Genomic DNA, 44,367 nt, shown 5'->3' with positions numbered 1-44,367 from the left:
TGCGACGACGACCGTGTCGGCGAGGACGTCGAGAGCGGTGCCGTCGGGGCGGCGGGCGCGCACCCCGCGAGCGCGCCCTTGGGAGTGCAGCACCCGCTCGACGCGGGCCTGTGAGACGATCCGCGCCCCGGCCGCGCATGCCTGCGGCAACGCGTTGAGGTGCACGCCGAACTTGGCGTTGCGCGGGCAGCCGATCGCGCACTGGCAGCAACCCCCGCAGCCCGGCGCGTTGCGCGGGATGGGCGCCGCCCGCCAGCCCAGCGCCGCCGCGGCGTCCAGCAGCAGGCGCCCGTTGCGCCCCATGATCTGCAGCGGGACCGGCGCCACCCGCAGGGTGCGTTCGACGTCGTCGAGGCGCTCGTTCAGCCGGTCCGGATCGGCCATCCGAAGGCCGAAATCGTCACGCCAGCGCCGCATCACGGCGGGCGGTGGCCGGTAACAGGTGCCCGAGTTCACCACGGTGGTGCCTCCGACGGCTCGTCCGATGGGCAGCACCACCGACGGGCGCCCGAGCGCGACGGTGGCCCCCGCCCCGCGGTACAACCCGGCGTAGCGGTCGATGGGGTGGGTGCCGCGGAATTCGGAGACCGTCCAGGGCCGGCCCTCCTCGATCACGACGATGTCCAGGCCGGTCCGTGCCAGCTTGCGGGCCACCATCGCCCCGCCGGCGCCCGATCCCACGACGACCGCGTCGGCGGTGACGACCGAGCCACACTCGGTCGAGGGCGTGACGTTCAGGGGCGCATCCGGACGCGCCAGGTCCTGCTCCTGGGCACGCGAAAGCAGTTCCGGCGCATAGGTTTCCGCGCCATTGGCCAGCAACACGATCGCCTTCATGGCCTCGACGGCCGCGCCGACGTCGGGGCCGAGCGCGGCGACCCGGCGCAGCACCCGCTCCCGCTCGCCGGGGTCGAGCCGGGGCAGCGAGCGGCCGGTGGTGAGGTAGCTCGCCGCGGCCAGCGAGAGCAACCCGGCCCGCATGGCCACCCGCGAGGTCGGGGGCAGCTGGTCGAGGTAGCGGTCGACGCGGGCAGCGAGCTGGGCCGGCGCCGGGCCGCCGCGCTCCTCGGGCAGCAGCGCGGCGCCGAACGACGCGGCCAGACGGCTCATCCGCGGCGCCCGAGCCGGCGTCCCAGTTTGATGAAGAACGGATAGGTCGCAAAGATGGCGCCCGCCGCGGCATGCAGCCGCGGTCCCGCCTCGACGGTGTCGACGTTGAAAACGCCGCTGTTCCACATGAAGTCGCGCCCGTTGGCGGCGCGGAAGGGCCGCCACAGCACGCCCAGGCCGGGCACGTTGTGGTAGAGGCCGAACGAGCCGCCGAAGAAGACGCCGAGTGTGGCGGCCTCGGCGAGGTCCCGCTGGTCCGGGGGCAGCCGGCGCTCGATCAGCACTCCGGCGGCGAACAGCAGCGGCGGGTCGAGAACGAAGCTCACGACGAAATCCTCTCGTTGATGGCGGGTGCGTCGGCCCCGCGCAGGCCGACCTCGGCATGGCCGGTGCCCAGGACCGACCAGTGCCGGTCGTCGATGTCGACGTGGACGTCGGCCTGTTCGGTGTTGGTGCACACCGCGCGGCCGCCGTCGGGGTCGGTGTAGCCGAGGCTCACGCACCGCTCCGGTGGCTGGTCGACCCGGATCAGCACCCGGCGACCGCCGATGCTGCCCTCCAGCTGCCAGTGCCGCAGGCCCAGCGTCGTTTTCATCCGCAGCGACGGCAAAGGGCTTGCCGGCCAATCCTTTCCGTCGAGGCGGAACCGCACGAACGCCAGCGGCGCCAACCGGCGCAGGCCGGGCTTGTGCGACACCGCGGTCACCGCCTCCACCACGTGGCCGTCGCCGAGGTCGGCGTGCACCCAGGCCCAGCGCTTGGCGTTGCCGTGCCCGTAGATGTGGGCGACCCCGCCGCGCCAGCCGTCGACCCGGACCGCCGCGTCGGCGATGCTCAGTGAGCCCGCGAAATCGGCGGTGGGCGCGAGGACCACCTGGGCGCCCGGCAGCAGCTCGCGTTCCCACGCCGCGCGGGGGAACGTCCACAGCGGCGTGCCGGCGTCCTGCCACGACAGGTCCCACGCGAACGACCCGGCGCGCCCGGCCAGCTGTTGCGGCGCCACACGCGCCCCCGCCGCGTCGAACCAGGCGGTTCCCGACGCCGGCCCGGTCGGCTCGGGGCCGAACCGCTCGGTGCGCGGCGGGCCGTCGGGCGCGAACCACGTCGCCCAGCCGTGCGCGTAGGGGGCGTCGGCCGCATGCTGGGGGGCGACCATCTCGCAGTGGATCCACAGCCCGGCGCGGGTCAACGGGTCCGACAGGGTGGCGTACCAGACCTCCAGGCGCCCCGGCTTGCCGCGCCAGCGCGGAGCGCAGGCCGATCGCAGCTCGTCGTCCATGGGCTCACCTCCGGTCGGGACACGGGTGCGCGATGGGTGCACCGCGCCGGGTCGTTCCACTATATTGGTTGAGCCAATGAACCAGTCAAGTGCGCTGCAGCCACCGGATCGCCAACGGGTCGATGAGCAGATCGCCGCGTCGATCGCCGACGCGATCCTCGACGGTGTGTTTCCGCCCGGGTCGACCCTGCCGCCCGAGCGGGAGCTGGCCGAGCACCTCGGTGTCAACCGCACCTCGCTGCGCCAGGGGCTGGCCCGCCTGCAGCAGATGGGCCTCATAGAGGCCCGCCATGGCAGCGGCAACGTGGTCCGCGACCCCGAGGCGCTCACGCATCCCGCGGTCGTCGAGGCGCTGGTTCGCAAACTCGGCCCCGACTTTCTGGCGGAACTGCTTCAGATCCGCGCGGCGCTGGGCCCGTTGATCGGCCGGCTGGCGGCCATCGGCAGCACGCCGGAGGACGCCGAGGCGTTGCGCGCGGCGCTGCAGGCCGTGCGTGCGGCCGACGGCTCGGCGGCACGCCAGGCCGCCGACCTCGACTACTTCCGGGTGCTCATTCACGCCACCCGCAACCGCGCGCTGGGGTTGCTGTATCGCTGGGTCGAGCACGCGTTCGGCGGGCGGGAGCACGAACTCACCGGGGCCTACGACGACGCCGCCCCGGTGGTGGCCGACCTGCAGGCCATCACCGACGCGGTGCTGGCGCGCCGGGCGGAGGCGGCCGCCGCCGCGGTCGAGGACTACCTCAACGCCAGCGCGCTGCGAATGGTGTTGTCGTACAAGAAGACCCAAGCCGGCTGAGCCGGCGTCGCGTTATTCGGCGACCCGGGTGGCCGGGTGCACGGCGATGAGCCCTAACTTGCTGCGCCGCTTGCACATTGCCGCCAGCTCGGCGTAGGCCTTCGCGCCGAGCAACTCGGTCAGCTCGTCGGCCATGCTCTCCCAGACCTGCTTGGCGCCGACGTGCGCGGCCGGATCGCCCGTGCAGTACCAATGCAGGTCCGCGCCGCCGGATCCCCAGCCGCGGCGATCGAATTCGGTGACCCAGGTCTTGAGTATTTCGGTGCCGTCGGGCCGCGTCACCCACTCCTGGCTGCGCCGGATCGGCAGCTGCCAGCAGACATCAGGCTTCATGGTCAGCGGCGGCACGCCCAGCTTCAGGGCCTTGGTGTGCAACGCGCATCCGGCGCCGCCGGCGAAGCCGGGCCGGTTGAGGAAGATGCAGGCGTCCTTGTGCTTGCGCGTGCGGTATTGCGGTTGGCCGTCGTGCTCGTCGAGCTCCAGGTAACCCTTGCGGCCCAAGCCCTTTTCCCGGAACTGCCAGTCCTCGTCGGTCAACTGGGTGACCGCGTCGTCCAGCCGCGCACGGTCGTCGTCGTCGGACAGAAACGCGCCATGCGAGCAACACCCGTCGTCCGGCCGGCCCTCGACCGTGCCGCGGCAGGCGGGCGTGCCGAAGACGCAGGTCCAGCGCGAGAGCAGCCAGGTGAGGTCGGCCGCGATGAGGTGCTCGGGGTTGTCCGGGTCGTAGAACTCCACCCACTCGCGGGCGAAGTCCAACTCGACCTCCTGACCCGGTTCCGGGTGTGAATCCGCCACGTCGCCAACGTTAGACCACGATTTCGCTTGCCTGGCACTTTGACGCGAGGCGACTCCCGCTAGGTTGTTGCTGTGCGGTTAGGCGTGCTCGACGTGGGTAGCAACACGGTCCACCTGTTGGTGGTCGACGCCCACCGCGGTGGGCACCCGACGCCGATGAGTTCGACGAAGGCCACACTGCGGCTCTCCGAGTCGATCGACAGCTCGGGGAAGATCACCAAGCGCGGCGCCGACAAGTTGGTTTCGACGATCAACGAGTTCGCCAAGATCGCGGACAGCTCCGGCTGCAAGGAGCTGATGGCCTTCGCCACCTCGGCGGTCCGCGACGCCGAGAATTCCGACGACGTGCTGTCCCGGGTGCGAAAAGAAGCCGGCGTCGAACTGCAGGTGCTGACCGGGGTCGACGAGTCGCGGCTGACCTTCCTCGCGGTGCGCCGCTGGTACGGCTGGAGCGCCGGGCGGATCATCAACCTCGACATCGGCGGCGGCTCGCTGGAGCTGTCCAGCGGCGTCGACGAGGAGCCCGAGGTCGCGTTGTCATTGCCGCTGGGTGCGGGGCGATTGACCCGCGAGTGGCTGCCCGACGACCCGCCCGGGCGGCGGCGGGTGGCGATGCTGCGCGACTGGCTGGACGCCGAACTGGCGGAATCGGCCGTGGCGGTGCTCGAAGCCGGCGCGCCCGACCTCGCCGTCGCCACCTCGAAGACGTTCCGTTCGCTGGCACGGCTCACCGGCGCCGCGCCCTCGGCGGCCGGACCGCGGGTCAAGAGGACGCTGACCGAAAACGGGCTCAGGCAACTCATAGCTTTCATCTCTAGGATGACCACCGCTGACCGGGCCGAACTGGAAGGAGTGAGCGCCGAGCGGGCCCCGCAGATCGTGGCGGGCGCCCTGGTGGCCGAGGCAAGCATGCGAGCGCTGTCGATCGAAGCCGTGGATATCTGCCCGTGGGCATTACGGGAAGGTCTCATTCTGCGCAAACTCGACAGCGAAGCCGATGGAACCGCGCTCTTCGGGAGCGCGGTGCGCGATGCTGGAGGTCAGAAAGCTGATCGGAACGCGAACCGATCGAGAGGCGACAAATCATGACCGGACCACACTCCGAGACCGAGAGCCCCGGCACCCGGCCGATCTCGGTGGCCGAATTGCTGGCGAGGAACGGAACGATCGGCGCCCCGGCGGTCACCCGGCGGCGCCGCCGCCGGCGCGGCGACAGCGATGCCGTCACGGTCGCCGAGCTCACCGGGGAAATTCCGGTCATCCGCGACGAGGACGACCACGACGTCACCGACCAGGCGGCCAACGGGACGGTCGAGGTCGCCGAGCCGGCCCCCGACCAGGCCGCCGAGGACCGGCCCGCGTCCGCGTACTGGGCCGAACCCGAGCCGCGCTGGCCCAAGTCGCCGCCCCAACCCCAACGCGTGTCCGGCCCGGAGCGCAGCGCCTACCCGCGGCCCCTGCCGAACGCCGACGCCGCCGTCGACGCCGCTGAGTCCGGCGCCGAGGACATGAGCCCGGACCCGCTCGACCATTACGCCGACCTCCCGGTGGACGTGATGGACTCCGAGGTGCGCGAAGCCGAACCCGCGTCCGAGGACTCCGCCTTCGTGCGCTCGTTCCTGCAGTCCGATTCCACGCTGTTCGGCGGGCAGACGTTCGCCGACGAGGTGGCCCGGCGGCGCGGCGCGCAGCCGTCCGCCGATGCGGAACTCGACGACGACCGCCCCGCCGCCGTGGCCGAGCGCGCCGGCGAGGCGCCGACCGAGTCGCCCGGCCGGCTCGCGGCGCTGTGGCGCGGCTGCCTGATCGTGTTCCAGTCGATCCTGGCGGTCGCGTTCGGGGCCGGGCTGTTCGTCGCGTTCGACGAGCTGTGGCGCTGGAACAGCATCGTGGCGCTGGTGCTCACGGTGCTTGTCATCCTCGGCCTGGTGGTGGGCGTGCGCGTGGTGCGCAAAACCGAGGACATCGCGAGCACGCTGATCGCCGTCGCGGTGGGGGCGCTGATCACCCTGGGGCCGCTGGTCCTGTCGTTACAGTCGGGCTAGCCGGAACCACCGAAGAACCCCCACAGACCATTGCGCCCAGCAATCAAAGTCGGCCTGTCGACCGCCTCGGTGTACCCGTTGCGGGCCGAGGCCGCGTTCGAGTACGCGGACCGGCTCGGTTACGACGGCGTCGAGCTGATGGTGTGGAGCGAGTCGGTCAGCCAGGACATCGGCGCCGTCAAGAAGCTGTCCCGGCGCTATCGCGTCCCGGTGCTGTCCGTGCACGCGCCCTGCCTGCTGATCTCGCAGCGGGTGTGGGGCGCCAACCCGATTCCGAAGCTGGACCGCAGCGTGCGGGCCGCCGAACAGCTCGACGCGCAGACCGTCGTCGTGCATCCGCCGTTTCGCTGGCAACGGCGTTACGCGGAGGGGTTCAGCGACCAGGTCGCCGCCCTGGAGGCGGCCAGCGACGTGAAGGTCGCCGTGGAGAACATGTTCCCGTTCCGGGCCGATCGCTTCTTCGGGGCGGACCAGTCCCGGGAACGGATGCGCAGGCGCGGCGGCGGACCGGGCCCGGCGATCTCGGCGTTCGCGCCGTCGTATGACCCGCTGGACGGCAACCACGCGAACTACACGCTGGATCTGTCCCACACGGCGACCGCGGGCTCCGACTCCCTGGACATGGCCCAGCGGATGGGCGAGGGCCTGACCCACCTGCACCTGTGCGACGGCAGCGGCCTGCCCGCCGACGAGCACCTGGTGCCCGGGCGCGGCACCCAGCCCACCGCCGAGGTGTGCCAGCTGCTGGCCGGCGGCCGCTTCTCCGGCCACGTGATCTTGGAGGTATCCACCTCGAGCGCACGCAGCGCCAGTGAGCGCGAAAGCATGCTCGCGGAATCGTTGCAGTTCGCGCGCACGCACCTGCTGCGCTGACAACCCAGGAGAACATGAACGCGTTATTCACCACCGCGATGACGTTGCGGGAGGTCGACCCCGGTGTGTACGAGGGCGAGCTCGACAAACACTGGACCATCGGGCCGAAGGTGCACGGTGGCGCGATGCTGGCGCTGTGCGCCAACGCCGCCCGCACCGCGGCCGGCGGGCAGCCGGACGGGCCCGAGCCGGTCGCCGTGTCGGCGAGCTTCCTGTCGGCGCCCGACCCGGGGCCCATGCGGCTGCTGACCTCGTTCCGCAAGCGCGGCCGCCGGGTCAGCGTCGTCGACGTCGAGCTCATGCAGGGCGAGCGCACCGCGGTGCACGCCGTGGTCAACCTCGGGCAGCCGGAGCACTTCCCGGCCGACGGCTCGCACGCGCCGCTGCTGTCGGCGAACCCGGTGCTGGACCTGATGGCACCCGAACCGCCCGACGACGTCGAGCCCATCGGGGCCGGCCACCCGCTGGCCGGACTGGTGCATCTGGGCGAGGGATGCGACGTGCGGCCGCTGCTGTCGACGATGCGGCCGGCCAACGGGCACCCGCCCATGATCCAGATGTGGGCGCGGCCCCGCGGCGTGGCTCCCGACGCGCTGTTCGCGCTCATGTGTGGCGATCTGTCGGCGCCGGTGACCTTCGCCGTGGACCGCACCGGCTGGGCGCCCACCATCCAGCTGACGGCCTTCCTGCGCGCCCTGCCCGCCGACGGCTGGCTGCGGATCATCGCGACCTGCGTGGAGATCGGGCATGACTGGTTCGACGAGGACCACATCGTTGTCGATCACCTCGGCCGCCTGGTGGTGCAGGCGCGACAGCTGGCGATGGTGCCCGCCGCCCGCTAGTCATCGGGCGCTGTCTGGAATGCTTTCCGCCATGGCAAGAATCGCGATCATCGGCGGCGGCAGCATCGGCGAGGCATTGCTGTCCGGCCTGTTGCGCGCGGGCCGGCAGGTCAAAGACCTGGTGGTGGCCGAGCGGATGCCCGAGCGCGCCGAGTACCTGGCCGAGACCTATTCGGTGCGTGTCGCCTCGGTGAGCGACGCGGTGGACAACGCGACCTTCGTCGTCGTGGCGGTGAAGCCGGCCGACGTCGACGCCGCGATGGGGGAGCTGGCCCGTGCCGCCACCGAGGCCGAGACCGACAGCGCCGAGCAGGTTTTCGTCACCGTCGCGGCGGGCATCACGATCGGCTACTTCGAATCCAAGCTGCCGGCCGGAACGCCGGTGGTCCGGGCCATGCCCAACGCCGCTGCGCTGGTGGGCGCCGGGGTGACCGCCCTGGCCAAGGGCCGCTTCGTGACCGACCCCCAGCTGGACGAGGTGTCGGCCCTGTTCGACTCCGTCGGCGGCGTGCTGACCGTCCCCGAGTCCCAGATGGACGCCGTGACCGCGCTGTCGGGATCCGGTCCGGCCTACTTCTTCCTGATGGTCGAGGCCCTGGTCGACGCCGGCGTCGCGGCCGGGCTGAGCCGCTCGGTCGCCACCGACCTGACGGCGCAGACCATGGCCGGCTCGGCGGCGATGCTGCTCGAGCGCATGGACGCCGATCGATCGGTCCAGCGGGAGGCGCTGGGGGCGCGCGCGGACGCCACCGCGGCGCAGCTGCGCGCGACGGTCACGTCGCCCGGCGGCACCACCGCCGCTGCGCTGCGTGAACTGGAACGAGGGGGATTGCGGGTGGCCGTCGACGCGGCCGTCCAGGCCGCAAAAAGACGCTCTGAGCAGCTAAGAATTACATCCGAATAATTCATGATTTCCGGACTGATTGTCCCTCACCAGTACCATTAACCCCACTAGTCCCGCTATTCTCCTCTTTGTATGCACGTGTGGGTGCCAGCGGAGGGGAAGCCGCTGGCATTGCGCGGGCCTGACACGATTGGGTTGCGATGACGTCTACGAACGGGCCATCGGCACGAGATTCCGCTGGTAAGGGGCGGGACTCCGGTTCCGGCGATGGCCAGCAGGCCAGGACACAATTTCTGACCGTCGCGGAGGTGGCAGCGCTGATGCGCGTCTCCAAGATGACGGTCTACCGGTTGGTGCACAACGGCGAGCTGCCGGCGGTTCGGGTCGGGCGGTCCTTCCGGGTGCACGCCAAGGCCGTCCACGACATGCTCGAGACGTCGTACTTCGACGCGGGCTGACCTACCGTCCTGCGCCGCCGGTTTGGTGTTCTGAGCTGACTGCCGGGTAAAGTGTCCGGGTCAACTACGAGCAGGTCACCGGTCAGATAGCGGAGTTCATGGGTTCAGTAATCAAGAAGCGGCGCAAGCGCATGTCGAAGAAGAAGCACCGCAAGCTGCTGCGTCGCACCCGGGTGCAGCGCAGAAAACTTGGCAAGTAAGCCCAAGTAAGCCCAGCCGACCGCCGCGTCGCCGTAACGCCGCCGGCTCGCCCGCCCGTTAGGCTGTTCGGGTGGATCAGTCGAGTGGGGAGGGCGCCGGAACTTCCGGCACCGTGCACTACCCCAAAGTCGTGCTCGTCACCGGTGCGTGCCGGTTTCTCGGCGGGTACCTGACTGCCCGGCTCGCGCAGAACCCCTTGATCAAGGGGGTCATCGCGGTGGATGCGATCGCCCCCAGCAAGGACATGCTGCGCCGCATGGGTCGCGCCGAGTTCGTCCGCGCCGACATCCGTAATCCCTTCATTGCCAAGGTGATTCGCAACGGCGAAGTCGACACGGTGGTGCACGCCGCGGCGGCGTCGTACGCGCCGCGATCCGGCGGCAGCGCGGCGCTGAAGGAAATCAACGTGATGGGCGCGATGCAGCTTTTCGCGGCCTGTCAGAAGGCGCCGTCGGTGCGCCGCGTCATCCTCAAGTCGACCTCCGAGGTGTACGGGTCGAGCGCCCACGACCCCGTCATGTTCACCGAGGACAGCAGCAGCCGCCGGCCCTTCCGCGACGGTTTCGCCAAGGACAGCCTCGACATCGAGGGTTACGTGCGCGGGCTGGGGCGCCGGCGCCCCGATATCGCGGTGACGATTCTGCGGCTGGCCAACATGATCGGCCCGGCGATGGACACCTCGCTGTCGCGGTATCTGGCCGGTCCGTTGGTCCCGACCATGTTCGGCCGCGACGCGCGATTGCAATTGCTGCACGAGCAGGACGCGCTGGGCGCCCTCGAGCGCGCGGCGATGGCGGGCAAGGCCGGCACGTTCAACATCGGCGCCGACGGCATCATCATGCTGTCGCAGGCGATCCGGCGGGCGGGCCGAATCCCCTTGCCGGTGCCCGGTTTTGGCGTGTGGGCGCTGGATTCACTGAGACGGGCTAACCGCTATACCGAGATCACTCGCGATCAGTTTGATTATTTGAGCTACGGCCGCGTCATGGACACCACGAGAATGCGCACGGAGCTCGGCTACCAGCCGAAATGGACGACGGCCGAGGCGTTCGACGACTACGTCCGCGGCCGCGGTCTGACTCCCATAATCGACCCCGATCGGGTACGCTCCCTGGAGGGTCGCGCCATAGCGTTAGCGCAGCGCTGGGGAAGCCGAAATGCAATTCCATGGGGTGGGGGCAGGTAGGTATCGTGGCTGGCGAAACCAGAGCGAACGTCATTCCACTGCATACAAATCGGGGTCGGGTAGCAGCGCGCCGTAGAGCCGATCAGCGAGCCGAGTCGTCCCGTCAACATCCCTCCTTGCTCACCGATCCGCGCGGTCGGGCGTCGGCCGAACAGATCGCCGCGGTCGTGCGCGAAATCGACGAACACCGCCGCGCCGCCGGCACGACGTCCACGGCGGAGGCGCCGCTCAACGATCTGGCGCAGAAGGTCGCCGCGGTCGCGGGCTTCCTGCGGCAGCGGTTCATGGGTGACTACGCCGTCGACGAGTTCGGCTTCGATCCGCACTTCAACAGCGCGATCGTTCGGCCGCTGCTGCGCTTCTTCTTCCGGTCGTGGTTCCGGGTCGAGGTCAGCGGCATCGAGAACCTGCCGAGCGACGGCGCCGCGTTGGTGGTGGCCAACCACGCCGGGGTGTTGCCGTTCGACGGGCTGATGCTGTCCGTGGCGGTGCACGACGAGCACCCGGCGCAGCGGGACCTGCGGCTGCTGGCCGCCGACATGGTTTTCGACCTGCCCGTGGTCGGCGAAGCCGCCCGCAAGGCGGGCCACACCATGGCCTGCACGGCGGACGCGCATCGCCTGCTGGCCGCCGGCGAGCTCACCGCCGTGTTCCCGGAGGGCTACAAGGGGCTGGGCAAGCGTTTCGAGGACCGCTACCGGTTGCAGCGGTTCGGGCGTGGCGGCTTCGTGACGGCGGCGCTGCGCACCAAGGCCCCGATCGTCCCGTGCTCGATCGTCGGTTCCGAAGAGATCTACCCGATGCTCACCGACGTCAAGCTGCTGGCGCGGCTGTTCGGGCTGCCGTACTTCCCGGTCACCCCGCTGTTCCCGCTGGCCGGGCCCGCGGGCCTGGTGCCGCTGCCGTCCAAGTGGCGCATCGCGTTCGGTGAGCCGATCTACACGAACGACTACGCCGCCTCCGACGCCGAGGACCCGATGGTCACCTTCGAGCTGACCGATCAGGTGCGCGAAACGATCCAGCAGACGCTGTACCGGCTGCTGGCCGGGCGCCGCAACATCTTCTTCGGCTGAGCTTTTCGCTACTTGACCATGGTGAACTGGCACACGTTCGTGTAGCCGTCGCGGAACAGGTCCGAGCAGCCCCGCAGGTAGTGCAGGTAGATCTCGTAGGTCTCCTGACCCTTGAGGGCGATCGCCTCGTCCTTGTGCGCCTCGAGCGCGTCCGCCCAGGCCGTCAGCGTCGGAACGTAGTTTTTGCCGATGAAGTGATGGCGCTCGATCTTGAAACCGGCCTCGGTGGAGTACCTGTCGACCTGCTCGACCTGAGGCAACCTGCCGCCCGGGTAGATCTCCCTCAGGATGAAACTGATGAACCGCAGCAAGGTCATGGTGGTCTTCAGGCCCATCGCCTTGCCCTCCTCGGCGGTGGGCACCACGATGCTGTGCAGCAGCATCCGGCCGTCGTCGGGCAGCAGGTTGTAGAACTTCTTGAAGAAGACGCCGTAACGCTCGTATCCGGCATCGCCGGCTCCGTCAGCGAAGTGCTCGAACGCGCCCAGCGACACAATGCGGTCGATCCGCTCGTCCTCGGGAAATTCCTCCCAGCCCTGGATCCGCACCTCTTTGCGGCGGGGGCTGTCCATTTTGTCGAACTCGGCCACGCAGTGGGCGTACTGGTTCTCGCTCAACGTCAGGCCGATGACGTTCACGTCGTATTCCGCGACGGCGTGGCGCATGGTCGAGCCCCAGCCGGAGCCGATGTCCAGCAGCGTCATGCCGGGCTCGAGGTTGAGCTTGTCCAGGGCGAGCTTGCGCTTGGCGTACTGGGCCTCTTCCAGCGTCGTCGCGCCGTCTTCCCAGTAACCGCAGCTGTACGTCATCGACGGGTCGAGCCACAGCTTGAAAAACTCGTTCGACTTGTCGTAATGGGATCGGACCGCCTCGACCGGCGGCTTGAGCTGGGTACCACCCGATTCGCCCTGTGACATTGGAATCGCCCCTACTTTCCGGCAGATATGGATGCGACCGCGGCGACGGTTTCTTCAGCGCCTGCGTCCTGGTGTGCGGCCTCCCCCAGCATCGTAACGACGCTGGTGACGACCGGCTCGCCCTCGGCGTCCGTGACTTCGCTGCGGATTTCAACGATCACCGCGCCGTGGGATTCGATCACTGAGTCTAGGTAGGTGTCGAAGTACAGCTTATCGTGCGCCAGGATCGGGCGGTGATACTGAAACTTCTGGTCGCGGTGCATGATCCGGGCGATGTTGATCGGGATGTTGAATTTGGTGAAGATCTCCAATTGCACGCGCCGCCCCGCGATGGCCAGGAAGGTCAGCGGCGCCACGAGCGCGGGGTAGCCGGCGGCGGCGGCGTCGGCCTCGCCGTAGTGCGTCGGGTGCTCGTCTTTGATCGCCTGCGCGAACTCCCGAATTTTTTCGCGCCCGACCTGGAAATAATCCGGTGCCCGGTAGTGGCTGCCGATGAGTCCTTGGGCCGATTCTGGGACTGTCATGCCGCTGCGCTCCCCGTTCGAATACGTCTCAGCGGCGCAGCCTATCAGCGCGATTGCCGCCGCGACGCCAGTGCCGCCAGCGCGCCGCCGGCCGCGCCCAGGGCCAGGGCCGACGGCACCCCGATCCGCGCGGCCTTGCGGGCGGTGCGAAAGTCGCGGATCTCCCAACCGCGTTCGCGGGCCAGGGCCCGCAGGCGTGCGTCGGGGTTGATGGCGACGGCCGTACCGACCAGCGACAGCATGGGCACGTCGTTGTAGCTGTCGGAATAAGCGGTGCAGCGCTTGAGGTTGAGGCCCTCGCGGATGGCCAGCGAGCGCACGGCGTGGGCCTTGCCGGGGCCGTGCAGGATCTCGCCGACCAGCCGGCCGGTGAAAACGCCGTCGACCGATTCGGCCACGGTCCCCAGCGCGCCGGTCAGCCCGAGCCGGCGCGCGATCGTCGCCGCGAGCTCGTACGGCGTGGCGGTGATGAGCCACACCTGCTGGCCGGCGTCGAGGTGCATCTGCGTCAGCGCGCGGGTGCCGGCCCAGATCTTGTCGGCGATGATCTCGTCGTAGATCTCCTCGCCCAGCGCCACCAGTTGGTCGACCGAGCGGCCCTCGATGAAGGCGAGCGCCTTGCGCCGCCCGGCGGCGACGTCGTTGCTGTTCTCCGTGCCCAGCAGCTGGAACTTGGCCTGGGCGTAGATGAATCCGAGCACGTCGCGGTAGGTGAAGTAGTTGCGCGCGGCCAGCCCGCGCCCGAAGTGCACCGCGGAGGACCCCTGCACCAGGGTGTTGTCCACGTCGAAGAACGCGGCCGCGGTCAGGTCGATCGGTGGCTGCGGGCGGCCTTCTTCGGGGGCATTGGCCTTCAGGTCCTCCAGCGCGCGTTCGGCGCTCGCGTTGTCCACCAGCGCGTCCAGGTCGGTGCGGCCGGTGGGTTCCGTGCCGCCCGGCTCAGAGGAAGCCGCTGAATCCAAGGCCCAACCTCCTAGCTCGCCGTGCCGCCCGGTAATCCCTGGGATGACCGACATCAACCCTATCCGGCTGCTGCCGGGGGCGGTTTGCGCGCCTGAGGCGTCAGGTCAGGACCACATGGCCGCGTTCGTCGACATCGCGCCGGTGTAATTTCCGTGCGCCGTCTCGCCGGCGGCCCGCAATTGGGCCAGGGCCTCGCGCATCATCGCCTCACCGCGGGCCCAGTGCCGATGCGCCTCGGCGTGGGCCGCCGCGCCGCTTCCCGTCCAGGTCGAGTGCAAAGTGCTTACCAGAGAATCGATTTCGGCCAGCATGCCCTCGGCGCGGCCCGCAAACTCCGACATTTGGTGCACCGCATCGGCCAGCGCCCGTGGATCCACCCGAAACGCCTCAGCCACCGCGCACCCCGCGCAGCGCGTGGGAGGACGACGCCTCGGTGTGCCGGTAGAGCCCACCGGCCTGACCCACCGACCGCGCCAGCAGCGACAGGCCCACCTCGACCTCGCCGGCGCCGCGGTGCCACAGCTCCCACGCGGCGGCGTACGCGCTTCCGGAGGTTCCGCGCCACCCGCCCAGCATGTCGCCGACCGCCGCGTTGAGCTCCGCGAACTGATTCCGCAGCTCCTCGGCGCGACCGGACAGCGCCTCCGCGAAGCCCCGCATCGCCAGCGGGTCGACCCGCACCGTGTCCCCGGCCACAGCGGCAACCTATCCGCCGCGGCGTGGCCCCACAATTCAGTCTGGGGGTCACCCGCTGCCACACTGATGGCCATGACGCAGGGCGCACGCCGACCGCGGGTGGAGCTGCTGACCCGCGACGGCTGCACGATCTGCCTGCGCGTGCACGCCCGGCTGGTCGAACTGGCCGACGAGCTGGGCTTCGAGCTGGCCTCGACCGACGTCGACGCCGCAGCGGCGGCGGGCGACCCTCGACTGCGGGCGGAGTTCGGCGATCGCCTCCCGGTGATCCTGCTGGACGGGCGGGAGCACAGTTACTGGGAGCTGGACGAGCCGCGGCTGCGCGCCGACCTCGCCCGGTAGCGGGCGAGGTACTTATTTGGTAGCCCAGCTGATTAACGATTACCGTGGACAGCAGTTCAGTTACTGGGGAAGCAAGGGAGCTGGCCAGGTGATGCTGCCGTGAGCGTCCTGCTCTTCGGGGTTTCGCACCGCAGTGCGCCGGTCTCCGTCCTGGAACAACTCAGCATCGACGAATCCGATCAGGTCAAGATCGTCGATCGGGTGTTGCAGTCGCCGCTGGTGACCGAGGCGATGGTGCTCTCGACCTGCAACCGGGTCGAGGTCTACGCCGTCGTCGACGCGTTCCACGGCGGGTTGGCGGTGGTCGGGCAGGTGCTGTCGGAGCACTCCGGGATGTCGATGAGCGACCTGACCCGCTACGCGTACGTCCGCTACAGCGAGGCCGCCGTCGAGCACCTGTTCGCGGTGGCCAGCGGCCTGGATTCCGCGGTGATCGGCGAGCAGCAGGTGCTGGGCCAGGTGCGCCGCGCCTACGGGACCGCCGAGGCCAACCGCACCGTCGGCCGGGTGCTGCACGAGCTGGCCCAGCGGGCGCTGTCGGTGGGCAAGCGGGTGCACTCCGAAACCGCCATCGACGCCGCCGGCGCCTCGGTGGTGTCGGTCGCCCTGGGCATGGCCGAGCGCAGGCTGGGCGGGCTGGCCGGCAAGACCGCGGTGGTCGTCGGCGCCGGGGCGATGGGCGCGCTGTCCTCGGCGCACCTGATCCGGGCCGGCATCGAGCACATCGCGGTGGTCAACCGGTCGGCGTCCCGCGCGCAGCGGCTGGCCCGCAAGATCCGCGAATCCGGCGTGCGGGCCGAGGCGCTCACGCTGGACCGGCTGCCCGACGCGCTGGCGGGCGCCGACGCCGTGGTCAGCTGCACGGGCGCGGTCAGCCCCGTCGTCTCGCTCGCCGACGTGCACCACGCGCTGGCCGCGGCCCGCCGCGACGAGGCGACCCACCCGCTGGTCATCTGCGACCTGGGCATGCCGCGCGACGTCGACCCGGCCGTCGCCGGGCTGCCCGGGGTGTGGGTCGTCGACGTGGACCGCGTGCAGCGCGAGCCGTCGGCCCACGCCGCGGCCGCCGACGTCGACGCGGCGCGCCACATCGTGGCGGCCGAGGTCGCCACCTACCTGGCCGGGCAGCGGATGGCCGAGGTCACCCCGACGGTGACGGCGCTGCGCCAGCGGGCCGCCGACGTCGTCGAGGCCGAGCTGCTGCGCCTCGACAACCGGCTGCCCGGCCTGGAAAGCGCGCACCGCGAGGAGGTGGCGCGCACCGTGCGCCGCGTCGTCGACAAGCTGCTGCACGCGCCCACCGTGCGGATCAAACAGCTGGCCAGCGCGCCGGGCGGCGACAGCTACGCCGAGGCGCTGCGCGAACTCTTCGAACTCGACCAGACCGCCATTGACTCGGTGGCCGCCGTCGCCGCTGGTGAATTACCAGTCGCCCCAAGCGGATTCGACGTCAGCACACCTCAACAGTCCGGCGAGTAGCCGATTGCCGCACGTGATCCGGATAGGCACCCGGGGCAGCCTGTTGGCCACCACCCAGGCCGGTGTCGTCAGAGACGCTTTGATCGCCAACGGCCATCCAGCCGAACTGGTCATCATCAGCACGGCCGGCGACCGGTCGTCGGCGCCCATCCAGAGCCTGGGCGTGGGCGCCTTCACCACCGCACTGCGCGAGGCCATCGACGATGGCCGCGTCGACGCCGCGGTGCACTCGCACAAGGATTTGCCCACGGCCGACGACCCGAGGTTCACCATCGCCGCGATACCGCCGCGCAACGACCCCCGCGACGCGCTGGTCGCCCGCGACGGGCTGGTGCTGGGGGAGTTGCCGGCGGGTTCGCTGGTGGGCACGTCGTCGCCGCGGCGGGCCGCACAGCTTAGAGCATTGGGTCTCGGTTTGGAAATCCGCCCCCTACGAGGCAACCTAGATACCAGGTTGAACAGGGTAAGCAATGGTGATCTTGACGCGATCGTGGTGGCCAGGGCCGGTCTCGCCCGGCTGGGCCGCCTCGACGATGTCACCGAGACGCTAGAGCCGGTGCAGATGTTGCCAGCACCGGCTCAGGGCGCGCTCGCCGTCGAGTGCCGCGCCGGCGCCGAGCTGGCGGCGGTTTTGGCGGAGTTGGACGACGCCGACACGCGCGCGGCGGTCACCGCGGAGCGAGCCCTGCTGGCCGAACTGGAGGCCGGTTGCTCGGCACCGGTGGGCGCGATCGCCGAGGTGGTCGAGTCCATCGATGAGGAGGGCCGGGTCTTCGAAGAGCTGTCGCTGCGCGGCTGCGTGGCGGCGCTGGACGGGTCCGACGTGATCCGCGCGTCCGGCATCGGCACTCCCGGTCGGGCACGGGAGCTGGGGCTCTCGGTCGCCGCCGAGCTGCTCGAGCTGGGGGCCGGAGAGCTGATTGGGGGAGCGCGGCAAGACCCCGCGCGAGGAAACTGAAGAGAGTCACTTGGGAGCGACAATGACGACGCGAGGGCGTAAGCCGAGACCGGGCCACATCACGTTCGTGGGCTCGGGCCCCGGTGACCCGGGACTGTTGACGACGCGGGCGGCCACGGTGCTGGCCAACGCCGCACTGGTGTTCACCGACCCCGACGTGCCCGAACCCGTGCTCGCGCTGGTCGGCAAGGACCTGCCGCCGGTCTCCGGCCCGGCGCCGGCCGGCCCGGACGGCAACGCCGACGCCGCCCCCGAAGGCGACGCCGGCCAGGCGGCGGCGGCGGTGATCGCCGGTGGCCCGGACATCCGGCCGGCGCTGGGCGAGCCCGCCGAGGTCGCCAAAACGCTTGTCGCCGAGGCCCGTTCGGGGGCCGACGTGGTGCGGCTGGTGGCCGGCGACCCGCTGACGCTGGACGCGGTCATCACCGAGGTGAACGCCGTGGCCCGCAGCCACCTGCACATCGAGATCGTGCCGGGGCTGGCCGCCACGAGTGCCGTCCCGACCTATGCGGGGCTGCCGCTGGGCTCGTCGCACACGGTCGCCGACGTCCGCGACCCTCAGGTGGATTGGGAGGCGCTGGCGGCGGCTCCCGGCCCGCTGATCCTGCAGGCCACCGCCTCGCACCTGGCCGACGCGGCCCGCGCCCTGATCGAGCACGAGCTGGCCGAGACCACCCCCTGCGTGGTGACCGCGCAGGGCACCACCTGCCAGCAGCGCTCGGTCGAGACCACGCTGGGTGGCCTGACCGATTCGGCCGTCCTGGGCGGCAACGACCCGGCCGGCCCGATGACCGGGCCGCTGGTGGTGACCATCGGCAAGACGGTGGCCAGCCGGGCGAAGCTGAACTGGTGGGAGAGCCGCGCGCTCTACGGGTGGACGGTGTTGGTGCCCCGCACCAAGGACCAGGCGGGCGAGATGAGCGAGCGGCTGACGTCCTACGGCGCGCTGCCGATCGAGGTGCCGACCATCGCCGTCGAGCCGCCGCGCAGCCCCGCCCAGATGGAGCGGGCCGTCAAGGGACTGGTCGACGGCCGCTTCCAGTGGGTGGTGTTCACGTCCACCAACGCGGTGCGCGCCGTGTGGGAGAAGTTCGGCGAGTTCGGCCTGGACGCCCGCGCGTTCTCCGGCGTGAAGATCGCCTGCGTCGGCGAGTCGACGGCCGACCGGGTCCGCGCCTTCGGGATCAGCCCCGAGCTGGTGCCGGCCGGCGAGCAGTCCTCGCTCGGCCTGCTCGACGACTTCCCGCCCTACGACAGCATTTTCGACCCGGTCAACCGGGTCCTGCTGCCGCGGGCCGACATCGCCACCGAGACGCTGGCCGAGGGGCTGCGCGAGCGCGGCTGGGAGATCGAGGACGTCACCGCCTACCGGACGGTGCGCGCCGCGCCGCCGCCGGCGGCCACCCGCGAGATGATCAAGACGGGCGGCTTCGACGCGGTGTGCTTCACCTCCAGCTCGACGGTGCGCAACCTGGTCGGCATCGCCGGCAAGCCGCACGCGCGCACGATCATCGCCTGCATCGGCCCCAAGACCGCCGAGACCGCCGCGGAATTCGGCCTGCGGGTGGACGTGCAGCCCGACACCGCCGCCGTCGGCCCGCTGGTCGACGCGTTGGCCGAGCACGCCGCGCGGCTGCGCGCCGAGGGGGCGCTGCCGCCGCCGCGTAAGAAGAGCCGCAGGCGCTAAGTGCTCGCCATGCCCGCGAGCGTGCGTGTTGGTACGCCGACACGCCGTCCGCGCTGGCATTCTGCGCACGCTCGCGGCGACGGACGCGCATGAGTTACCCGCGGCAGCGCCCGCGCCGGCTCCGCTCGACCCCCGCGTTGCGTCGCCTCGTCGCCCAAACGTCCTTGGAGCCAAGGCATCTGGTGCTGCCGATGTTCGTCGCCGACGGGATCGACGAACCGCGGCCGATTGCCTCGATGCCCAACGTCGTTCAGCACAGCCGCGATTCGCTGCGCCGGGCCGCCGAAGCGGCCGTCGCCGCGGGGGTCGGCGGGGTGATGCTGTTCGGCGTGCCCCGCGAGCAGGACAAGGACTCGACCGGCTCGGCTGGCACCGATCCGGACGGCATCCTCAACGTCGCGCTGCGCGACCTGGCCAAGGATCTCGGTGACGCCACGGTCCTGATGGCCGACACCTGCCTGGACGAGTTCACCGACCACGGCCACTGCGGGGTGCTGGACGCCCGCGGGCGGGTGGACAACGACGCCACCGTGGCGCGCTACGTCAAACTTGCCGTGGCGCAGGCGGAATCGGGCGCCCACGTGGTGGGACCGAGCGGCATGATGGACGGCCAGGTGGCCGCGATCCGCGACGGCCTGGACGCGGCCGGCTACACCGACGTGGTGATCCTGGCCTACGCCGCGAAGTTCGCCTCGGCGTTCTACGGGCCCTTCCGCGAGGCCGTGAGCTCGAGCCTGTCCGGGGACCGGCGCACCTACCAGCAGGAGCCGGGCAACTTCCGGGAGGCGCTGCGCGAGGTCCGGCTGGACCTCGACGAGGGCGCCGACATCGTGATGGTCAAGCCCGCGCTGGGTTACCTCGACGTGCTGGCCGCCGCGGCGGAGGTTTCGCCGGTGCCGGTGGCCGCGTATCAGGTGTCGGGGGAGTACGCGATGATCTGCGCCGCGGCCGCCAACAACTGGATCGACGAGCGCGCCGCCGCGCTGGAGTCGCTGACGAGCATCCGGCGCGCCGGGGCCGACATCGTGCTCACCTATTGGGCCGCGGATGCGGCAAGCTGGCTGTCGTGACAGCCGAACCGAAGCCGTTGTTCTACGAGCCCGGCGCCAGCTGGTGGTGGGTGGCGCTGGGCCCGGCGTCGGCGGTGGCCATGGTCCTCATCGAAATCTGGAGCGGGGCCCCGGTGTCGCTCGTCGTCCCGGCGATCTTCCTGGTGCTGGTGTCGGCCTTCGTGGCGCTGCAGGTGCACGCGGCGCGGATCCACGTCTCGGTCGAGCTCACCGAGGACGCCCTGCGCCAGGGCACCGAGACCATCCTGGTGCGCGAGATCGTCAGGGTCTATCCCGAGCCCGAGCACCACGAGGCGTCCGGCAAGGAGCTGGCGAAATGGCAGTCGTCGCGGGCGCTCGGCGAACTGGTCGGGGTGCCGCGGCACCGGATCGGCATCGGCCTCAAGCTCACCGGGGACCGGACCGCGCAGGCCTGGGCGCGTCGCCATCGCCAGCTGCGGGCGGCGCTGACCCCGCTGGTCCAGGAGCGGGTGGAGCCCGCCGGATCCGACGTCGCCGACGACGATTTCGACGGCGGGTCGCTGTCGTGATCGCCCGGTACCGGGCGATCGTGGAGCTGGCTTTGGCCTGTGCCGCGCTGGCGGGTGGAGGCGTCAGCTGGGTGCACGCGCGCCACACGGTCAGTGTCGCGCCGATCGCCGACGGGCAGCCCATCACCACGTCGCTGGTGTACAACCCTCAGCTGCTGTTGCTGACCTTGGTGCTGGTGACGACCGCCGGAGTGCTCGCGGTCCTCGGAATCGCCCGGCTGTTACGGACCCGGGGCGCCGGAAGGGTTACGCCGTCTTCTTGATCAGCGGCAGCACGAGCTGACGGCGGCTCACGATGGCTTCCGCCAGGTTGCGGAGCGCCTCGCGCACCGAGCGCGCGATTGGAAGCTCCGCATCGCCCCCCAGCAGGCCCATGACCGCGGGGCTGGCGACCAAGGTCCATTCCACCCCGGCGGCGCGGCAGTCCTCGTCGAGCCGCTGCACCAGCGAAACCCCCGCCGCAGCAAAGTGGCTCACCTCGGTCAGGTCGAGCACCACCGGGTTGCTCCCCAGGGTGAAACGCCAGAGGTACTCGCTGACCCGGTCGACGTTGGCGGCGGTGATGTCGCCCCGGATGGTGACCACGGTCGCCAGGTGACGGCAGTGGGCGCGGATCTGTGCACCATCGCAGTCGAAGGTGCCGTATCCGTGCCGAGTCGCGACGGCCGTGATTGTCATGAGCGCCCCCATTCCCTTCAACCTGTCCCCTAAAGGTGCCCGCCAAAAGTAAGGAGACCGAAAGCCGCCTCTAACTCTTTGCTAAGAAGCGAATTTCGGGGGGTTTTGCGCCGGTTCAAGCAACATCGTGGCCGTTTCGTGGCCGCGGCGCGCCACGGCCCATCACCGCATCGTGCGCCCCTCGCTGCTAGGCTTCGTGGGCTGCCGGTTGCCAGTCGGGGGGCTTGTGATCGCCCGGTCAGCCGGACCTATCGGATACGAAACGTGAGTCCAGACGGAAAGAGCATCGTGCGCGGCGCAGAGATCAGGGGCGAGATCAAGGCCCTGACGGGACTCCGCATCGTCGCCGCGGTGTGGGTGGTGCTGTTCCACTTCCGTCCCATGGTGAGCGATGTTTCGCCGGACTTGCGCGAGGCGCTCGCGCCGGTGCTCAACTGCGGGGCCCAGGGCGTCGACCTTTTCTTCATCCTCAGCGGGTTCGTGCTGACCTGGAACTACCTCGACCGGATGGGCCGCTCCTGGTCGACGCGCGCGACCCTGCACTTCCTGTGGCTGCGGCTGGCCAGGGTGTGGCCGGTGTACCTGGTCACCCTGCACCTGGCCGCGCTGTGGGTGATCTTCACCCTGCACGTCGGTCACGTGCCGTCACCCGACGCCGGCCAGCTCACCGCGATCAGCTACGTGCGCCAAGTCCTGCTGGTGCAGCTGTGGTTCGTGCCGTTCTTCGACGACTCCAGCTGGGACGGCCCGGCCTGGTCGATCAGCGCCGAATGGCTGGCCTACCTGCTGTTCGGCCTGTTGGTCCTGGTGATTCTGCGGATGAAACAGGCGACGCGGGCGCGCAGCCTGATGTTGCTGGCGTTCGCCGCGTCGCTGCCACCGGTGGTCATGCTGCTGTCGAGTGGCCACTTCTACACGCCGTGGAGCTGGCTGCCGCGCATCGTCACGCAGTTCACCGCCGGCGCCCTGGCCTGTGCCGCCGTCCGCAGGCTGCGGTTGACCGATCGCGGCCGCCGCGTCGCGGGGTACACCTCCCTGCTACTGCTCGCCGCCATGGTGGGCGTCCTGTACTGGTTTCACGCGCACCCGATCTCCGGAATCGTGGAGAACGACAGTGGCGGGGTGGTCGACGTGCTGTTCGTCCCGCTGGTGATCGCCCTGGCGATCGGCGTCGGCAGCCTGCCGCGGCTGCTGTCCACGCGGGCGATGGTGTACGGCGGGCAGATCTCGTTCTGCCTGTACATGGTTCATGAGCCCGTGCACACCGCCTGGAGCTGGGCCGTGATCCAGTTCGAACTCACGCCGTGGGTGCCGGACAACCCCTGGAAATGGAACATCATCGGGCTGCTCGCGATCGCCATCGGCCTGTCGGCCCTGATGTACCACTTCGTCGAGGAGCCCGCCCGCCGCTGGATGCGCCGGATGGTTGACGTCCGACCCGCCGGCAAGACCGTGGACGACGAGCCGGCCGGCACCAGGCTGCACCCGATCGACGGTGGGCTGGAAGCGGTTTCGGCCCGCGCGGTGTGACATTCGCCTCGCCGTGTGACCGGTGCGGGGCCCGGGATTCGTCGAATACCATGACCGGAAGCGGCTGGTCGCGATTTGACGCCAGTTTCGCGCCGTTTCCCCGTACGATTCCGTTGATTTGGATGCGGCGCGTGACGATGCAATTTCCGGGGGAGGTACCAGTGAGCCGTCTGGCAACGGTCATCGTCGGCCTCGCCCTGGCGCTGGGCCTGGTCTATGGCGCCTCGGCGGCCAAGGCGCACCAGGTGCGGGCCTACGAACTGCTGACGGTGGATTCGCGCGTCAACCACGTCGCCGTCGTCGGCGACTCGTACACCACCGGCACCGACGAGGGCGGCCTCGGGCCGAAATCGTGGACCGCGCTGACCTGGCACGCGCTGGCCCAGCGGGGCGTGCGGATCGCCGCCGACGTGGCGGCCGAGGGCAGAGCCGGCTACGGGGTGCCCGGCGACCACGGCAGCATCTTCGAGGATCTGACCGCCAGGGCCGTCAAGCCCGCCGACGCGCTGGTGGTGTTCTTCGGCTCGCGCAACGACCAGGGCGTGGAGCCCGCGCTGATCGGCGAAAAGGCCCGGGACGCCTTCAACTTGGCGCGCAGGTTCGCGCCGTCCGCCAGGTTGCTGGTGATCGGGCCGCCGTGGCCGACCGCCGACGTGCCCGAGTCAATCCTGCAGATACGCGACGAGCTCAACGCGGCCGCCCGCTCGGCCGGAGCGACGTTCGTCGACCCGCTCGGCGACCGCTGGTTCGTCGACAGGCCCGACCTGATCGGCCCGGACGGCGTGCACCCCAACGACGCGGGGCATCAATATCTCGCGGATCGGATCGCACCGCTGATCGGCATGCAGCTGTCTCGGTAATCTCTCGAAGGTAAGCGAAATCCTCGGCGGCACAACGGCTTAGCGGTCCGCTTAGTCCTCGGCGTGCCGCTCGTAGTCCCACCGCTCCAGGCGCGCCTGCAACTGCATCAGGCCGATGCCGGCGACGGGTGCGATGGCTGCAATGCAGACCAGCAGCAGCGAAGTCATCTCACAACCTCCAAAAACCTTTCAGTCATTAGACGTTCGTCCGCGGGAAGAAGTTCATTGGGGGTCAGCCGCCCGCCAGCGCGCGGTCTGCCAGCGCACCCATCACGGGGGCCAGCAGTTGCGCGTACTCGATCGTCACGTGGTTGTCGTCGCGGAACACCAGGGCGTTGCCGACGATCACCGGGCAGCGGGCGGCGGTGCAGAACAGGTCGGTCAGGTCGGCGTACTGCCCGCCCCCGCCGGCGGTCGCCGCCCGCTCGGCGCCGATACCGCCGCCGTCGAGCGCGGCCGAGGTCGCCGGCGCGCACGCGGTGGCGTCGTCGAGATGCGCCGACAAGCAGGTGGGCACCGATCCGTGTGGGTCCGGGGCCGGCCCGAGGACCAGGACGGTGGCGCCGGTGCTCCGCAGCATCGCCACCGTGCGACCCAGCGTGTCGACCCACGCCGGGTCGTAGGACTCGAAGCCGAAATCCGCGCCGTAGCGCCGGCTCATGTCGAGGACCACCAGCCACGGGTGCTCGGCCCTCAGGCGGTCGGAGATCTGGGCGCGCCACTGTTCGCACTCCGTGTACTCGCGGCCCAGATACGGGCTGCGGATCGGCAGGTCCTGCAGCGGGCAGGTCACCTTGGCCAGCGTCTCCAGCCGCCAGTGGCGCTGCTCGGCGGCGCGGCGGAACGCCGGCTCCCACATGGCGGCGTGCGAATCGCCGACCAGGGCCACCGTCGTCGGCGAGGCGGTATCGCCCGTCGCGCATTCGCTCTGACCGACGTCGCGCCACGACCGCACGCAGCCGTTGAGGAACACCGGCGCCTTGTCGGCCGGCGCCTGGGCGAGCGGCGGATCCAGGTTGGACGGGACGGCGCGCAGGCCGGCCGACGCCGCGACCGCGTCGCGCACCTGCGCGAACGCGGCGCGGACCGTCGCCTCCCGGGGGCTGACGGCGGGCAGGTTCGCCGGGGGCAGCGCGACGATGTTGGCCTTCGGGGCCGCAATGCCGTGGCCCGCGGGCGCCGGTGTCACCGTCAGCAACAGCCCGCACGCGCACGCCGCCGCCGCGCTGGCGGCAGCGGCCGCCGCGAGGCTGGCCTTCACCGATCGGCGCAGCGCGGCCGCGAACCGGCCCGGGTTTTCGACCAGGTGCAACGTGAGCACCGCGAGCCCGCCGGACACGGCGGTGGCGGTCAGCCGCGCCGGCAGCCCCGCCGGCTCCCCCAGCAGCTCCGGCATCAGCAGCAGCACCGGCCAGTGCCACAGGTACCACGAGTACGACACCCGCCCGATCGCCCGCATCTCCGGCCGGCACAGCACGCGCCCGACGCCCAGGCCGCCGGTCACGCAGCCGGCGCCGATCACCAACGCGGTGCCCAGCACCGGCAGCAGCGCCGCGGTGCCGGGGTAGGCGGTGGCGCGGCCGAGCTGGGTGCAGGTGAGCACGATCAGCGCCAGGCCGCCCCAGCCGACGACCGCCGCGGGCAGCGGAGGCAGTCTGCGCCAGTGCTGCATCGAGAGGGCCACCAGGCCGCCGGCCGCCAGCTCCCACGCCCGGGTGGGCAGCGAGAAGAATGCCCAGGCGGGCGACGTGCGGGTCCACACCACGTCCGCCGCCAGCGACGCGGCCGCCACCGCCGCCAGGACCGCCGCATACGGTTTCGCGCCCGTCGCGTCGCCGCCGCGCACCCGGCCGATCAGCCACGCCGTGCCGATGATCAGCAGCGGCCACACCAGGTAGAACTGTTCCTCCACGCCCAGCGACCAGTAGTGCTGGAACGGCGACGGGCCCTGGGCGGCCAGGTAGTCGGTGCCCTGCGTGGCGAACCGGTAGTTGCCCACGTACAGCGCGCTGGCGATGCCGTCCACGAACACGCTGCGCGCCTGCAGCGGCGGCAGCACGACGGCGGTGGCGGCGGCCGTGACGACGCCGACCGCCGCCGCGGCCGGCAGCAGGCGCCGGGCCCGGGCGCCGTAAAAGCGGCCCAGGCGAACGGTATTGGTGGCGGTGGCTTCGCGCCACAGCAGCCCGGTGATGAGGAAGCCGGAGATGACGAAGAAGACGTCCACCCCGATGAAGCCGCCGGCGATGCCCGGGATGCCCGCGTGGTAGAGCACGACCGCGATGACCGCGACCGCGCGCAGGCCCTCGATGTCCGGGCGAAATCCCTTTCGGGAGGCCCGCCGCTCCACTCGGCGTGGGCCGCTGGCGAGTTCGTTCTCCCGGACTGTCATGTGCGTGGGTTAGGTCGCCATCCAGGCCAGCTCGCCTGGCAGCTGCGTCCGCCAGTAGCCGATGTCGTGTCCGCCCAGGGAGAAGCCGCCCGCCGGCTTGGTCTTCAGCTGGCCGACGAATTGCCTTGTGGCGAAGTAGAAGCGGTCAAAGGTGCCGCAGTCCACCCGCAGCGGAATCGCATTGAGCGCCGGCACGCCCACGACGCTGTTCTGCACCCAGTCCTCGTAGCTGTCGAACGCCCCCTCCTCGCTGCCCGTGAAGGAGGTGTATAGCGCCGGGCTGATCGCGCAGATCCCCGCCGTGCGCGCCGGGCCCAGCTTGGCACCCAGGTGCAGCGCCCCGTAGCCGCCCATCGACCACCCCAAAAAGCCCACCCGGGTGGTGTCGAAACCCATCGACGACAGCAACGGCAGCAGCTCGTCGAGCACCATCGCGCCGGGGTCCTCGCCCGAGGCCCTGCGGTGCCAGTAGCTGTTGGCACCGCCGTCGACACCCACCACCGCGAACGGCGGCTTGCCCTCCCTGACCAGTTGGGCCAGCGCCTTTTCGACGCCGCAGTCCAGCATCATGTTCGCGTCGCCGTCCTTGCCGTGCAGCGCGATGACCGGGCGCAGCGCCCCGGCTTCGGCCTTCTGCCCCGGCGGCAGGGCGATCACCCAGTTGGTCTTGACGCCGCCGCGCGCCGCGGAGACGAAGGATCCGGTCAACCTGTTCGGCAGGGTGCTGCCGGCGGCCGACGGCTCGAACGGGGCGGGCGCCGCGTGCGTCGTGACCGGGTCCAGCAGGGCGCCTAAGGCGAACACGCCAGCGGCTCCCAGGCTGGCACCGGCACCCATCCGGAGCACCGCCCGGCGTGTCAGGTCAGGCATGATCGCAATGATGCCGTGCGCAGCGCGCATCACCTGCCGAGCCACGCCGTATTGGAAGCATCGTGTGATCTGGCGTGACCTGCCGGTCACGAACGGGTGACCTTCCGGCCGGGATGCAATCGGGAAACTTTCACCCCTCGCGCCCCGGCGATCTCCCGCACGACCGGGGATTGGACCAAAGGGGCGGGCGGGGCGGCGGTCGGCTGCCGCTGCTCGAGCGAAAAGGGTTGTGGCAGCACCCCAACCGCCGGACGCAACCGGCGCCCACGTGCATCTTTGGGCCGACTTGCGGGTGGACAAGCGCGTTCCTCGTTAGGCTACGTCAATGACTGACGCCAACGTTGCCGGTTTCGAGCCGTTATACGGCGAGGCGGAACACACCGACGGGCGGATTCCCTGGGACATCGGCGGCCCGCAGCCGGCTGTCCAGCAGTTGGTGGCTTACGGCGGGATCCGCGGCGCGGTGCTCGACCCGGGCACCGGCCCCGGCTATCACGCGATTCACTATGCGGCGCAAGGGTATTCGGCCACCGGGATCGATGATTCCCCGTCCGCCATCGAGCTGGCGAAACGGAACGCCGAACGGGCCGGGGTGCATGTCGACTTCCAGGTGGCCGACGCCACCCGGCTGGACGGGTTCGAGGGCCGCTTCGACACCGTGGTGGACAGCGCGTTCTACCACGTGTTCCTGAACGACGGGGCCACCCAGATGCGCTATGCGCAGGCGCTGCACCGCGCGACCACACCCGGGGCGCGGCTGTACATGTTCGAGTTCAGCCCGCACAACGTCAACGGCCTGCAATGGACGGCCATACCGGCCGACAACTTCGAGCAGGTGCTCGGCGACAGCGGATGGCGCATCGACTACCTGGGTGTCACCACCTATCAGGCCCGCCTGCTCCCGGAGACCTTCGAGGCCATGAAGAAAATGGCGTCCGAGCAACAGGGCGAGATCCTGCGCCGCATGCGCCCGCTGGTGCACCGGATGAGCGTGATCGACCCGCTGCTGGAAAACCACCGGGTGCACCTTCCGGTGTGGTCCGTGGTGGCCACCCGCCTGGACTGACGCGACGCCAGGGCGCCGGGAGGGCTTGACGAATGGCCGGCACCACCCAACTGCGCCAAGGACTGTCGCAGCGGCAGCTCAGCATGATCGCCCTCGGCGGGGTGATCGGCGCCGGCCTGTTCGTCGGCTCCGGTGTGGTGATCAAGGACACCGGGCCCGCCGCGTTCCTGACGTACGCGCTGTGCGGCCTGCTGATCGTGCTCGTGATGCGGATGCTGGGCGAGATGGCGGCCGCCGATCCGTCGACGGGATCGTTCGCCGATTACGCGGCGCGGGCCCTCGGCGGCTGGGCGGGCTTTTCGGTCGCCTGGCTGTATTGGTACTTCTGGGTGATCGTGGTCGGGTTCGAGGCCGTCGCCGGGGGGAAGGTCCTGGGCTACTGGCTCCACGCGCCGCTGTGGTTGCTCTCGCTGTGCCTGATGGTGCTGATGACGGCGACGAACCTGTTCTCGGTGTCGTCCTTCGGCGAATTCGAATTCTGGTTCGCCGGAATCAAAGTCGCCACCATCGCCGTCTTTCTCGTGGTCGGCTCGCTCTTCGCGGTAGGCCTGTGGCCCGGCCGTCACGCGGATTTCGCCAACCTCACGTCGCACGGCGGCTTGTTCCCCAAGGGCGTCGGGGCGGTCTTCGCGGCCATCGTCGTGGTGATCTTCTCGATGGTCGGTGCGGAGATCGTCACCGTCGCCGCCGCCGAAAGCCGTGATCCCGAACTCGCCGTCCAGCGCGCGACGAGGTCGGTGGTCGCGCGCATCGGGATCTTCTTCGTCGGTTCGGTGTTTCTGCTCGCGGTCATCCAACCCTGGGACTCGGTCGAGGTGGGCGCCTCGCCGTACGTCGCCGCGCTGGGGCACATGGGCCTGCGCGGGGCGGACCAGGTGATGAACGCCGTGGTGCTGACCGCGGTGCTGTCCTGCCTGAACTCGGGCCTGTACACGGCGTCGCGGATGTTGTTCGTGCTCGCCGACCGGCGCGAGGCCCCGGCCCGGCTGGTCACGCTCAGCCGGCGTGGGGTCCCCCACCTGGCCATCCTGTGCTCGTCGGCGGTCGGTTTCGGGTGCGTCGTCATGGCGTGGGTCGCGCCCGGCTCGGTGTTCCTCTTCCTGCTCAACTCGTCCGGCGCCGTCATCTTGTTCGTCTACTGGCTGATCGCGCTCTCGCAGATCATCCTGCGCAGGCGCACGCCCGAGGAAAAGCTGCGGGTCAAGATGTGGTTCTTCCCGGTGCTGTCGATCCTCACCCTCGCCGGAATCACCGCCGTGCTGGTGCAAATGGCGTTCGACCGCTCCGCGCGCAGCCAGCTGTGGCTGTCCCTGCTGTCCTGGGCGGTGGTGATCGGGCTCTACTTCGTCGCCCGGGCCCGACGCCGGGTCAGTCGGTCTTGCTGAGCAACACCGCTTGCTCGAAGGGCAGCCGCGCGAAGATCGGACGCCACCGGCCGGTGACGTGGGGCGCCGCGTCGGCCTTGCTGACCACCCGCGGGTTGGCGACGCCGAAGGTCTTGCCATAGCGGCGCATTCGCCCGCCCCCGGCCGCGGTGAGGTTCTTCAGCCAGTCGCGGTCCGGGCCGTAGGTCAGCAGGATCGCCACCCCGGGCTTGCCGTCGACCTCGGCGGTGAACACGGTGACCGGTGTGCGATAGGGCTTTCCGGAGCGCCGCCCGACATGCTCGAGGATGCAGAACGTCGGGGCCCAGCCGGCCCACAGCCGCTGAACCGGATTGGTGACGTGCCGATTGAACCGGGCGAGCCCCTGTGGAAGTTCCATGCCTCCCATCCAACGCGTCCGGGCCGGCCGGCTTCAAGACGCCCCGCTTATCGAGCGCAACCGGCGTAGTGTCGCCTCATGGCCGTTTCGCCAGGTGAAGAGGCCGCGCAGCGGGCCCAGGAGCTGTTGCGCCGAGGGGCGGATCTCGCCGCCCGGAAGGGCGTCACCGAGGAGGACGTGAAGCGCGCCGCCGAAAGCGCGGAGCGCGCCCACGAGCGGGACCAGGCGGCGCGTCAGCGCGCGGTGTATCGGCACTACGAGGCCGGCGCCGCGCACGAACGGGCCGCCGAAGTCGAGGAACTCGCGGTCGTCGAGGGTCTCGGCGACGTCGCCGCCCACCGGCGCGCGGCGGAAAAGGAGCGCGAGGCCGCGCGGCGTGACCTGCGGGCCGCCCAGGAAGCCGACCAGCAAGACGCCTGACTACCACATCTGCTACACCCTGTAGTTGAACGATTCGCGGAGGCTGGGACACTGGTCGGCATGGGTAGCAGTGACCAGGCGACCGCGCCCGCCCCGGCCGCGACCGGGGTCACCGCGGCGTCGGCGAAGTTGTTCGAGGACGCCTGCGCGGTGATCCCGGGCGGGGTGAACTCCCCGGTTCGCGCGTTCACGGCGGTGGGGGGCACCCCGCGGTTCATCACCGAGGCACGCGGGTGCTGGCTCACCGACGCCGACGGCAACCGCTACGTCGACCTGGTCTGCTCCTGGGGGCCGATGATCCTGGGCCACGCCCACCCGGCCGTCGTCGACGCCGTCGCCAGGGCCGCCGCGTCCGGGCTGTCGTTCGGGGCGCCGACGCCCGCCGAGAGCGAGCTCGCCGCCGAGATCGTCGGGCGGGTGGCCCCGGTCGAGCGGCTCCGGCTGGTCAACTCCGGCACCGAGGCCACCATGAGCGCCGTCCGGCTGGCCCGCGGGTTCACCGGCAGGGCCAAGATCGTCAAGTTCGCCGGCTGCTACCACGGCCACGCCGACGCGCTGCTGGCCGACGCGGGTTCGGGCGTGGCGACCCTGGGCCTGCCGTCCTCGCCGGGCGTGACGGGGGCGGCCGCGGCGGACACGATCGTGTTGCCCTACAACGACATCGAGGCCGTGCGCCAGACGTTCGCGAGCCTCGGCGAGCAGATCGCCGCGGTGATCACCGAGGCCAGCCCGGGCAACATGGGCGTCGTGCCGCCCGCGCCGGGCTACAACGCGGCGCTGCGCGCGATCACCGCCGAGCACGGCGCGCTGCTGATCGTCGACGAGGTGATGACGGGGTTCCGCGTCAGCCGAAGTGGTTGGTACGGAATCGATCCCGTCGCCGCCGACCTGTTCACCTTCGGCAAGGTGATGAGCGGCGGGCTGCCGGCCGCCGCGTTCGGCGGGCGGGCCGACGTGATGGGGCGGCTGGCGCCGCTGGGCCCGGTGTACCAGGCCGGCACGTTGTCGGGTAACCCGGTGGCGATGGCGGCCGGGCTGGCCACGCTGCGCGCCGCCGACGACGCGGCCTACGCCGCCCTGGACGCCAACGCCGACCGCCTGGCCGGCCTGCTGTCCAAGGCGCTGACGAAAGCCGGTGTGCCGCATCAGATTCCGCGCGGCGGCAACATGCTCAGCGTGTTCTTCTCCGAGACGCCGGTGACCGACTTCGCGTCCGCGCGGGCGAGCCAGACGTGGCGCTACCCGCCCTTCTTCCACGCCCTGCTGGACGCGGGCGTGTACCCGCCCTGCAGCGCCTTCGAGGCGTGGTTCGTCTCGACCGCCCTGGACGACACCGCGTTCGACCGGGTCGCCGAGGCGCTGCCCGATGCGGCCCGCCGGGCCGCCGAAGCCGTCCGGGAAGACGAGCGCTGATGGCCGAGGAGACCAGGGTCCACGTGGTGCGCCACGGCGAGGTGCACAATCCCGGCGGCGTCCTCTACGGGCGGCTGCCCGGATTCCACCTGTCCGACAAGGGCAGGGCGCAGGCGGACGCGGTCGCCGCGGCGCTGGCCGGCCGTGACATCGTCGCCGTCGTCGCCTCGCCGCTGCAGCGGGCCCAGGAGACCGCCGCGCCGATCGCCGCCAAGCACGGCCTGGCCGTGGACACCGACCCGGACCTGATCGAATCGGCCAACTTCTTCGAGGGCCGCCGCGTCGGCCCCGGCGACGGCGCGTGGCGCGACCCGCGGTTCTGGTGGCAGCTGCGCAACCCCTTCACCCCGTCGTGGGGCGAGCCGTACGCCGACATCGCGGGCCGGATGACGACCGCCGTCGACAAGGCGCGCGCCCGCGCCACCGGCCAGGAGGCGGTGTGCGTCAGCCACCAACTGCCGGTGTGGACGCTGCGGCTGCACCTGAGCGGCAAGCGGCTCTGGCACGACCCGCGCCGCCGCGAATGCGGGTTGTGCTCGATCACCACGCTGATCTACGACGGCGACCGGCTGGTCGACATCGAGTACTTCCAGCCGGCGCCATGACCATCTCGCGGCTGGCGATGGCCGGGGTCGTGTTGACGGCCCTGGTGGCCGGTTGCTCCGGTCGCGACGCCGTGGCCCAGGGCGGCACCTTCGAATTCGTCTCGCCCGGCGGCAAGACCGACATCTACTACGACCCGCCCGCCAGCCGCGGGCGCCCGGGGCCGCTGGCGGGACCCGACCTCGCCGACCCGGCGCACACCCGATCGCTCGACGACTTCGCCGGGCAGGTCGTCGTCATCAACGTCTGGGGGCAGTGGTGCGGGCCGTGCCGCGCCGAGGTCAGCCAGCTGCAGCAGGTGTACGACGCCACCCGCGCCGCCGGGGTGTCGTTTCTGGGCATCGACGTCCGGGACAACAACCGCCAGGCGGCCCTGGACTTCGTCGACGACCACCACGTGAGCTACCCGTCCCTCTACGATCCGGCGATGCGCACGCTGATCGCGTTCGGTGGCAAGTACCCCACCACCGTCATCCCGTCCACGCTGGTGCTGGACCGCCAGCACCGGGTTGCGGCGGTGTTCCTGCGCGAACTGCTCGCCGCGGACCTGCAGCCGGTGGTGCAACGGGTGGCCAAGGAGTGAACGGCTTCACCCACATCGCCGCCGCCGGGCCGCTGCTGGTGGCGCTGGGCGCCTGTGTGCTGGCGGGGCTGGTGTCGTTCGCCTCCCCGTGCGTGGTGCCGCTGGTGCCGGGCTACCTGTCCTATCTGGCGGCGGTCGTCGGGGTGGACGAGCAGCCGCCCCCGGGCGCGGTCAAGGCCCCGGCGGCCGCGCGGTGGCGGGTCGCGGGGTCGGCGGCGCTGTTCGTCGCCGGGTTCACCACGGTGTTCGTGCTCGGCACCGTCGCGGTTCTCGGCATGACGACCACCCTGATCACCAACCAGGCGGCGCTGCAGCGGGCGGGCGGCGTGCTGACCATTGTGATGGGGCTGGTGTTCGTGGGCCTGGTCCCGGCCCTGCAGCGCCAGGCCCGGTTCAGCCCGCGGCAGCTGACGACGGTGGCGGGCGCGCCGCTGCTCGGCGCGGTGTTCGCGCTCGGCTGGACCCCGTGCCTGGGGCCGACGCTGACCGGGGTGATCACCGTCGCCTCGGCCACCGAGGGCGCGAACGTCGCGCGGGGCGTGGCGCTGGTGATCGCGTACTGCCTGGGGCTGGGCATCCCGTTCGTGATGCTGGCGTTCGGCTCGGCGGGGGCGGTGGGCGCGCTGGGCTGGCTGCGGCGGCACACCCGGGCCATCCAGATCTTCGGCGGCGCGCTGCTGATCGCGGTCGGTGTCCTGCTGGTGACCGGCCTGTGGAACGACTTCATCTCCTGGCTGCGCGACGCGTTCGTGTCCGACGTGAGGCTCCCGATTTGAGCGCCCCGGTAGAGCCGCGAGCAGACGCAAAATCGCACGAAAAGGCCCGTCCCAGTGCGATTTTGCGTCTGCTCGCGCCACTTGGCGCCCGGGCCCGCAACACCTGGCGCGCGCTGACCTCGATGGGCACTGCGCTGGTGCTGCTGTTCCTGCTCGCGCTGGGCGCCATACCCGGCGCGCTGCTGCCGCAGCGCAGCCTCAACGCCGGCAAGGTCGACGAGTACCTGGCCACCCACCGCGCGATCGGACCCTGGCTGAATCGGGTGCAGGCCTTCGACGTGTTCTCCAGCTTCTGGTTCACCGCCATCTACGTGCTGCTGTTCGTCTCGCTGGTCGGCTGCCTGACCCCGCGCATGATCGAGCACGCGCGCAGCCTGCGCGCCACGCCGGTGCCCGCGCCGCGCAACCTGTCCCGGCTGCCCAAGCACGCCACCGCGGAGGTCGCCGGCGACCCGGCGGACCTGAACGCCCTGGCGAACGCGATCGCCGGCCGCTTGCGCGGCTGGCGTACGGCCATCCGGCACGAGGGCGAGATTGTCGAGGTCTCGGCGGAAAAGGGCTACCTGCGCGAGTTCGGCAACATCGTCTTCCACTTCTCGTTGCTGGGCCTGCTGGTCGCCGTGGCCGTCGGCAAGCTGTTCGGCTACGAGGGCAACGTCATCGTCATCGCCGACGGCGGCCCCGGCTTCTGCTCGGCCTCACCGGCCGCGTTCGACTCGTTCCGCGCCGGCAACACCGTCGACGGCACGTCGCTGCACCCGATCTGCATCCGGGTCAACGACTTCGCTGCCCACTACCTGCCGTCCGGGCAGGCCACCTCGTTCGCCGCCGACATCGACTACCAGGCCGGCCGGGATCTGGCCGCGAACAGCTGGCGGCATTACCTGCTGGAGGTCAACCACCCGCTGCGGGTCGGCGGCGACCGGGTGTACCTGCAGGGCCACGGCTACGCCCCCACGTTCACCGTCACCTTCCCGGACGGGCAGACGCGCACGTCGACCGTGCAGTGGCGCCCCGACAACCCCCAGACCCTGCTCAGCTCGGGCGTGGCGCGGATCGACCCGCCCGCCGGCAGCTACCCCAACGCGGCCGAGCGCCGCCAACACGAGATCGCGATCCAGGGCCTGCTGGCGCCCACCGAGCAGCTCGACGGGACGCTGTTGTCGTCGCGCTTCCCGGCCCTGAACGCCCCCGCGGTGGCCGTCGACATCTACCGCGGCGACACGGGCCTGGACACCGGGCGGCCCCAGTCGTTGTTCTCGCTGGATCCCCGGCTGATCGAGCAGGGCCGGCTGACGAAAGAGAAGCGGGTCAACCTGCGCGCCGGCCAACAGATCCGGCTGGATCAGGGTCCGGGCGCCGGCACCGTCGTGCGCTTCGACGGGGCCGTGCCGTTCGTCAACCTGCAGGTCTCCCACGACCCGGGCCAGGCCTGGGTGCTGGTCTTCGCCGCCACCATGATGGCGGGGCTGGTGGTGTCGCTGCTGGTGCGCCGCCGCAGGGTGTGGGTCAGGCTGACTCCGGGGGCCGGTACGGTGAACGTCGAACTGGGCGGGCTGGCGCGCACCGACAACTCCGGGTGGGGCGACGAGTTCGAGCGGTTGACCGGGCAAGCACTGGACGGGCTGGGCGACTCCGCCGCGTCCAGAAGGAGTTCTCAGGTGGACGTCACATGAACACCCTGCACGTCGACATCGGGCTGGCGCGCTACTCCGACTGGGCGTTCACCTCGGCGGTGGTGGCCCTGGTGGTGGCCATGATGCTGCTGGCCTTCGAGCTGGCCTACGTCGGTAGCCGCCGCGTGGACCGGCGCGTGCTGGCCGGCTCGGTGGCCGCCGACAGCGCCGTGCCCGGCATCGTGGAGGACGCCGAGGCGCGCCCGTTCGACGAGCGCGTCGGGCGCGCCGGGCTGGCGGTGGTCTACCTCGGCATCGGCCTGCTGCTGGCCTGCATCGTGCTGCGCGGCCTGGCGACCCTGCGGCCGCCGTGGGGCAACATGTACGAGTTCATCAACCTGACCTGCTGCTGCGCCCTGGTCGCCGGCGCGGTCGTGTTGCGCCGGCCGCAGTATCGCCCGCTGTGGGTGTTCCTGCTGGTGCCGGTGCTGATCCTGCTCACGGTCTCCGGACGCTGGCTCTATACCAACGCCGCGCCGGTGATGCCCGCGCTGCAGTCCTACTGGCTGCCCATCCACGTGTCGGTGGTCAGCCTGGGTTCCGGGGTGTTCATGGTCGCCGGCATTTCCAGCATCCTGTTCCTGCTGCGGACGTCCCGGCTGAGCGATCCCGAGGCCGACGGCGCGTTGGCGCGGATGGTGCAGCGGCTGCCCGACGCGCAGACCCTCGACCGCGTCGCCTACCGCACCACGATCTTCGCGTTCCCGGTCTTCGGTTTCGGGGTCATCTTCGGCGCTATCTGGGCCGAGGAAGCCTGGGGCAGGTACTGGGGCTGGGACCCCAAGGAGACGGTTTCGTTTATCGCGTGGGTGGTATACGCGGCCTATCTGCATGCCAGGTCGACGGCGGGATGGCGGGACAGGAAGGCGGCGTGGATCAACGTCGTGGGTTTCGTCGCCATGGTCTTCAATCTGTTCTTCGTTAACCTGGTCACCGTGGGCCTGCATTCGTATGCGGGCGTGGGGTGACAGTGAGCAACCGACCCGAATAATCGCAACAAGGGGGAGTGCAGGTGTCCGACCATCCAACGACGGGCGTGGGGGCGCCCGAGCCGCAGACGACGGAGCTGCCCCCGGCGCAGCAATCCAGCGAACCGGCGGCCGACTCGGGGGAGGCGCCTACCCGCGCCTTCGCCGGATTCCGCACCGAGCGTCGGGTCCCCACGGCCGAGCGGCGGGAGCAGGCACCGTCCACGGCGGCGGGGCCCGCGCCCGCGCGCGGCGGCATGCCGCCCTGGGATTCCACGCCGGTCACCGGCATCCCGCGCGTCGACCCGACCGCCTACGGCGCCTACTACAACGGGCCGGCCGAGGCACCGCCGGCCGAGGCCCAGGCGCCCCCGTACCGGCCCGAGCACCTGCCGCACACGCCCTACCCGGAGCTGTCCACCGGCATGCTGTTGCGGCCGGTCAAGCCGCCGCCCTCGGAGGGCTGGCGCCGGTTGGTCTACGACCTGTCCGGTCACCTGATCAACCTCGGCGAGAGCCCGCGCGCCCTGCGGCACAACAACCTGGTGGCGCAGGTCAACCGGCCCCTGCGGGGCTGCTACCGGGTGGCGCTGCTGTCGCTGAAGGGCGGCGTCGGCAAGACCACGATCACCGCGACGCTGGGGTCGACGTTCGCCTCCATCCGCGGCGACCGCGTGGTGGCCGTCGACGCCAGCCCCGACCGCGGCACGCTGAACCAGAAGATCCCGCTGGAGACGGCGGCGACGGTGCGTCAGCTGCTGCACGACGCCGGGACCATCGAGCGCTACACCGACATCCGTCGCTACACCTCGAAGGGCCCGAGCGGGCTGGAGGTGCTCGCGTCGGAAACCGACCCGGCCATCTCCGAGGCCTTCAGCGCCGACGACTACGCGCGCGTCCTGGACAGCCTGGAGCGGTTCTACGGCCTGGTGCTCACCGACTGCGGACCCGGGCTCTTGCACTCGGCGATGTCGTCGGTGCTGGAGAAGGCCGACGTGTTGCTGGTGGTCGCGTCGGGGTCCATCGACGGCGCGCGCAGCGCCTCGGCGACGCTGGACTGGCTGGACGCGCACGGCCACCAGGAGCTGGTGCGCAACTCGATCGCGGTCATCAACGCCGTGCGGCCGCGCACCGGCAAGGTCGACATGAACAAGGTGGTCGATCACTTCTCGCGCCGCTGCCGCGCCGTGCGGCTGATCCCGTTCGACCCGCACCTGGAAGAGGGCGCCGAGATCGAGCTGGACCGGTTGCGGCGCGGAACCCGCGAGGCGCTCGCCGAGCTGGCGGCCGTCGTCGCCGATGGGTTCCCCGGCGACCAGCGCAACCCCGGAGTCGCTTAGCGGGGGTTGTTGTCCCCGTGACCTAACCGCCGCAAAAAGTCCGGATCGTCGTCGGGTCCGATGACGCGCGTCTTCGGCCGGTGGGCCTGGGACCGCGCGGCGCGCCAGCCAACGTAGATCAGCGTCCCCAGGATCAGGACGAGCAGCAGGTAGAGCACTTAACACCTCCTTGGAGCGAATATACCCGCGCCGTAGGCTCGAGCTGTGTCAGAAGGGCCTGGGGACAACAGCACTGGGGAGCGCCCCCGCAACCGTGTCATGGTCGACGTGTCGCTCTACGCGGGGGCGCGGTTGGCGCTCGTCGCCGCGCTGAGCGGCGCGATCTACGGGATCGCGCGGTTGCTCGGGGTCACCCCGTTCCCCGTCGTGGTGGCGGTGCTGTTCGCTTTGATCATCGCGATGCCCCTGGGCATCTGGTTGTTCGCCCCGCTGCGCCGGCGGGCGACCGCCGCGCTGGCGATCAGCGGCGAGCGCCGGCGCCGGGAACGCGAACAGCTGCATGCGCGGCTGCGCGGGGAGACGCCGCCGGAGGAGCCCGACGAGCCCGGGGCCTAGCCCCTCGGCGTGCGCCGGTTCGAGTGTGCCTCCAGGGCGTCTGAGTGTGCGCGTAGGGCGGGAAAATCGCCCAGATCCGTACGTCAGTTCACCCTCGAAGCCCCGCGCACACTCGAAGCGCTCAGCGCGCGAGCGCCAGCGCGGCCGCCACCGCGACCGCCCACAGCACCATCGTCAGCCCGGTGTCGCGCAGCACCGGAATCAGCTCGCGCCCGCCGCGGCCTGAGCGCACCGGCGCCAGCGCGCGCAGCGCCGGTGGCGTGGCCACCAGCCCCACGGCGCACCACGGCGTCGCCGCCATCAGCACCAGGGTCAGCAGCCCGGCGGTCGCCAGCAGTACCTGGTAGAGGCCCCGGGTGCGGGCATCGCCCAGCCGCACCGCCAGCGTCGTCTTGCCCGACTGCGCGTCGGTCGGGATGTCGCGCAGGTTGTTGGCCACCAGCACCGACGACGACAGCGCGCCGATCGACACCGCCAGCACCAACCCCACCCAGTCCACCCGCAGCGCCTGCGTGTACTCGGTGCCCAGCACGGCGACCAGACCGAAAAACACGAACACCGCGACCTCGCCGAAACCCGCGTAGCCGTACGGTTTTGACCCCCCGGTGTACAGCCACGCCCCGGCGATGCAGGCCGCGCCGACCGCGATCAGCCAGGGCGCGCTGACCAGCGCCAGCGCCAGCCCGGCCGCCGCGCCCACCGACAGGCTCGTGACCGCCGCGGTCAGCACCGCGCGCGGGCTCGCCAGCCGCGAGCCGACCAGCCGCACCGGCCCCGCCCGGTCGTCGTCGGTGCCGCGGATGCCGTCGGAGTAGTCGTTGGCGTAGTTGACGCCGACGATCAGCGCCAGCGCGACGGCCAACGCCAGCAGCGCCTTCCACCACACCGCGGATCCCAGCCACGCCGCGGCGCCCGTGCCCGCCACCACCGGCGCCACCGCGTTGGGCAGCGTGCGGGGCCGGGCGCCTTCGACCCACTGCGCGAAACTGGCCACCAGGGCATCCTGCCCTATGCCCCACAATGGGCGGATGCTCGGAGTCATCGGCGGCAGCGGCTTCTACACGTTCTTCGAATCGTCCGTTCGCACCATCGACGTCGACACCCCGTACGGCCCGCCCAGCGCGCCGGTCACGGTGGGCGCGATCGGCGACCACGAGGTCGCCTTTCTGCCGCGGCACGGCGCGACCCACCAGTTCTCGGCGCACACCGTGCCGTACCGGGCCAACATGTGGGCGCTGCGCAAGCTCGGCGCGCGGCGGGTCTTCGGCCCGTGCGCGGTCGGCAGCCTGAACCCCGACACCGGCCCGGGCGCGGTGGTGGTGCCCGACCAGCTGGTGGATCGCACCAGCGGCCGCGCCGACACCTACTTCGACTCCGGTGCCGTCCACGTCGACTTCGCCGATCCGTACTGCCCGACCCTGCGGGCCGCGGCCACCGGCCTGCCCGGCGTGGTCGACGGCGGCACCATGGTGGTGATCCAGGGGCCGCGCTTTTCCACCCGGGCCGAAAGCCGGTGGTTCGCCTCCGCCGGGTTCGGCCTGGTCAACATGACCGGCTACCCAGAGGCGGTGCTGGCCCGCGAACTCGAAATCTGTTACGCGGCAATCGCTTTGGTGACCGACCTGGACGCCGGGATCACGGCCGGCGAGGGGGTGAAGGCCGTCGACGTGTTCGTCCAATTCGAAAAGAACATGGGAGTCTTCAAGGAGCTGGTGCGCGCGGCCATCCACCGCGTCGCCGTCGAGCACACCTGCACCCACTGCCAGCCCCACACCGGCGTCACGCTCCCGGTCGAGCTGCCATGAGGGTGCTGCTGACCGGTGCCGCCGGCTTCATCGGCTCCCGGGTGGATGCGGCGCTGCGGGCGGCCGGTCACGACGTGGTCGGCGTCGACGTCCTGCTGCCCGCCGCGCACGGCCCGAATGCGGTCCTGCCCCAGGGCTGCCGGCGGGTCGACGTCCGCGACGGCGACGCGCTGGCCCCGCTGTTGGACGGCGTGGACCTGGTCTGCCATCAGGCGGCGATGGTGGGTGCCGGCGTCGACGCCGCCGATGCGCCGGCCTACGGCGGCCACAACGACTTCGCGACCACGGTGTTGCTGGCGCGGATGTTCGCCGCGGGGGTGCGCCGCTTGGTGCTGGCGTCGTCGATGGTGGTCTACGGGCCCGGCCACTATGCCTGCCCCGACCACGGGCTCGTCGACCCGCCGCCGCGCCGGCGCGCCGACCTCGACGCCGGCATCTTCGAAAACCGTTGCCCGGTCTGCGGACTCGACACGACGTGGCGGCTGGTCGACGAGGACGCCGCCCTGCGGCCGCGCAGCCTGTACGCGGCCAGCAAGACCGCGCAGGAGCATTACGCCCTGGCGTGGGCGGAGGCGACGGGCGGCTCGGTGGTGGCGCTGCGCTACCACAACGTCTACGGCCCCGGGATGCCGCGCGACACCCCGTACTCCGGCGTGGCCGCCATCTTTCGTTCGTCACTGGAAAAGGGCGAGCCACCAAGGGTTTTCGAGGACGGCGGCCAGATGCGTGATTTCGTGCACGTCGACGACGTCGCCGCCGCCAACCTCGCCGCCGCGACCTCGGACGCCGGGGGCTTCTCGGCGTTCAATGTCTGCTCCGGGCGCCCGATCTCGATTCTGGAGGTTGCCACCGCGCTGTGCGACGCCCGGGACGGTTCGGTGTCGCCGGTGGTCACCGGGCAGTACCGCAGCGGGGACGTGCGCCACATCGTCGCCGATCCCCGCCGCGCGGCCGAGGGGTTGGGCTTCCGGGCGGCAGTCGACCCGTTGGCGGGATTGCGCGAGTTCGCTTACGCGCCTTTGCGCTAACTCGGCGGCCGGAAGATCCGCGGCTTCTGTACGGGAATCTGCCGGGTCGCGGAGTCGTCGCCGCGGAAGATCCGCGGCGAACTGGCCGGCTGCGGCGCCCCGCCGGTCGGAATGCGCGTCGTCGCCGCCGCCGACGGCGGGGCCGCGTGGGCGACGGGGATGCGCGTCGTCGGCGCGGCCGGTCCCGGGTGGGTGCCCGCCGGGCCGCCGCGGGTGTGTGTGGGACGGCGCCGCCGGCGTCGCACCCGCCGTGCACCGAGCTGACCGGTGACGACGGCGGCGGCGAGGATGCACAGGGCCAGCACGCACAGCGCCACGTCGAAGGTGCTGGTGATCTGCTGGGCAAGGTTGTTGCCGTACACCGGGTTTGGCGCGGGCGCGTTGGGCGACGCCTCGAACCGGGGCGCCAGCGCGACGCCCACGACGACACGGGTGATGCTCAGGGTGGCGACCAGCCCGCACAGCGACGAGATCAGCCGGGCGGACACCGCGTCATTGGCGAGGTTGATCCGCAGCCACACCGCCAGCAGGGCGGTGGTCAGGTCGAACCCGGCCAGCACCATGCTGTCGTAGCGCGAGAAGGGGTAGTCCAGGGCCACGCCGACGGCGAGGTCGGTGATCCGCATGACCATCGACCCCAGGCACCATACGACGATGAGCAGCAAGCCATTTCGGGCCGCCGCGCGCCACGCGTTCTCCTCGGTCGCGGAGGGATGCCGCCGGGCCAGCAGGGCGGGCGGCGCGAAGATCGCGCCGGCGGCCGCCCACGCCAGGTAGCCCTCGAACCCAACCCCTGCCGTCGACGTGTTCTGCGCGATGCCATGGAACGCGTCGATGTCCCGGCCCACCGGAAGGACCCACACGACGATCCCGGCGACCAGCGTCGACACCCCGAGCGCCACCGTCGCCAGCCGCGAGGCCCTCGTGCTGCGCAGCAGCCACCTCGACCCGACCACCACGGCGATCAGCGCCACCGCGCCGTACACCACCGCCGTCGCGATGACCGCGATGTTCTGTTTGCCGAAATCGGAACCGCCCGTGCCCTGCAGCGCGTAGCGCACCCGCCAGAACAGGTTGACGCCGAAGCTCAGCGCCGCGCCCACCATCGACGCGTAGCCGATGATCCGGACGGCCCTGCCGTTGTCGCCGCCGTCGTCCACCGGCCGGATCACCGGCCGCGCGCTCAGCAGGGCGCCGGCGATGCCCAGCCACGCCCCGGGTCCGACGCCGCCCGGGACGTTGACGGTGCCGCCGAAGCGGATCGTCTCGACCACATCGAACGCGACGAAGCCGAGGACCAGCAGCGCGTAGGGGGCGTTGAGCGCCAGCCGCAGCCGCCCGGCCAGCGCGGCGTTGAACCTCGGGCTCGACGACCGCCAGGAGCCGGCCAGGGCGATCGAGAGAAGGGCCAGCAGGGTCACGACGAACTGCACCGCGAGCAGCGCCTTGTTGCTGCCCGGGATTCCCATGCCGAAGTACAGGTTCCACGGCAACAGCAGCGCCACGACGAGCAGGGCGGCCGCGGTCAGGTCGCCCGCGATGTTGCGCCGCCGCGTGGGGGCCGCAACGGTGCCGGCCGCGGGCGGGCGGCGGCCCGGGGGCGGCCCCTGCCTGCGGATGGGGCCGGTTGGGGCGTCGTCGCCTGTCTGACTCACGGTTCCCCCCGGGGGTCGAGGACGGTCACTTGCGGCGCAACGTGGTTTGCGGGGCGGGGGAACCCCCTGCCGCACCGACTTCGTTGCGTACTTGGAAACATAATCTCCGTTCGGACGACGCCCGTCGCGGTCTGCCAACCCGGTTACGCTGCGCTCACAGGCGAACGTGTCGCCCGAATGAGTGTTACCGCCGACGGTATCGCAGTGTAATGATGCCGGGACATGCTGGTTGTGGGGTAGCCGGCCGAAGGAGAGCCTGCATGGACGTGGTTTTGGGGGTCGCCGTCACGGGTCCCGTTGCCCGCCTGGCGCTGGTCGGGTCGGGCGCGCGAGGGTCGGACGTGCTCGACCAATCCGTCGTCGACCTGGCCGATCACCCGGTCGAGACGCTGGCCCAGACCGTGACGGGCACGAGCCGGCTGCTGGCCGACGAGAACCACCGGCTGGTGGCCACCCGGCTGTGCTGGCCCGACGCCGCCAAGGCCGACCAGCTGCGCCGGGCGCTCGAAGACTCCGGCGTCCATGACGTCGCGGTGCTCTCGGAGTCGCAGGCGGTGACCGCGCTGATGCGCGCGGCGGGGCGCGCCGGCGGTGTGCTGGTGGTCGACGACGAGACGGCGACGCTGTCGGTCGTGGATTCCCACGGCGATCCCGACCAGCCGCCGACCATGCTGGCGACGCAGCCACTGGCGGGCGCGTCGGGCGCCGACGCCACGGCAGCGCTGGACACGATGATGGCCCGGCTCACCGACCAGCCTGGCGCGCCGACCGAGCTCTATCTCGTCGGCGCGTCGTCGAACCTGGCCGGGGTCGCCGACCAGCTTCGCGACGCGTCAACCATGCGGGTGGAGGTCCCCGAGGATCCGACGTTTGCGCTCGCGCGCGGCGCGGCGCTGGCCGCCCTGCCGTTGGCGGCGGCGGCCGGGGACGCCACCGCGATGGCCCCCGCCGCCGGGCTCACCGGGGACGAGACCGCCTTCGCGCCGGCCGCCGCCGCCGCGGCCGCCGAGGAGCCGCAGCTGGCGTACTCGATGGCCGGTGAAGGCGAGCCGCTCGGGGCGGACGAGTTCGGCCCCGACTACGACGAATTCGGCGAATTCGGCGACTCCGAAGACGAAGCTGCGACCGGCCGGGTCCCGCTGAGCAGACGGTCCCTGGTGCTCGGCAACGCCGTGATCGCCTTCGCGGTCATCGGATTTGCGTCGCTCGCCGCCGCGGTGGCCATCGCGATTCGGCCGACCGCGAGCCAGCAGCCCGTGGTGGGCCACCAGAACGCCGCCCCGGGCAAGTTCATGCCGCTGCTGCCGACGCAGCAGCAGGCGCCGGTGCCGCCGCCGCCGCTCGACGCGCCCAACGCCGGGTTCCAGGGCGGCGTCATCCCGGACTCCAACGGCTACATCCCGCCGCAGCTGGTGTCGCCCGGCGCGCCCGCGCCGGCGCCCGACGTTCCCGCTTTCGTGCCCAACCCGAACCCCGCCGTACCGATCCCGGTGATCGTTCCCTACCCGGGCTGGCGCCCGCCGTACAACCCGTATCCGCCGTACACGCCACCGACCGTGACGCCGCCGACGACACCTCCGACGACGCCGCCGACGACACCTCCGACGACGCCGCCGACCACGCCGCCGACGACACCTCCGACGACGCCGCCGACCGGACCAGCAGCTCCAGCGGGTAGCCCGAACGGCGGTCGGCAACACCGAGGTTCAGC

At 71.1% G+C, this 44,367-nt stretch carries 49 protein-coding genes; 33 read left to right on the top strand and 16 right to left on the bottom strand.

The genetic code is table 11. From position 1 onward, the window contains the following. The 3 genes from A5673_RS01730 to A5673_RS01720 all read right to left on the bottom strand — a co-directional run. Positions 1–1,110 (bottom strand): GMC family oxidoreductase N-terminal domain-containing protein (locus A5673_RS01730; protein WP_197518258.1); only part of this gene is annotated, 1,110 nt, incomplete at its 3' end. Beyond that, positions 1,107–1,436: a hypothetical protein gene (locus A5673_RS01725; protein WP_068226776.1), complete on the bottom strand. Its 330-nt coding sequence runs from the start codon at positions 1,434–1,436 to the stop codon at positions 1,107–1,109. The genes A5673_RS01730 and A5673_RS01725, both read right to left, overlap by 4 nt. Next, positions 1,433–2,389, bottom strand: coding sequence for a hypothetical protein (locus tag A5673_RS01720; protein ID WP_068226775.1), 957 nt, complete (start codon positions 2,387–2,389; stop codon positions 1,433–1,435). Before A5673_RS01720 ends, A5673_RS01725 begins: the two co-directional genes overlap by 4 nt. Positions 2,390–2,465: 76 nt before the next feature. Here A5673_RS01720 and A5673_RS01715 point away from each other — a divergent pair, with 76 nt between their 5' ends. Then, positions 2,466–3,188: a FadR/GntR family transcriptional regulator gene (locus tag A5673_RS01715; RefSeq protein WP_068226774.1), complete on the top strand. Its 723-nt coding sequence runs from the start codon at positions 2,466–2,468 to the stop codon at positions 3,186–3,188. 12 nt (positions 3,189–3,200) lie between these two features. Here A5673_RS01715 and A5673_RS01710 read toward each other — a convergent pair whose 3' ends face one another. Next, the gene (locus A5673_RS01710; protein WP_068226773.1) at positions 3,201–3,986 is read right to left on the bottom strand and encodes a hypothetical protein; all 786 of its coding nucleotides are present in this window, start codon (positions 3,984–3,986) and stop codon (positions 3,201–3,203) included. A 72-nt stretch (positions 3,987–4,058) separates the two neighbouring features. On the opposite strand from A5673_RS01710, the gene A5673_RS01705 reads away from it, so the two are divergent. From A5673_RS01705 to A5673_RS01670, 9 genes are all read left to right on the top strand, one after another. Further along, entirely contained in the window at positions 4,059–5,075 is a 1,017-nt protein-coding gene (locus A5673_RS01705; protein WP_068226772.1) for a Ppx/GppA family phosphatase, read from the top strand. Further along, on the top strand, positions 5,072–6,031 hold the full coding sequence (locus A5673_RS01700; protein WP_068226771.1) for a hypothetical protein: 960 nt from the start codon (positions 5,072–5,074) through the stop codon (positions 6,029–6,031). The genes A5673_RS01705 and A5673_RS01700 overlap by 4 nt, the downstream gene beginning before the upstream one ends. Before the next feature lie 30 nt (positions 6,032–6,061). Beyond that, a complete protein-coding gene (locus tag A5673_RS01695) occupies positions 6,062–6,904 on the top strand; it encodes a sugar phosphate isomerase/epimerase (RefSeq protein ID WP_068226770.1) in 843 nt (280 codons plus the stop codon). Positions 6,905–6,918: 14 nt separating this feature from the next. Further along, positions 6,919–7,746: a thioesterase family protein gene (locus A5673_RS01690; RefSeq protein WP_068226769.1), complete on the top strand. Its 828-nt coding sequence runs from the start codon at positions 6,919–6,921 to the stop codon at positions 7,744–7,746. 31 nt (positions 7,747–7,777) lie between these two features. Beyond that, positions 7,778–8,650, top strand: a complete 873-nt coding sequence (gene proC, locus A5673_RS01685) for a pyrroline-5-carboxylate reductase (protein ID WP_197518257.1) — start codon at positions 7,778–7,780, stop codon at positions 8,648–8,650. Positions 8,651–8,790: 140 nt separating this feature from the next. Next, positions 8,791–9,048: a cell division/environmental response transcriptional regulator gene (locus A5673_RS01680; RefSeq protein ID WP_066966433.1), complete on the top strand. Its 258-nt coding sequence runs from the start codon at positions 8,791–8,793 to the stop codon at positions 9,046–9,048. Positions 9,049–9,146: 98 nt separating this feature from the next. Next, on the top strand, positions 9,147–9,248 hold the full coding sequence (locus tag A5673_RS28075) for a 30S ribosomal protein bS22 (protein WP_003402602.1): 102 nt from the start codon (positions 9,147–9,149) through the stop codon (positions 9,246–9,248). A gap of 71 nt (positions 9,249–9,319) precedes the next feature. Then, positions 9,320–10,435, top strand: a complete 1,116-nt coding sequence (locus A5673_RS01675; RefSeq protein WP_068226767.1) for an SDR family oxidoreductase — start codon at positions 9,320–9,322, stop codon at positions 10,433–10,435. Then, positions 10,417–11,508, top strand: coding sequence for a lysophospholipid acyltransferase family protein (locus tag A5673_RS01670; protein ID WP_156747756.1), 1,092 nt, complete (start codon positions 10,417–10,419; stop codon positions 11,506–11,508). The genes A5673_RS01675 and A5673_RS01670 overlap by 19 nt, the downstream gene beginning before the upstream one ends. Positions 11,509–11,516: 8 nt before the next feature. On the opposite strand, the gene cmaA2 is transcribed toward A5673_RS01670, so the two are convergent. The 5 genes from cmaA2 to A5673_RS01645 all read right to left on the bottom strand — a co-directional run bounded on the left by cmaA2 (position 11,517) and on the right by A5673_RS01645 (position 14,608). Beyond that, positions 11,517–12,425: a cyclopropane mycolic acid synthase CmaA2 gene (gene cmaA2, locus A5673_RS01665; protein ID WP_068226766.1), complete on the bottom strand. Its 909-nt coding sequence runs from the start codon at positions 12,423–12,425 to the stop codon at positions 11,517–11,519. Positions 12,426–12,436: 11 nt separating this feature from the next. After that, positions 12,437–12,949, bottom strand: coding sequence for a MaoC family dehydratase N-terminal domain-containing protein (locus A5673_RS01660; RefSeq protein ID WP_068226765.1), 513 nt, complete (start codon positions 12,947–12,949; stop codon positions 12,437–12,439). Between the two features lie 44 nt (positions 12,950–12,993). Next, entirely contained in the window at positions 12,994–13,911 is a 918-nt protein-coding gene (locus A5673_RS01655; RefSeq protein ID WP_068226764.1) for an HAD family phosphatase, read from the bottom strand. Positions 13,912–14,016: 105 nt separating this feature from the next. After that, the gene (locus tag A5673_RS01650; protein WP_068226763.1) at positions 14,017–14,307 is read right to left on the bottom strand and encodes a WXG100 family type VII secretion target; all 291 of its coding nucleotides are present in this window, start codon (positions 14,305–14,307) and stop codon (positions 14,017–14,019) included. After that, a complete protein-coding gene (locus tag A5673_RS01645) occupies positions 14,300–14,608 on the bottom strand; it encodes a WXG100 family type VII secretion target (RefSeq protein ID WP_068226762.1) in 309 nt (102 codons plus the stop codon). Before A5673_RS01645 ends, A5673_RS01650 begins: the two co-directional genes overlap by 8 nt. Positions 14,609–14,674: 66 nt before the next feature. On the opposite strand from A5673_RS01645, the gene A5673_RS01640 reads away from it, so the two are divergent. The 7 genes from A5673_RS01640 (at position 14,675) to A5673_RS01610 (ending at position 20,937) form a co-directional block, all read left to right on the top strand. Beyond that, the gene (locus tag A5673_RS01640; RefSeq protein WP_156747755.1) at positions 14,675–14,950 is read left to right on the top strand and encodes a glutaredoxin family protein; all 276 of its coding nucleotides are present in this window, start codon (positions 14,675–14,677) and stop codon (positions 14,948–14,950) included. 99 nt (positions 14,951–15,049) lie between these two features. Next, the gene (locus A5673_RS01635; protein WP_068226761.1) at positions 15,050–16,429 is read left to right on the top strand and encodes a glutamyl-tRNA reductase; all 1,380 of its coding nucleotides are present in this window, start codon (positions 15,050–15,052) and stop codon (positions 16,427–16,429) included. 13 nt (positions 16,430–16,442) lie between these two features. Then, positions 16,443–17,387 carry a hydroxymethylbilane synthase gene (gene hemC / locus A5673_RS01630; protein ID WP_068226783.1) on the top strand — a complete coding sequence of 315 codons (945 nt, stop codon included), beginning with the start codon at positions 16,443–16,445 and terminating at the stop codon, positions 17,385–17,387. Between the two features lie 22 nt (positions 17,388–17,409). Then, on the top strand, positions 17,410–19,074 hold the full coding sequence (locus A5673_RS01625) for a uroporphyrinogen-III synthase (RefSeq protein ID WP_068226760.1): 1,665 nt from the start codon (positions 17,410–17,412) through the stop codon (positions 19,072–19,074). An 89-nt stretch (positions 19,075–19,163) separates the two neighbouring features. Then, a complete protein-coding gene (gene hemB, locus A5673_RS01620) occupies positions 19,164–20,144 on the top strand; it encodes a porphobilinogen synthase (protein ID WP_082958492.1) in 981 nt (326 codons plus the stop codon). A gap of 17 nt (positions 20,145–20,161) precedes the next feature. Continuing rightward, on the top strand, positions 20,162–20,674 hold the full coding sequence (locus A5673_RS01615; protein ID WP_068226782.1) for a DUF3093 family protein: 513 nt from the start codon (positions 20,162–20,164) through the stop codon (positions 20,672–20,674). Beyond that, a complete protein-coding gene (locus A5673_RS01610; protein ID WP_068226758.1) occupies positions 20,671–20,937 on the top strand; it encodes a hypothetical protein in 267 nt (88 codons plus the stop codon). The genes A5673_RS01615 and A5673_RS01610 overlap by 4 nt, the downstream gene beginning before the upstream one ends. Here the strand turns inward: A5673_RS01610 and A5673_RS01605 are convergent. After that, positions 20,921–21,352, bottom strand: coding sequence for an STAS domain-containing protein (locus A5673_RS01605; protein WP_068226781.1), 432 nt, complete (start codon positions 21,350–21,352; stop codon positions 20,921–20,923). The two genes, A5673_RS01610 and A5673_RS01605, sit on opposite strands and share 17 nt — an antisense overlap. Before the next feature lie 288 nt (positions 21,353–21,640). Here A5673_RS01605 and A5673_RS01600 point away from each other — a divergent pair, with 288 nt between their 5' ends. Both A5673_RS01600 and A5673_RS01595 read left to right on the top strand, forming a co-directional pair. After that, the gene (locus tag A5673_RS01600; protein ID WP_068226757.1) at positions 21,641–22,882 is read left to right on the top strand and encodes an acyltransferase; all 1,242 of its coding nucleotides are present in this window, start codon (positions 21,641–21,643) and stop codon (positions 22,880–22,882) included. Between the two features lie 161 nt (positions 22,883–23,043). After that, positions 23,044–23,742 (top strand): GDSL lipase, encoded by a 699-nt coding sequence (locus A5673_RS01595; RefSeq protein WP_068226780.1) that lies wholly within the window; start codon positions 23,044–23,046, stop codon positions 23,740–23,742. Between the two features lie 232 nt (positions 23,743–23,974). Here A5673_RS01595 and A5673_RS01590 read toward each other — a convergent pair whose 3' ends face one another. Next, positions 23,975–26,092 carry an acyltransferase family protein gene (locus tag A5673_RS01590; protein ID WP_197518259.1) on the bottom strand — a complete coding sequence of 706 codons (2,118 nt, stop codon included), beginning with the start codon at positions 26,090–26,092 and terminating at the stop codon, positions 23,975–23,977. A 51-nt stretch (positions 26,093–26,143) separates the two neighbouring features. After that, a complete protein-coding gene (locus tag A5673_RS01585; RefSeq protein ID WP_304442553.1) occupies positions 26,144–27,004 on the bottom strand; it encodes an alpha/beta hydrolase family protein in 861 nt (286 codons plus the stop codon). A 325-nt stretch (positions 27,005–27,329) separates the two neighbouring features. Between A5673_RS01585 and A5673_RS01580 the strand changes: the two genes are divergently transcribed. Beyond that, the gene (locus tag A5673_RS01580) at positions 27,330–28,070 is read left to right on the top strand and encodes a class I SAM-dependent methyltransferase (protein WP_082958491.1); all 741 of its coding nucleotides are present in this window, start codon (positions 27,330–27,332) and stop codon (positions 28,068–28,070) included. A 32-nt stretch (positions 28,071–28,102) separates the two neighbouring features. Further along, a complete protein-coding gene (locus A5673_RS01575; protein WP_068226754.1) occupies positions 28,103–29,455 on the top strand; it encodes an amino acid permease in 1,353 nt (450 codons plus the stop codon). Here the strand turns inward: A5673_RS01575 and A5673_RS01570 are convergent. After that, positions 29,439–29,834 carry a nitroreductase family deazaflavin-dependent oxidoreductase gene (locus A5673_RS01570; RefSeq protein WP_068226753.1) on the bottom strand — a complete coding sequence of 132 codons (396 nt, stop codon included), beginning with the start codon at positions 29,832–29,834 and terminating at the stop codon, positions 29,439–29,441. The genes A5673_RS01575 and A5673_RS01570 overlap by 17 nt on opposite strands. Before the next feature lie 78 nt (positions 29,835–29,912). Between A5673_RS01570 and A5673_RS01565 the strand changes: the two genes are divergently transcribed. From A5673_RS01565 to A5673_RS01530, 8 genes are all read left to right on the top strand, one after another. Continuing rightward, the gene (locus tag A5673_RS01565) at positions 29,913–30,254 is read left to right on the top strand and encodes a hypothetical protein (RefSeq protein ID WP_068226752.1); all 342 of its coding nucleotides are present in this window, start codon (positions 29,913–29,915) and stop codon (positions 30,252–30,254) included. Positions 30,255–30,314: 60 nt separating this feature from the next. After that, entirely contained in the window at positions 30,315–31,667 is a 1,353-nt protein-coding gene (gene hemL / locus A5673_RS01560) for a glutamate-1-semialdehyde 2,1-aminomutase (protein ID WP_068226751.1), read from the top strand. Then, positions 31,667–32,272, top strand: coding sequence for a histidine phosphatase family protein (locus A5673_RS01555; protein WP_068226750.1), 606 nt, complete (start codon positions 31,667–31,669; stop codon positions 32,270–32,272). The genes hemL and A5673_RS01555 overlap by 1 nt, the downstream gene beginning before the upstream one ends. Next, positions 32,269–32,853: a TlpA disulfide reductase family protein gene (locus tag A5673_RS01550; RefSeq protein WP_068226749.1), complete on the top strand. Its 585-nt coding sequence runs from the start codon at positions 32,269–32,271 to the stop codon at positions 32,851–32,853. The genes A5673_RS01555 and A5673_RS01550 overlap by 4 nt, the downstream gene beginning before the upstream one ends. Further along, positions 32,850–33,629 (top strand): cytochrome c biogenesis CcdA family protein, encoded by a 780-nt coding sequence (locus A5673_RS01545; RefSeq protein ID WP_068226748.1) that lies wholly within the window; start codon positions 32,850–32,852, stop codon positions 33,627–33,629. The genes A5673_RS01550 and A5673_RS01545 overlap by 4 nt, the downstream gene beginning before the upstream one ends. A 122-nt stretch (positions 33,630–33,751) precedes the next feature. After that, entirely contained in the window at positions 33,752–35,305 is a 1,554-nt protein-coding gene (locus tag A5673_RS01540) for a cytochrome c biogenesis protein ResB (RefSeq protein ID WP_068226777.1), read from the top strand. After that, a complete protein-coding gene (gene ccsB / locus A5673_RS01535) occupies positions 35,302–36,273 on the top strand; it encodes a c-type cytochrome biogenesis protein CcsB (RefSeq protein ID WP_068226747.1) in 972 nt (323 codons plus the stop codon). Before A5673_RS01540 ends, ccsB begins: the two co-directional genes overlap by 4 nt. 44 nt (positions 36,274–36,317) lie before the next feature. Then, positions 36,318–37,613: a MinD/ParA family protein gene (locus tag A5673_RS01530; RefSeq protein WP_068226778.1), complete on the top strand. Its 1,296-nt coding sequence runs from the start codon at positions 36,318–36,320 to the stop codon at positions 37,611–37,613. Here A5673_RS01530 and A5673_RS28890 read toward each other — a convergent pair. After that, a complete protein-coding gene (locus A5673_RS28890; protein ID WP_096866246.1) occupies positions 37,610–37,771 on the bottom strand; it encodes a hypothetical protein in 162 nt (53 codons plus the stop codon). The genes A5673_RS01530 and A5673_RS28890 overlap by 4 nt on opposite strands. 46 nt (positions 37,772–37,817) lie before the next feature. Here A5673_RS28890 and A5673_RS01525 point away from each other — a divergent pair, with 46 nt between their 5' ends. Then, the gene (locus tag A5673_RS01525) at positions 37,818–38,168 is read left to right on the top strand and encodes a DUF4229 domain-containing protein (protein ID WP_068226746.1); all 351 of its coding nucleotides are present in this window, start codon (positions 37,818–37,820) and stop codon (positions 38,166–38,168) included. 121 nt (positions 38,169–38,289) lie between these two features. Here A5673_RS01525 and A5673_RS01520 read toward each other — a convergent pair whose 3' ends face one another. Further along, positions 38,290–39,162, bottom strand: coding sequence for a 1,4-dihydroxy-2-naphthoate polyprenyltransferase (locus A5673_RS01520; protein ID WP_068226745.1), 873 nt, complete (start codon positions 39,160–39,162; stop codon positions 38,290–38,292). 34 nt (positions 39,163–39,196) lie between these two features. Between A5673_RS01520 and A5673_RS01515 the strand changes: the two genes are divergently transcribed. Next, positions 39,197–39,973, top strand: coding sequence for an S-methyl-5'-thioadenosine phosphorylase (locus A5673_RS01515; protein ID WP_197518256.1), 777 nt, complete (start codon positions 39,197–39,199; stop codon positions 39,971–39,973). Then, positions 39,970–41,001 carry an NAD-dependent epimerase/dehydratase family protein gene (locus tag A5673_RS01510; RefSeq protein ID WP_068226743.1) on the top strand — a complete coding sequence of 344 codons (1,032 nt, stop codon included), beginning with the start codon at positions 39,970–39,972 and terminating at the stop codon, positions 40,999–41,001. The genes A5673_RS01515 and A5673_RS01510 overlap by 4 nt, the downstream gene beginning before the upstream one ends. Here the strand turns inward: A5673_RS01510 and A5673_RS01505 are convergent. Next, on the bottom strand, positions 40,998–42,620 hold the full coding sequence (locus tag A5673_RS01505) for a hypothetical protein (protein ID WP_369806450.1): 1,623 nt from the start codon (positions 42,618–42,620) through the stop codon (positions 40,998–41,000). The genes A5673_RS01510 and A5673_RS01505 overlap by 4 nt on opposite strands. A 296-nt stretch (positions 42,621–42,916) precedes the next feature. Between A5673_RS01505 and A5673_RS29425 the strand changes: the two genes are divergently transcribed. Continuing rightward, positions 42,917–44,367, top strand: a 1,451-nt coding sequence (locus tag A5673_RS29425) for a hypothetical protein (protein WP_068226741.1), incomplete at its 3' end; no start/stop codon positions are given.

It is taken from the genome of Mycobacterium sp. E3198, assembly GCF_001667015.1.
Lineage (GTDB): Bacteria > Actinomycetota > Actinomycetes > Mycobacteriales > Mycobacteriaceae > Mycobacterium.
Note: the sequence above shows the minus strand (reverse complement) of the source record. Positions and strands in the feature narration are given on the sequence as shown.

Coding starts and splice junctions, on each gene's coding strand:
- A5673_RS01720 (WP_068226775.1), bottom strand. CDS start 2,389: ATGGACGACGAGCTGCGATCGGCCTGCGCTCCGCGCTGGCGCGGCAAG.
- A5673_RS01715 (WP_068226774.1), top strand. CDS start 2,466: ATGAACCAGTCAAGTGCGCTGCAGCCACCGGATCGCCAACGGGTCGAT.
- A5673_RS01700 (WP_068226771.1), top strand. CDS start 5,072: ATGACCGGACCACACTCCGAGACCGAGAGCCCCGGCACCCGGCCGATC.
- A5673_RS01690 (WP_068226769.1), top strand. CDS start 6,919: ATGAACGCGTTATTCACCACCGCGATGACGTTGCGGGAGGTCGACCCC.
- proC (WP_197518257.1), top strand. CDS start 7,778: ATGGCAAGAATCGCGATCATCGGCGGCGGCAGCATCGGCGAGGCATTG.
- A5673_RS01680 (WP_066966433.1), top strand. CDS start 8,791: ATGACGTCTACGAACGGGCCATCGGCACGAGATTCCGCTGGTAAGGGG.
- A5673_RS28075 (WP_003402602.1), top strand. CDS start 9,147: ATGGGTTCAGTAATCAAGAAGCGGCGCAAGCGCATGTCGAAGAAGAAG.
- A5673_RS01670 (WP_156747756.1), top strand. CDS start 10,417: ATGGGGTGGGGGCAGGTAGGTATCGTGGCTGGCGAAACCAGAGCGAAC.
- cmaA2 (WP_068226766.1), bottom strand. CDS start 12,425: ATGTCACAGGGCGAATCGGGTGGTACCCAGCTCAAGCCGCCGGTCGAG.
- A5673_RS01660 (WP_068226765.1), bottom strand. CDS start 12,949: ATGACAGTCCCAGAATCGGCCCAAGGACTCATCGGCAGCCACTACCGG.
- A5673_RS01640 (WP_156747755.1), top strand. CDS start 14,675: ATGGCCATGACGCAGGGCGCACGCCGACCGCGGGTGGAGCTGCTGACC.
- A5673_RS01625 (WP_068226760.1), top strand. CDS start 17,410: ATGACGACGCGAGGGCGTAAGCCGAGACCGGGCCACATCACGTTCGTG.
- hemB (WP_082958492.1), top strand. CDS start 19,164: ATGAGTTACCCGCGGCAGCGCCCGCGCCGGCTCCGCTCGACCCCCGCG.
- A5673_RS01605 (WP_068226781.1), bottom strand. CDS start 21,352: ATGACAATCACGGCCGTCGCGACTCGGCACGGATACGGCACCTTCGAC.
- A5673_RS01585 (WP_304442553.1), bottom strand. CDS start 27,004: ATGCCTGACCTGACACGCCGGGCGGTGCTCCGGATGGGTGCCGGTGCC.
- A5673_RS01580 (WP_082958491.1), top strand. CDS start 27,330: ATGACTGACGCCAACGTTGCCGGTTTCGAGCCGTTATACGGCGAGGCG.
- A5673_RS01575 (WP_068226754.1), top strand. CDS start 28,103: ATGGCCGGCACCACCCAACTGCGCCAAGGACTGTCGCAGCGGCAGCTC.
- A5673_RS01570 (WP_068226753.1), bottom strand. CDS start 29,834: ATGGAACTTCCACAGGGGCTCGCCCGGTTCAATCGGCACGTCACCAAT.
- A5673_RS01565 (WP_068226752.1), top strand. CDS start 29,913: ATGGCCGTTTCGCCAGGTGAAGAGGCCGCGCAGCGGGCCCAGGAGCTG.
- hemL (WP_068226751.1), top strand. CDS start 30,315: ATGGGTAGCAGTGACCAGGCGACCGCGCCCGCCCCGGCCGCGACCGGG.
- A5673_RS01555 (WP_068226750.1), top strand. CDS start 31,667: ATGGCCGAGGAGACCAGGGTCCACGTGGTGCGCCACGGCGAGGTGCAC.
- A5673_RS01550 (WP_068226749.1), top strand. CDS start 32,269: ATGACCATCTCGCGGCTGGCGATGGCCGGGGTCGTGTTGACGGCCCTG.
- A5673_RS01540 (WP_068226777.1), top strand. CDS start 33,752: ATGGGCACTGCGCTGGTGCTGCTGTTCCTGCTCGCGCTGGGCGCCATA.
- ccsB (WP_068226747.1), top strand. CDS start 35,302: ATGAACACCCTGCACGTCGACATCGGGCTGGCGCGCTACTCCGACTGG.
- A5673_RS01515 (WP_197518256.1), top strand. CDS start 39,197: ATGCTCGGAGTCATCGGCGGCAGCGGCTTCTACACGTTCTTCGAATCG.
- A5673_RS01510 (WP_068226743.1), top strand. CDS start 39,970: ATGAGGGTGCTGCTGACCGGTGCCGCCGGCTTCATCGGCTCCCGGGTG.